The sequence below is a fragment of the Paenibacillus sp. NPDC057934 genome (assembly GCF_042887565.1).
Taxonomy (GTDB): domain Bacteria; phylum Bacillota; class Bacilli; order Paenibacillales; family Paenibacillaceae; genus Paenibacillus_AQ.
Genome location: NZ_JBHVPB010000008.1, coordinates 333,356 through 387,277, shown reverse-complemented (window position 1 = coordinate 387,277; position 53,922 = coordinate 333,356). Strand labels below are relative to the sequence as shown.

At 44.1% G+C, this 53,922-nt stretch carries 49 protein-coding genes (1 of these 49 running past the window's edge); 33 read left to right on the top strand and 16 right to left on the bottom strand.

What is annotated here, in order from left to right; translation table 11 throughout:
• The first annotated feature begins 997 nt into the window (after positions 1-997).
• The 7 genes from ACFVRY_RS20345 (at position 998) to ACFVRY_RS20315 (ending at position 9,360) form a co-directional block, all read left to right on the top strand.
• Positions 998-2,035, top strand: a complete 1,038-nt coding sequence (locus tag ACFVRY_RS20345) for a hypothetical protein (protein ID WP_387502115.1) — start codon at positions 998-1,000, stop codon at positions 2,033-2,035.
• 1 nt (position 2,036) lies between these two features.
• The gene (locus ACFVRY_RS20340; protein WP_387502114.1) at positions 2,037-2,321 is read left to right on the top strand and encodes a hypothetical protein; all 285 of its coding nucleotides are present in this window, start codon (positions 2,037-2,039) and stop codon (positions 2,319-2,321) included.
• 622 nt (positions 2,322-2,943) lie between these two features.
• Entirely contained in the window at positions 2,944-3,153 is a 210-nt protein-coding gene (locus ACFVRY_RS20335) for a metal-sensing transcriptional repressor (protein WP_387502113.1), read from the top strand.
• Between the two features lie 1,271 nt (positions 3,154-4,424).
• Positions 4,425-5,963 (top strand): SAVED domain-containing protein, encoded by a 1,539-nt coding sequence (locus tag ACFVRY_RS20330; protein ID WP_387502112.1) that lies wholly within the window; start codon positions 4,425-4,427, stop codon positions 5,961-5,963.
• 14 nt (positions 5,964-5,977) lie between these two features.
• Positions 5,978-7,078: an SMODS domain-containing nucleotidyltransferase gene (locus ACFVRY_RS20325; RefSeq protein ID WP_387502111.1), complete on the top strand. Its 1,101-nt coding sequence runs from the start codon at positions 5,978-5,980 to the stop codon at positions 7,076-7,078.
• Positions 7,071-8,882 (top strand): ThiF family adenylyltransferase, encoded by a 1,812-nt coding sequence (locus ACFVRY_RS20320; RefSeq protein WP_387502110.1) that lies wholly within the window; start codon positions 7,071-7,073, stop codon positions 8,880-8,882. Before ACFVRY_RS20325 ends, ACFVRY_RS20320 begins: the two co-directional genes overlap by 8 nt.
• A complete protein-coding gene (locus ACFVRY_RS20315) occupies positions 8,875-9,360 on the top strand; it encodes a Mov34/MPN/PAD-1 family protein (protein WP_387502108.1) in 486 nt (161 codons plus the stop codon). The genes ACFVRY_RS20320 and ACFVRY_RS20315 overlap by 8 nt, the downstream gene beginning before the upstream one ends.
• A gap of 1,170 nt (positions 9,361-10,530) precedes the next feature.
• Here the strand turns inward: ACFVRY_RS20315 and ACFVRY_RS20310 are convergent.
• Positions 10,531-11,109 carry a hypothetical protein gene (locus ACFVRY_RS20310; RefSeq protein WP_387502107.1) on the bottom strand — a complete coding sequence of 193 codons (579 nt, stop codon included), beginning with the start codon at positions 11,107-11,109 and terminating at the stop codon, positions 10,531-10,533.
• Positions 11,110-11,550: 441 nt separating this feature from the next.
• Between ACFVRY_RS20310 and ACFVRY_RS20305 the strand changes: the two genes are divergently transcribed.
• The 3 genes from ACFVRY_RS20305 to ACFVRY_RS20295 all read left to right on the top strand — a co-directional run bounded on the left by ACFVRY_RS20305 (position 11,551) and on the right by ACFVRY_RS20295 (position 13,791).
• Entirely contained in the window at positions 11,551-11,850 is a 300-nt protein-coding gene (locus ACFVRY_RS20305; protein WP_387502106.1) for an iron-sulfur cluster assembly accessory protein, read from the top strand.
• A gap of 223 nt (positions 11,851-12,073) precedes the next feature.
• Positions 12,074-12,748, top strand: coding sequence for a response regulator transcription factor (locus ACFVRY_RS20300; protein WP_387502105.1), 675 nt, complete (start codon positions 12,074-12,076; stop codon positions 12,746-12,748).
• Positions 12,745-13,791: a HAMP domain-containing sensor histidine kinase gene (locus ACFVRY_RS20295; RefSeq protein ID WP_387502103.1), complete on the top strand. Its 1,047-nt coding sequence runs from the start codon at positions 12,745-12,747 to the stop codon at positions 13,789-13,791. Before ACFVRY_RS20300 ends, ACFVRY_RS20295 begins: the two co-directional genes overlap by 4 nt.
• A 123-nt stretch (positions 13,792-13,914) precedes the next feature.
• Here ACFVRY_RS20295 and ACFVRY_RS20290 read toward each other — a convergent pair whose 3' ends face one another.
• The 6 genes from ACFVRY_RS20290 to ACFVRY_RS20265 form a co-directional block, all read right to left on the bottom strand.
• Positions 13,915-14,634 (bottom strand): ABC transporter permease subunit, encoded by a 720-nt coding sequence (locus tag ACFVRY_RS20290; RefSeq protein ID WP_387502102.1) that lies wholly within the window; start codon positions 14,632-14,634, stop codon positions 13,915-13,917.
• Entirely contained in the window at positions 14,635-15,540 is a 906-nt protein-coding gene (locus ACFVRY_RS20285; protein WP_387502100.1) for an ABC transporter ATP-binding protein, read from the bottom strand. It lies immediately after the preceding gene.
• A 16-nt stretch (positions 15,541-15,556) separates the two neighbouring features.
• A complete protein-coding gene (locus ACFVRY_RS20280) occupies positions 15,557-16,453 on the bottom strand; it encodes an ABC transporter ATP-binding protein (RefSeq protein WP_387502098.1) in 897 nt (298 codons plus the stop codon).
• A 277-nt stretch (positions 16,454-16,730) separates the two neighbouring features.
• Positions 16,731-17,888, bottom strand: coding sequence for an MFS transporter (locus tag ACFVRY_RS20275; protein WP_387502097.1), 1,158 nt, complete (start codon positions 17,886-17,888; stop codon positions 16,731-16,733).
• A gap of 100 nt (positions 17,889-17,988) precedes the next feature.
• Complete coding sequence (locus ACFVRY_RS20270) at positions 17,989-19,035, bottom strand: LLM class flavin-dependent oxidoreductase (protein WP_387502095.1); 1,047 nt, start codon at positions 19,033-19,035, stop codon at positions 17,989-17,991.
• 63 nt (positions 19,036-19,098) lie between these two features.
• A complete protein-coding gene (locus ACFVRY_RS20265) occupies positions 19,099-19,380 on the bottom strand; it encodes an ArsR/SmtB family transcription factor (RefSeq protein WP_387502132.1) in 282 nt (93 codons plus the stop codon).
• Between the two features lie 119 nt (positions 19,381-19,499).
• On the opposite strand from ACFVRY_RS20265, the gene ACFVRY_RS20260 reads away from it, so the two are divergent.
• Positions 19,500-20,249, top strand: coding sequence for a DNA polymerase subunit beta (locus tag ACFVRY_RS20260; protein WP_387502094.1), 750 nt, complete (start codon positions 19,500-19,502; stop codon positions 20,247-20,249).
• A 29-nt stretch (positions 20,250-20,278) separates the two neighbouring features.
• Here the strand turns inward: ACFVRY_RS20260 and ACFVRY_RS20255 are convergent, their stop codons facing one another.
• The gene (locus ACFVRY_RS20255; protein WP_387502131.1) at positions 20,279-20,371 is read right to left on the bottom strand and encodes an IS3 family transposase; all 93 of its coding nucleotides are present in this window, start codon (positions 20,369-20,371) and stop codon (positions 20,279-20,281) included.
• A gap of 831 nt (positions 20,372-21,202) precedes the next feature.
• Positions 21,203-21,370 (bottom strand): hypothetical protein, encoded by a 168-nt coding sequence (locus tag ACFVRY_RS20250; protein WP_387502093.1) that lies wholly within the window; start codon positions 21,368-21,370, stop codon positions 21,203-21,205.
• Positions 21,371-21,778: 408 nt separating this feature from the next.
• Between ACFVRY_RS20250 and ACFVRY_RS20245 the strand changes: the two genes are divergently transcribed.
• A complete protein-coding gene (locus tag ACFVRY_RS20245) occupies positions 21,779-22,252 on the top strand; it encodes an RNA polymerase sigma factor (RefSeq protein ID WP_387502092.1) in 474 nt (157 codons plus the stop codon).
• Positions 22,253-22,266: 14 nt separating this feature from the next.
• Complete coding sequence (locus ACFVRY_RS20240) at positions 22,267-23,106, top strand: hypothetical protein (RefSeq protein WP_387502090.1); 840 nt, start codon at positions 22,267-22,269, stop codon at positions 23,104-23,106.
• 70 nt (positions 23,107-23,176) lie between these two features.
• Here ACFVRY_RS20240 and ACFVRY_RS20235 read toward each other — a convergent pair whose 3' ends face one another.
• Both ACFVRY_RS20235 and ACFVRY_RS20230 read right to left on the bottom strand, forming a co-directional pair.
• Positions 23,177-23,668: a hypothetical protein gene (locus ACFVRY_RS20235; protein WP_387502089.1), complete on the bottom strand. Its 492-nt coding sequence runs from the start codon at positions 23,666-23,668 to the stop codon at positions 23,177-23,179.
• A gap of 274 nt (positions 23,669-23,942) precedes the next feature.
• Complete coding sequence (locus ACFVRY_RS20230) at positions 23,943-25,043, bottom strand: MBL fold metallo-hydrolase (RefSeq protein WP_387502088.1); 1,101 nt, start codon at positions 25,041-25,043, stop codon at positions 23,943-23,945.
• A gap of 377 nt (positions 25,044-25,420) precedes the next feature.
• Here ACFVRY_RS20230 and ACFVRY_RS20225 point away from each other — a divergent pair, with 377 nt between their 5' ends.
• From ACFVRY_RS20225 to ACFVRY_RS20215, 3 genes are all read left to right on the top strand, one after another.
• Positions 25,421-25,918, top strand: a complete 498-nt coding sequence (locus ACFVRY_RS20225) for an RNA polymerase sigma factor (protein WP_387502087.1) — start codon at positions 25,421-25,423, stop codon at positions 25,916-25,918.
• A complete protein-coding gene (locus ACFVRY_RS20220; protein ID WP_387502086.1) occupies positions 25,899-26,474 on the top strand; it encodes a hypothetical protein in 576 nt (191 codons plus the stop codon). Before ACFVRY_RS20225 ends, ACFVRY_RS20220 begins: the two co-directional genes overlap by 20 nt.
• A gap of 102 nt (positions 26,475-26,576) precedes the next feature.
• Positions 26,577-26,747 (top strand): hypothetical protein, encoded by a 171-nt coding sequence (locus ACFVRY_RS20215; protein WP_175406486.1) that lies wholly within the window; start codon positions 26,577-26,579, stop codon positions 26,745-26,747.
• A 107-nt stretch (positions 26,748-26,854) separates the two neighbouring features.
• Here ACFVRY_RS20215 and ACFVRY_RS20210 read toward each other — a convergent pair whose 3' ends face one another.
• Positions 26,855-27,604 carry a YqjF family protein gene (locus ACFVRY_RS20210; protein ID WP_387502085.1) on the bottom strand — a complete coding sequence of 250 codons (750 nt, stop codon included), beginning with the start codon at positions 27,602-27,604 and terminating at the stop codon, positions 26,855-26,857.
• Positions 27,605-27,954: 350 nt separating this feature from the next.
• Here ACFVRY_RS20210 and ACFVRY_RS20205 point away from each other — a divergent pair, with 350 nt between their 5' ends.
• From ACFVRY_RS20205 to ACFVRY_RS20165, 9 genes are all read left to right on the top strand, one after another.
• Complete coding sequence (locus tag ACFVRY_RS20205; RefSeq protein WP_387502083.1) at positions 27,955-29,973, top strand: stalk domain-containing protein; 2,019 nt, start codon at positions 27,955-27,957, stop codon at positions 29,971-29,973.
• A gap of 157 nt (positions 29,974-30,130) precedes the next feature.
• Positions 30,131-31,141 carry a LacI family DNA-binding transcriptional regulator gene (locus tag ACFVRY_RS20200; RefSeq protein ID WP_387502082.1) on the top strand — a complete coding sequence of 337 codons (1,011 nt, stop codon included), beginning with the start codon at positions 30,131-30,133 and terminating at the stop codon, positions 31,139-31,141.
• Between the two features lie 12 nt (positions 31,142-31,153).
• Positions 31,154-33,442: a helix-turn-helix domain-containing protein gene (locus tag ACFVRY_RS20195; protein ID WP_387502130.1), complete on the top strand. Its 2,289-nt coding sequence runs from the start codon at positions 31,154-31,156 to the stop codon at positions 33,440-33,442.
• Between the two features lie 282 nt (positions 33,443-33,724).
• Complete coding sequence (locus ACFVRY_RS20190; RefSeq protein ID WP_066376190.1) at positions 33,725-34,645, top strand: ABC transporter permease; 921 nt, start codon at positions 33,725-33,727, stop codon at positions 34,643-34,645.
• A gap of 13 nt (positions 34,646-34,658) precedes the next feature.
• The gene (locus ACFVRY_RS20185; RefSeq protein WP_066376197.1) at positions 34,659-35,597 is read left to right on the top strand and encodes a carbohydrate ABC transporter permease; all 939 of its coding nucleotides are present in this window, start codon (positions 34,659-34,661) and stop codon (positions 35,595-35,597) included.
• A gap of 76 nt (positions 35,598-35,673) precedes the next feature.
• On the top strand, positions 35,674-37,248 hold the full coding sequence (locus ACFVRY_RS20180; protein WP_387502081.1) for an extracellular solute-binding protein: 1,575 nt from the start codon (positions 35,674-35,676) through the stop codon (positions 37,246-37,248).
• 119 nt (positions 37,249-37,367) lie between these two features.
• Positions 37,368-38,771, top strand: a complete 1,404-nt coding sequence (locus ACFVRY_RS20175) for a glycoside hydrolase family 30 protein (RefSeq protein WP_387502080.1) — start codon at positions 37,368-37,370, stop codon at positions 38,769-38,771.
• A 189-nt stretch (positions 38,772-38,960) separates the two neighbouring features.
• Positions 38,961-39,674, top strand: a complete 714-nt coding sequence (locus ACFVRY_RS20170; protein ID WP_387502079.1) for a hypothetical protein — start codon at positions 38,961-38,963, stop codon at positions 39,672-39,674.
• A gap of 58 nt (positions 39,675-39,732) precedes the next feature.
• Entirely contained in the window at positions 39,733-40,767 is a 1,035-nt protein-coding gene (locus ACFVRY_RS20165) for a ketoacyl-ACP synthase III (protein WP_387502078.1), read from the top strand.
• 154 nt (positions 40,768-40,921) lie between these two features.
• Here the strand turns inward: ACFVRY_RS20165 and ACFVRY_RS20160 are convergent, their stop codons facing one another.
• Together ACFVRY_RS20160 and ACFVRY_RS20155 are read right to left on the bottom strand one after the other, a co-directional pair.
• Entirely contained in the window at positions 40,922-41,938 is a 1,017-nt protein-coding gene (locus ACFVRY_RS20160; RefSeq protein ID WP_387502077.1) for a LacI family DNA-binding transcriptional regulator, read from the bottom strand.
• Between the two features lie 275 nt (positions 41,939-42,213).
• Positions 42,214-42,771, bottom strand: a complete 558-nt coding sequence (locus ACFVRY_RS20155; protein WP_387502076.1) for a GbsR/MarR family transcriptional regulator — start codon at positions 42,769-42,771, stop codon at positions 42,214-42,216.
• A 254-nt stretch (positions 42,772-43,025) separates the two neighbouring features.
• Here ACFVRY_RS20155 and ACFVRY_RS20150 point away from each other — a divergent pair, with 254 nt between their 5' ends.
• The 6 genes from ACFVRY_RS20150 to ACFVRY_RS20125 all read left to right on the top strand — a co-directional run bounded on the left by ACFVRY_RS20150 (position 43,026) and on the right by ACFVRY_RS20125 (position 48,877).
• Positions 43,026-44,222, top strand: a complete 1,197-nt coding sequence (locus ACFVRY_RS20150; RefSeq protein WP_175371420.1) for a quaternary amine ABC transporter ATP-binding protein — start codon at positions 43,026-43,028, stop codon at positions 44,220-44,222.
• Entirely contained in the window at positions 44,222-45,055 is an 834-nt protein-coding gene (locus ACFVRY_RS20145; RefSeq protein WP_387502074.1) for an ABC transporter permease, read from the top strand. Before ACFVRY_RS20150 ends, ACFVRY_RS20145 begins: the two co-directional genes overlap by 1 nt.
• Positions 45,056-45,070: 15 nt before the next feature.
• Positions 45,071-45,934 (top strand): glycine betaine ABC transporter substrate-binding protein, encoded by an 864-nt coding sequence (locus ACFVRY_RS20140; RefSeq protein WP_387502072.1) that lies wholly within the window; start codon positions 45,071-45,073, stop codon positions 45,932-45,934.
• Between the two features lie 244 nt (positions 45,935-46,178).
• A complete protein-coding gene (locus tag ACFVRY_RS20135; protein ID WP_387502129.1) occupies positions 46,179-46,781 on the top strand; it encodes a TVP38/TMEM64 family protein in 603 nt (200 codons plus the stop codon).
• Positions 46,782-46,941: 160 nt separating this feature from the next.
• Positions 46,942-48,036 (top strand): sporulation protein YunB, encoded by a 1,095-nt coding sequence (yunB, locus tag ACFVRY_RS20130; RefSeq protein ID WP_387502071.1) that lies wholly within the window; start codon positions 46,942-46,944, stop codon positions 48,034-48,036.
• 169 nt (positions 48,037-48,205) lie between these two features.
• Positions 48,206-48,877: an alpha/beta hydrolase gene (locus ACFVRY_RS20125; RefSeq protein WP_387502070.1), complete on the top strand. Its 672-nt coding sequence runs from the start codon at positions 48,206-48,208 to the stop codon at positions 48,875-48,877.
• A gap of 27 nt (positions 48,878-48,904) precedes the next feature.
• Here the strand turns inward: ACFVRY_RS20125 and ACFVRY_RS20120 are convergent, their stop codons facing one another.
• Positions 48,905-49,996, bottom strand: a complete 1,092-nt coding sequence (locus ACFVRY_RS20120) for a M23 family metallopeptidase (protein WP_387502069.1) — start codon at positions 49,994-49,996, stop codon at positions 48,905-48,907.
• Between the two features lie 294 nt (positions 49,997-50,290).
• Here ACFVRY_RS20120 and lipA point away from each other — a divergent pair, with 294 nt between their 5' ends.
• Together lipA and ACFVRY_RS20110 are read left to right on the top strand one after the other, a co-directional pair.
• On the top strand, positions 50,291-51,196 hold the full coding sequence (lipA, locus tag ACFVRY_RS20115; protein WP_175371414.1) for a lipoyl synthase: 906 nt from the start codon (positions 50,291-50,293) through the stop codon (positions 51,194-51,196).
• 594 nt (positions 51,197-51,790) lie between these two features.
• Entirely contained in the window at positions 51,791-52,615 is an 825-nt protein-coding gene (locus ACFVRY_RS20110) for a YutD family protein (RefSeq protein WP_387502068.1), read from the top strand.
• Positions 52,616-52,724: 109 nt separating this feature from the next.
• Here the strand turns inward: ACFVRY_RS20110 and ACFVRY_RS20105 are convergent, their stop codons facing one another.
• Positions 52,725-53,922 carry the 3' portion of a S41 family peptidase gene (locus ACFVRY_RS20105; RefSeq protein WP_387502067.1) on the bottom strand. The gene runs 239 nt beyond the window's last position, so the window shows 1,198 of its 1,437 coding nt (coding positions 240-1,437); its start codon lies off the right edge, out of view; the stop codon is at positions 52,725-52,727.

Sequence of the window (53,922 nt, the reverse complement as noted above, 5' to 3'; positions counted from 1 at the left end):
CAACGTAAACTAAATAAGCTGCCTCCGGTAGAGTACCGGAAGCAGCTTATAGCCTAGGGTCTTTTTTCAATGTCTATAAAATGGGGTCTTGACCAGGCTGACTTTACGGATGCGGGGGGTGGTTTTTTTATAAAAATAAAGGATGTAGGATTTATAGGAGCTATTGTGCTTACGGGTACGCAAGAAGATGAACACAGACGTATAACGAATTGCTTGAGTAACTATTTTAAGACCCATGATTGTCCATAAAATCCAGAGGGATTTATATGTGTATCGTGGTTTAAGTAGATGTCACAGCATACTAGAAAATATCAGATAGATGTTTGTATACCTGTATTTTAGATGATTTGTTCGATAACTTTAGCTCTATCTGATTTAGTCAATCTGATTCTCGAATTGCAAACTGCACGAATGGGGCTCTTGTTAAGCAAGGGCCTCTTTCTTTAGCAGCAGTAAGCGTAAGTAAAACCGCCTCTTGAAAGCCACCTGCTCGTTTATAGCGATATAGCTATGAGCACTTTAGCCCCTCAGTATTTTAAGTATTTCATCCTTTATCCATCTTCTAATTCAGAGTAACTATGGGCGCCAATAGCCTGATTGACTATTCCAGTTCTACTTCTTTGTTGCTTTTTATAGAGACTGAATGGAACAGTTGCATCCGTTACTTAGTCGGGTAGATCCGTTAAAAGCCTTTTTAAAAATATATTTGGCAGAGATTCAGAACGAACAACTGAAATTCTACATTAGAAAGTATTACCGATTTATGTAGAAATTTTATTTTATAAAATATGAGTGGAACAAAAATGGCCACCTTGCCCAGGCTGTCTCTATCAGTTTCCATCAGTGTATAACTTTATTGTAATCTGATTATTGCAAGAATTAGCGTCCTATAGATTAGGCATCTAAGTTCCTAGGACTGAATTTCTTGTGAAAAGCCTACCCTAGACGCATAATAGATTGAACGGACAGTCCGTACTTTCTGAGAGGAGATTGAGTGATGAGTAAGGTTACCCTGCAGTCCATACTAGTGGACTATCCAAAGTACCGTAAAGGTAAAGAAACAAAAAACAATTCTGTAGCAACAGCTAGTTATGAAAGTAACTATGAATCTAACAGACAAAAACTGAATGAAATAATGGATGTATTAGGAGTTGACGTTAAGTATTTCAAGGAGAATGCTGCAGCAAACCAACCCTATCAGTTCGCTGAAACAGATAAAAACTTGCTGTTTGATATCCTTTATCAGTATACAAGTGATGATTTAAAAAAAATTCGAAAAGGACTCCCACTTGAAGTACCGATAGAAACACTTACATTCTATTTAGACGCTTTCACTACGTTGTTAGAACATCTAGAGATTGATGAAGGAGATATTCAGGACCAACGTGAAGCGATAATGAAAGCTACCCAATATAAGTTAGCGGTTGAATTGCATGCGACGAAAAGTGCCATGGAGGGCATCAATAAAGATATTCAGCAATTATTATCCGACTGGGATGATGTTTTGCTCTATGAAGATCGAGTAGTACTATTAAGCGATTTCTCTAAACAATTACGGATTTTGCAGGAAAGATTTAGACATGTCTACCTCTACATGGACCTTGAACGTAAGAATGAGGCGTTTGAGGCAAGTAGGATGGATCTCAAGCAGCGGCCAGCAGCTAGAGATGAGCTAAAAAAGCAAGCTTTATTAAAAATAGAACTGGAAAAAAATAATGAATATGTGGAATTACACGAACAATTAGATCGTCTAAATGGAGATCCTTCTTTCTTGAAGAAGAAAACTCCTCAGTATATTAAGATCTTTGAGGACATGACGTCAATAATTGAGGAAACTCAACTTCGGTTATTTGGTGAAATACTACCACCTAGAGAACAAAGCAAGATGAAATTACAAAGCAACGACGTTTTAATGGAATCAATAAAAAGTTATGAGGAGCTCCTTATCTTCGTGTCAATTCATTCGGAAAAACCGATGATCGTCGATGTATCATACCAAGACCGATTTGAGAACCAAGATGAGGAGAGTGATTAACATGTTTGATGTAATATCAGTATATAACATCGTATCGGCTACGTATTGGGGGCTGGACTGGGAAGAAGAAGAGAAATTTCAGGAAGTCTATGATGAGTACAGTAAACTCAGTTTTACTGAAAGAAGTACATTTGACTCCCTTGTGAACCAGGCTATCAGCTCATATAAAGGGTTGTTCGAAAGCTTTCCCGAGACACACCTAACACAGACGGATATGGATATTCGTGAAGAGATTCAAGGTGAAATCACCAACAAACTCGCACTGATGTTTCAGAGTTTTCTTTGATTCTGACTGGTGGATCTTATCACGAATACAATGTGTGGTGTAGAGATATAAATAGCGCCTCACGGAGAGAGGAAAAAACGCTTTGATAGGGGAAGCTCTTTACAAGGGCTTCTTTTTTCTTTTTTTATAGGTACTTAATCTTAAACTGCAGAGATGGAATGAGTATGTTGAACTGCGTGAAGTTTTCTTTATTTTTATTAGGTGTATGCTTCCATTTATTAATCAATCAGTATGCTGTTTGATTCAAACTTCTGTTCTTATCACTTGTGATAGCAACCATCCTTAAAAGAATTGGTCTTTATTTATATGGGTGGCTCAAATGTACTTAGCTCTCAGTATTGATTGCCGGCATTACTATTCTATACTGTTTTTAAGGTGTTGTGCCTGATCTATGCCGACTCGTTTTCAAACATCAGAAGTGTTCAACGCGTATAAAACAAACAATAAATTACAATCAAGCTATCTGGCTTAAAAGTACAGTACCTTTAGTGATTTAATTCCGATATATTGCTCCCTGTGAAGGATTGGACACCCAGATCATACAGCGGTACATATGAGTTATGCACCATGTTGCGCCATAAGTTTATACATAAAAAAAATATCATAGGAGGTCAAGTAAAACATGTCGGAAGAGCATAATCATGAGCATAAATACCGGAAGGATATTATTAATCGTTTAGCTAAGGTTGAGGGGTATATCCGGTCAGTCAAAGAAATGACCATCTATGGGCGTCAATGTCCAGACATTCTGCTTCAAATTGCCGCCGTACAAAAAGCTCTCGATGGAGCAGCAAAGCTTTTATTAAAGGATCATTTGGAGAATTGTGTTTGATGCCGTTCATCATGGTAAGGAAGAACAAGTTATTGCCGAACTGAATGCTGCTATAAATAGCTATATTCGCTAAAACTTGAATATGTCTCTTCTTACATCAAGCAAAAGTAGCCTGCCAACTCTCAAAGATTTAATCAACGTGTAGGGTTGGCATCAAACTAATTGTCCACGTATCATCAAAATGCTGTTCTCAAATCAAATCGAGTAAGCGATTATTTTTTATTAGTCACACCGTATATTCTTGGTGGCAAAATATAAACATTTCAGTCATGCAGAACACCAACATGCCATTGAAAATATTAAATAATAAGTGTTTAAAAGCAGAATCGATTAGTCCCCGAATTATAGAATTCTCACTTCGCGCTTTTTCCACAATGAATTAAAATTTTCCATATCGCTTTCACTTAAATTTGTGTCTAAAGCGTGTCGTTAAAACCAAAAAGAATTCGGGCAATAGCCGTATAAGCTGTGGATAAACTGTGGAGTAAATGTGGATTGATTGTGGATATGGCGGCTAAACTCAAGCCCTGCGCAGGTTTGTAAAAAGTGGTTTACAAACACAATATATTGGGGTATTTTTAACTAACGAGGTGTACATGCTGTGTTTTCTTGCTCTGTTATGGGAGGGAGGAAACGCTTTGTTAAATCTAATTTATATTTTGAGCGCGGTTATTGATATCTTCAATTTTGCGATAGTGGTTGGTAAGCTCGTAAACAAAATGTACAGGAAAACCCTTGATCTTCGAGAAAAACGAAAAAAGCACTAGGGCCTGGCAGCTAAAGTGCTTTTAACGTAAAATCAGTATTTGATTGGCCAACTAAACAGAGCAAAGACACATTTACACCTTGTTAGACTGTGATCTTACGAGGGTCACAGTCTCTTCAATTGTAGTGCAAAGTATCACGAACTTGTTGCGAAGGCTTTTGAGAAAACATCCCGACAAACTAACATATATGGATTATAAGTGATAGCAGACGATTTTTCTAGTACAATTTTGTACCATTTTCAACTTCATTAACATTTATGAATTTTATGATCAAGAAAAGAAGTGTTTATTGGAGTATATTTCGCTTATGGAAAATCATGATAAATCCTGGTTTTTATATGGAACTTAATTCCGTCATTAAGGTTCATGTTCTATTTTTATTTTAAACATATTAACATAAAGTAACACAGCAGTTATTACATTTTGATCATTAAAATCTAGGCTTGAAAAGCCCATAACGTTATAAATAGCGATATGGTATACCTAAAAAAGATGAGGGTGTCTATGAGCAAATCCGTGATTGCGCGAATGTTAGGTGACGATTATCAGGCATTGTATTTCTGGAGCAAGGCCTGCGGCATATTCCATCCCAGCACGAAAATACAAAGAATTTCTTATGAATATGATGTAGCCAAATCATTTGATGATGTCGTTGTTGAATATCAATCCCCTATTTCAGATGAAAGAGGTAGGCTTGTCCATTCTGATTTTTATCAGATTAAATTTCACATGAGTCAAAATGGGGCTATTAAAAGTAGCAGCCTTATCGACCCGGAATTTATTAATGCAACATCCGTTTCTTTTTTAGAACGCCTAAAATCTCTTGTGGAGTTGGAACGAGCGGCAGGAAGAGAATGTCGCTGTTACTTAGTCACTCCTTGGAGCCTTGATATGCAAGACCCCTTGGCAGAATTGGTTAGTAATATTGGTGGTGAATTGCGTCTAGATAAGCTAATGGTGGGAAAAACAGCCACTAGTCGTATGGGTAGCATTAGAAAAATGTGGCGAGAACATTTGAAATTAGAAACCGATGATGAGTTATGCAGCATTCTTGAGTCACTTAGAATTTATCCTAATTCAGGGAATCTAAAAAAACTAAGTGACCAACTTAACCTCAATCTGATTTCAGTGGGTTTGACGCCTATTGACGAAGCCTCCAGTTGTCATCAATATGTTGATCTAATACAAGGTTTATTAAAGAAAGGAAGATTCACTTTTACGCGTGAAGAATTACTTGAATGGTGTCGCTCTGAAGGGCTCTATACCGATAAACCTCATTCTGTTAACACGCAAAACATCAAGTTAGGTATTCGCAGTTTTTCGCGCTGGGCTGAAAATATGGAAAATGAAACAAGTGCGATGATTTGCTTGAATACATATTTTAATGACAGATTTTTAAAAGAAGATTATTTATGGCAACGTGATATTGTTCCATCATTAACTGATTTTATCACAGGAAATATTTCTACAGGACAGGTCTATGATTTAGATCTTGATACTCATGCTACAATAGCATTCGCTGCAGGTCATGAATTAGATGTGAAGTGTGGAATTGATATTGCACCCGTTCAAAAAACATTCTCTGCAGGTAAACAAGTATGGCGTCCAACGGATACGGCGCTCATTAGGGAATATAATGATTGGCAGTATGTGGAGAATGTAATGAATCATGGAGATGATGTGGCTATTGCAATTTCAGCCACACATGATGTCACTGACGATGTGGCCTACTACATCGAGCAGAGCGCTCTACCAGTGGGTCGCATCCTTACCTGTTTTGTTAACGGACGAGCTTTAGGTTCAGCATCAATAGTCGATGCAAATCACGCCTTTTATCTTGCCAATCGTATTAGTACAAAGATTAGGAGTCGTTCGATCAAAGAACGTATGGCTCATCTGCATATCTTTTATTCAGGACCTAATGGATTAATTTTTTTCGTTGGTCAATTATCGAAATCATTTGGTCCTTGTACGATGTATGAATTTGATTTCACTAAGCAAACACCAGGTGGATATGTGCCGACTATAACCTTTCCTTACTAAAGGAGTGTGCTAAAATGAAGCTAACAACCTATTTCAATGATTTTCTGAGTAACATTCGTCTGACAAAAAATCAAGTAGATGATCTTATTAAAGGTCACAAAACGTTACGGGAACGATTAGAAGGAGACGATACTCTTTCAAAAATTATTGTAAGTACGTTCCTGCAAGGGAGTTATAGAAGATCGACAGCAGTGAAACCTAAGAGCGATCAACGTTCTGACGTAGATGTGATTGTGGTTACTAAATTAGTCAAAGATGACTACACACCGGATGAAGCGATGAAAGTTTTTGAACCCTTTATGGAAAAATACTACAAAGGCAAATATCGTTATCAAGGACGATCAATCGGTATTGAAATGAGCTATGTCGATCTCGATGTTGTAATCACTTCGGCACCTTCAGAGGCTGAAGAAGGGATTCTGGAGACTGAAAGTGTTGAAACAAACTCCACGATTGAGGAATTAGAAGCAATCGTAAAATCATGTTCTGCTTACCAATACAACAGTGAAGTGCGGGAATTCTTAGCGTTTGCAAATAATGAATCAGAATGGAAAACCTCACCACTGCACATTCCAGACCGAAGCGTTGAAGAATGGAAGGAAACCCACCCACTCGAACAAATTCGTTGGACCTGGAATAAGAATGCCTCATGTAACGGTCATTATATAAATGTGGTAAAATCATTAAAATGGTGGAAACGTGTAAATGATCCTGGAAATCATCCTAAAAGCTATCCTTTGGAACATCTAATTGGACAAACATGCCCCGATCATATCACTTCTGTTGCTGAAGGGGTAACCTTCGCATTGGAAGCCATAGTATCGAATCACCCTACGAAACCTTTCTTAGCCGATCATGGTGTCCCAGAGCATGATGTTTTTGCAAGAATCACAGATGAAGAGTATGACGCCTTTTATAAAAAGGTACAGAATGCGGCCACTATAGCAAGACAAGCACTTGATGCTGTAACTGTGAAGGAAAGTGCAAATAAGTGGATCGAACTCTTTGGGAGTAAATTCCCTTCTCCCCCCGCAGATACAAGTACAAATAGCAGTAGTAATGGCTTCTCTTCTCGAACTGAAAAGACTACTCCTGGTGGTGGAAGGTTTGCTTAATCAAGAAGAACCAAATGCTTTATTATTGCAAGGTAGAAGAGCGCTTGAAGGTTTTCAGGAAGTAGAACTGTGTGAAGATTTGAGTTGGGACCCACGAACTTCAAAATGGGTCCTTTTTTGCTCTATCCATTTGGACGTAATTAAAAATGAACATATTACTAAGACGACTATGTGGTATATTCTCATTTCACCTGAATATCCGCTTGGTGAAATAAGTTTTTATCCAGCCATTAATGGTGGGATTGAGGCTACCTTTCCTCATCAAAATCACAATGGATATTACAATGACGATAGACCGTGGAGGAAAGGTAAACTCTGTCTTGATACATCTGTTAGCGTGCTTGGAAGGAATGCAATTAACACTGAACCTCAAAACGTAGATCGTTTATTATGGCACTTTACCAGAGCTATCGATTGGATTAAGTTTGCCTCAGCCCAAGAGTTAACCTCTATAGGAGATCCATATGAATTGCCTTCATTTCCGAAGGAATCTAATGAGACAATTGTATTTTCAGAAAGTCCAACAACTCTATGGAACTGGCTAGAGTTAAAAAAAACATACGGGATTGTAAAATTTTCGAAAATGAATGGCGAATCAAACATTTGGCTTTCAAAAGAATACTTGGTACAAAATAAAAGTTATTATCAACCCAAATGGGGAACGTTGATTTCTGACTTGGATGACCAAACTACAATCGGTATCTGGATAAAGCTATATGAGGCCCCTGTTATCGCGCCTTGGCAAGTTCCACATACGTGGGAAGAGCTTCAAAAAACTTTGCTGATACAAGGTATAAACTTAATAGACATTATCAAAGATGCTGCGCACCTGTTGCGCGACGGAAAACACCATTATATTACCTTGGGTTTTCCCATTCCCGAATATGTTGGAGAAAATGCTATGGTAATGAATTGGCAAGGAATAAAATTACCTATACTCTCACATGGAAAGTTATTCGCTAAAGGCTTCCGAAAAGATGAATTAGGTTATTGGCAAAGAGATCGAACGGTTATTTTCCGTAAACATGAGAAAGTTAGCTGGACCTTTTCAGAAAACTGGAACAGAAATGAAATATTGAATAGAGGGCGAATGGATTCTGGAATAACACAATCAGCTGTTTTACAAATTGGAGCTGGTTCATTAGGATCGATGATTGCTGAGCAATTAGTTAGAGCAGACCTACAAAAATTGCATATCGTTGATTATGATTTACTTGAGGCAGGGAACCTCGTGAGGCATACTCTTGATATGAATTCCCTAAATAAAAATAAAGCGTTGGCGCTATCAAAAAAACTGAATACTTCTGTTCCCCATAGTAAAGTGAGGGGATATGCCTCACATTTCCCTTCTGAACAGTTAGATTACACCAACTATAGAGTCATTCTAGATTGTAGCGGGGAAGATGACGTCATATATAAATTGCAGATGCTACCCTTAACATATCCAAAAGTATTCATTTCTGTCTCCTTAGGTTATGCTGCCAAAAGGTTGTTTTTCTATACGCATAAGACAAATCAATTTTCTCCAGATACCTTTTTCAAGATGCTTAGCCCTTGGATTGAGAAAGAAAGAGATGGTTATAGAGAAGATGACCTGCCCAGAGATGGTATTGGATGTTGGCATCCTGTTTTTCCTGCCAGGATAGATGACGTATGGTTAATGTCTGCTGTTGTCATAAAAGGTATTGAGAAATATATTCTTAATCCAGCTAATAATCCCACTTTGCTAATCTATGAGCAAATTTTCGAAGAAGGCTTGTTTAGTGGTGTCAAACTAGTGCATAAGGAGGAATGGCATGACTGATAAAATATATTATCACAATGATTTTGCCTACACTGTTTTATTAGAGAACGAATTAATTAATCAAATGCTGAATTTTTGCCGTGCTAAAATGCCATTGGAAACCGGGGGGATTTTAGTCGGCGAATACTCTAAAAATGCTCTTTCTGCAAGAATAATGTATATTTCTGGTCCACCTCAGGACTCTAAACATCGAACACATGAGTTTTACAGAGGAACCCATAATTTAGAATCTCTACTTTCTGATTTTTGGGAAAAGGGTCTGTTTTATTTAGGGGAATGGCATTTCCATCCGAAGGCATCTCCAAATCCAAGTTTGGTTGATCGTAAACAGATGAGAAAAATATCAAACGGTAATAACTATAACTGCCCAGAACCCATTTTATTGATTCTAGGAGGAGATCCTAATGAGAAATGGCATATATCATGTTCGATTTTTTCAAATAAGCATGGTTGGATCGAACTAATGGAAGATCGTTAGGGGCTTTGATGTATCGATCAAATATTCGTTTGAAATTTCAGCAATACTCAAAATAAACGTCGTATTGTTCTTTTTAGCTATTTAGATCCCAATTAACAAAATAACAAGCCTTTCCAGTCGCTGAATCGGTTAATACATGGTAACTAAACTCGAGGCGGCGATGAAAATGAGTAACAAAGAGATTGAACAATTGAATAATGCAATGAAACAGGCATCAGACAAACTATAAAAAAGCCTCCAAAAAAAAATATCTTTTTTTTGGAAATATTCAAATGAAAAAGGGGTAATATACATTTTTTTTGCGAAAATAGAACAAGCATTGTTCAAACAATGCTTCGTTAAAAGTAAGCCCCGAATTTTAAAGATGGTTAATGGTCAGGAGCTTCTAGCCTACTATACTGTGTCAATCATTGTTACAGCAAATAACGACTTACGACGAAGGTCGTTACAAATCATGCCAAAATTACGTTACAGAATCACTGAAAACAGTCCTTTTTAGTGACAAGATGAAATACAACTCACATATGTTGTGAGTCACGAGTATAACTGAGATGAGTTTGATCAATAACTGAGACATTTCTCATGATATGTTTGAGACTGCATTAAGAGCCGGTAGTAGCAATAATCTTGCTGCTACCGGCTTTTTTATTATTCTAAACGTGAAAATATGATATTTTGGCTATAGATGATACTTTCTGTATTAGGATGTTTTGTGAGTTGTGATGCATATCGACATAATAACGTCAGCGCTATGGATTTGCCCGCGATCACTTGTTGTATCTAAGCTTTTATTAGTTCATCAGATGAAATCTTATCTGTGGTAGTGTGTTAACTCATTAAAAAATACCATTTTGAATAGTGGTAAATCCCATCAGGATGAAGTTGGGCTTTAAGTAATTGACAGCAGATTCGTGAGATGGGTAGCTTTCACGTACCTGCTATTAAAAGAAAATAAAGTTTTAGATTGACCCTAGAAATTGAAACAGCGACAGCAAAGGACGGGGAAATAATGTCCTAGACTGTCGCTGTTTCATTGAAGTTATTTCTAAATGTTTGAAAATGCTCATCGAAGTTATGTTATAGTGATTCTTGTTTAAAATAGCCTACATTTCTATGTATTAGATTTCCAATTCCATTATCCTGTACGTTAGGTAAAAAGCCGCTGGAATATTAACTTATTAAGTTCGTTGATTTGGTTCTTAAATCTTGCTCTTCCCAGTAAAACTTAGGTTCTTTCGTTGCAGCTTTAAAAAATAAAGGCAGAATATCTTTTCTAATGTCCTGCGAAATTTTAAGGTGCAGGGCTTCTGCCACTTTTTTTTGTATCTCATCATAATTAGAAAAAACATCCCCGAAAGCATCCAAAAACTGCTCACGTCCTTCAAGCTCATATTTCACGATATCTTCGTTAAGAAATTCTGGATTATGCTTATACAACAGAGTATAGTTATACCAACTGTAAGCACAATTTAATATCAATTCCAAAAACTCTTGAACATTTTCAGCTACACGACCACATTCATCCGCTTGACCAGAATAAGCAATACTACCATCTTCTAACAATAGATACTCTCCGCCCCCTCCATCTTTACAGAATGCCCTGCCAGGGATGCTAAATATATACCGATAGTTAAGCATGTAAGGTGTTTGCAACTTGTCATAAAAATCTAAACATAGTATTGCGCCAATCTGTTCTGCAAGTTGTTCATTTTCTTTAATAGTCGAGAGAAGTTTTTCAATTTCAGTCATGTCCATAATCCCCTCATAATATCTGATTTACGAACTTCGTAAAAGCATTCGTAGTGCAGTATTCTCCAAAGCGAACAAACTATCCTGCCGCTAGCTTCATGAAATTTCCAGTTTAATTGTTCTAGTTGGTTTAGAACCATAGAAAAAAATTAATTTGCGGCTTTCACAATTTTTCTATTTCGCTGACCGCTATCCTTTGTTGCTCACCATGCTCCATCTCTATTTTTAAGCAGGGCTTGTGGGAGTAAGGAAGTGGGGGAGTGAGTATCAAACTTTATAAGCGTTCACAGCACGTCGGATCCCTTTTTGTATTCGGCAGGCCTCAAGGTAATGGCACAGAGGCAATCCATTAAACTGCCACACTAAATTATATATAGCACCTTAAGTTATGTTATAATGAACTTCTTACTGTAAATTAAGACGAATAGAGGTCGATTGAGGATGAAGTGTAAAATTAACCGTAATGCAGCTAAAGTTTTAAAAGATATGCTAAACAGTCAAGAAGCTGAAGGAAAGATGATTCGGGTAATTATTACTCAGAATCATGGCGATCACGGCCACTATGATGTAGCACTTGATACACCAACTGAACATGATGAAATTATCGCAACAGATAAGGATATTAATGTATTGTTGGATACACGCGAACCGCTTTTGGATGGTGTTTGGATTCAATACTTTTATGTTCCACAGGAGGGTTTCTTCATCACGAATCCTTCTACGGGATTTCTTGAAAAATAAGCATTGATGCCGATAACAAAAACTCTGCACAAAAGTTTATAAAGTATTACGGCAAGCCGAGCAGATTTCAGGTATTTCCTCCTGATGTCACTCGGCTTTTTTAATTTTAATCCAACTGTGATAAATCGTACCTTGTGGTTTAATTAAGTTCATAAATAGTTAATACACGATAATTATCATTGAGATTAATGGTCTCGATCATAGATAGAAAGGTGCTGCCAACATGTTCGACATCCTGGTTGTTGATGACAATGATAACATCAGAAATTTGATTATCACTTATTTAGAGCGGGAAGGTTACCGCACAATTGCTGCTACCGATGGTGTAGAGGCAATGACAGCACTCGAAAAAGAACATATTGATCTGATGATCGTTGACGTTATGATGCCCAATATGGACGGCTACACGTTGACGCAGGATTTGCGCTCAGCGAATTATGATTTTCCCATCCTCATGATCACGGCAAAGGAACGTATCGAAGATAAGAAAAAAGGGTTTCTGGCCGGTACGGATGATTATATGGTTAAGCCCATTGAATTTGACGAGATGCTGCTACGGGTAAGTGCGCTTCTGCGGCGGGCAAGAATTAATACGGAGAGAAAAATAGTTATTGGCGATGTTATTCTGGATTACAATACTTTAATGGTAAAAACCAAGACGGGAGAAAGCCTTCTTCCACAAAAGGAATTTTACTTACTATTTAAGCTGCTTAGTTATCCCAAAAAGATTTTTACCCGCCAGGATCTTATGAATGATATTTGGGGTTACGATACTGACTCGGATGAGAGAACAGTTGATGTTCATATCAGAAGGCTGCGTGAGAAGTTTAATGATTTGCCTGAGTTCAGCATCGTAACTGTCAAAGGCTTGGGATACAAAGCGGAGAAGCATTTATGAAGCTAAAAATGAAATTCAAACACTTCTTCCGCTTTAGATCGGTTTATGTGAAATTTGCTGTTACTTTTCTGGGCATATGGTGGTCTCTCAATATTGTGACCTTCGTCATTATCATGCGTATTATGCCAGTTGGAAATAATATTGAATTTGATGAAATTAGACGCGTAACGGGTCTTGTTTTTCTGAACAGTGCTTTTTACGGAACCATTGTCATTTTGGCGGTTGTCAGAAGTATTGTGAAGCCGTTAAAGAGACTTTCTAAAGCATCGAGGGCGGTAGCTAAAGGTGATTTTGACGTTTCGGTTAGTGAAGACAGCATGGATGAGATTGGCCGGCTCACGAATGATTTTAATAGAATGGTCAAAGAATTGCGTAGTATAGACACTCTTTGTCACGAGTTTGTTTCGAATGTCTCACATGAATTTAGAACACCGGTAACCTCGATAAAAGGGTATGCCAGGCTGATCGCTGAGGATACGGGGGCAAGCCAATCCATTAAAGAATATGTCAGTATTATTATGGACGAAAGTGACCGTCTTATTGATTTGTCCTCTAACTTATTACGCCTTTCTGAGCTTGATACTCAAATTATTCATAAGGAAACAGCATTTTCTCTGGCCGAACAGATTAGACAGGTTATTCTAATTCTAGAATCCGGTTGGGGACCGAAAGCCATCGAGTTGGAAGTTGAGCTAGCAGAAATACAATTTACTGGTGATGAGGAGTTATTGCGTCAGGTTTGGCTGAATCTTATACAGAATGCGATCAAATTTTCTCATCAGGGCGGAACCATTACTATTCTTCTTTTTAAAGAGGGCGGGAAGATACAAGTGAAGATTATCGATCATGGAATTGGAATTTCGGTTGAAGAGAAGTCACTAATTTTTGATCGGTTTTATAAAGGAGATAGTTCACGTAAAAAGGGCGGGAATGGACTAGGCTTATCTATTGCGAAAAAAATAGTTGAACAGGCCAGAGGCGAAATGTGGATTGAAAGCCAACTTGATAAAGGTACAATCGTTACAGTAGAACTCCCTATATAGATTGCAAGAAGAGTTAGGAATATGACTCTTCTTTTTTATGCTTATCTGGCACTTTGAGCTAGCAGCTTTGAGCAAAATTATGACCAGCCACCGGCCTTAACACCGATGACTGGTTCGTAAAACTTATAGCGGCAAGTCTCTTTTTGAGAAGATTCTAATTCCGCTAAAATAAGTGACCAATCCGATTCCACCCAGAAGTGCAAACTGCCAAATATAATCGGAAGAACCTGTAACGATGGAGTTAACGTTGTACAAGGTAACGATGGTAAGATTCTTCAAAAAGTGAAAGTTCTCTCCGAACATGCTCACAATGGACAATAACAGAAAAGCACCAACCAAACCGCCGCCAATGGCAATAGCATTTTTGGAGAGATTAAAAATACTAGATGCCAGGAAACAGATACCGCTAAATGCCAGCGAAAGAACAAACAATCCCAAATTAAATTTAATAATGTATTCCACATCACTGGAGCTGATGCCGCTATTCTTGACGGATGTAGGGATAATATGTGCTGCTGTAGTGATTAAAAACATAATAAGCAGTGAACCGATAAAATATACAGCCTGTGTCAGCGCTACTTTCGAACGGTTTACCGGTGTTGACAATATATACGCCATCGATCCTTTATCTACTTGTGCGGCCAATAGTTTGTTGCCTGTAATGATAACATAAATAGAAATGAGCATTCCTGGCATCAGACTATAGAAAATCTGCCCTCCTACTACTACAGTCTGTCCTGTAGTGGATACGACGACTAAACATAAAGCCAGGATAGCTGTTATGATCAGCCAAAGTGAAATATTTGCTTTAATGGTTTGTTTCATCAGTGTTTTTGAAATCATTTATACGGCCTCCGCATCGGTATATTTTTCTTTGAAATAAGCTTCCAATGTGCGTGGTTTTTGGGTAATAAATCTGACGTCCATATTCTGGATAACACCAAATAGTTCATTGATATCCTTGTCCGGGATAAGGATGGTCGCTTGATTAAACTCCGGTTGTTTCCTTATAACATAGAAAGGGCGTGACAAAAAGTCGTTGAAGTCTGCTTGTTTCGTGAATTCAATCTTGAATTCTTTGACTGACTCGTTTCCGCGGATCGTGTTCATATCAACGACATCAATAATATGGCCGTTTTTGAGAAAAGCCACACGGTCACAAGTGCTTTCTAATTCACTAAAAATATGACTGCTCATGAAGATAGTTTTACCTTTTTGTTTTTCTTCTTTTACGAGGTTAGTAAACTCATTTTGCATCAAGGGATCCAGTCCAGTACTGCCTTCATCCAGTAATAAAATATCTAAATCTGCCATGAAGGCACTGACGATAGCAGACTTTTGCTTCATTCCTTTGCTCATTCGTTTTAATTTTGCGTCCGCATCAAGATTAAATCTTTGAATTAAGTCAATCGCCCGTGACATATCACGAATTCCTAAGTATTCAGCCTGTAGTTTAAAGAAGTCGGTTCCTCTGTTAACCTCAGGAAATGCGATCTCCCCTGGAATATAGCCGACATGCTTCTTTAATTCGGAGGCGTATCGCCAGCTCTCTCGATCCATAATGGAGGTGTGGCCTTTCTGAGGTTTTAAAAATCCCATGAGGTGCCGGATCAAGGTGGTTTTTCCGCTTCCGTTGATGCCAACAAGGCCGAATACCTCGCCCTTGTTCACAGTGAGATTAATATCGAATATACCCCTGCCGTCTCCATAATTTTTGGTCAAACCGTTGATCTTAATGATTTTCTTCATTGTTTTTCCTCCTTCATTAGGCTCCTTTTACATAGAAGTGCATGAAATAGTCTTCCAGCGAGAATTTCTTCTCTTTGAAACTCATCACTTGATAACTGGTCAGAGCTCTTACCAACTGATTAATCTCCGTATCATTCATTACGATCTCAGCCATATGCTTATCTTGTTCCGTTAAAGCGATCGTAAGATGGGTTTCTTTCGTAAATGCAGCTAAGCTATCACGGGTACTAAAAGTGACCTGATATACTTTATTGTTATTGTGGCGGATCTCATCAGCGTTCACTGTGGAGACAATTTTCCCTTCCTTAATGATGGAGATTCTATCGCAAATGGCATCAATCTCACCAAACATGTGGCTGGATAAAAGAATGGTTTTTCCCCGTTTCTTTTCTTCTTTCATAAAATCAATAAAGGTTTCTTGCATCACGGGATCAAGTCCGCTGGTCGGTTCATCCAGTAATAAAATATCGGGGTCTGCCATAAACGCGGTAACTACTGCCAGCTTCCGCTTGTTGCCAAGACTCATCCGTTTTGTTTTCCCGCTAGGGTCCAGCTGGAATTTGTCTAATAAATATTCAAGTCTCTCTTCATTTTTGCTGTTCTTGAGGCCCTGCATCATTTTGATAAATTCCCATCCCGTCAAACCTTCCGGTAAGGCGATTTCACCGGGAAGATAACCTACATTCTGCAGAATTTCACTCGTCTGTTCATTACATCGCATTCCATTAATAGCTGCATATCCTTGCTGGGGGTTGGTGAATCCCATCAAATGACGAATCGTCGTAGTTTTACCAGCACCATTGGGTCCAAGAAATCCGAAAACTTCTCCCTTTTGAACTTGGAATGAAACCGAGTAAATGCCGCGTCCGTATCCGAAATCTTTCGTTAGGTTATCCACTTCAATTATGGCCATCGTAAAATTAATCCCCTTTCGTTTTGTTGATTGATGTTAATGGGTACCTGTCTGTACATGTATCCTATAAATCCTGTATGAACTAAATGTGAACTTCTGGAATGAGAATCGATTAAGAAACATTACGAGGGGGAGGGGAGTTGTTCCACATTATATTGAATATAAAAAAAATCGCCCTTTTTGAAATGGATAGGGGAAGCTCCATTTCACCAAAAGGGCGATATCTTCTTGTTGCGATTTAAAGGTTACGAGGGGTTTACAACGCGAAGCTAAAAAATTAATTCGCAGACTGTTTTCGCATAGTAAACGATATAATTGCCGGGAGGATTGCAATGGCGACACCAATTGCGCCAACCACGCCGACCGCTTGCAGTGAGAGTTTTTCCACAACCAGACCACCAATGACAGCTCCCACAGCCATTCCCAGTTGTACGATGGAGGTGTTCAAGCTAAGAAGAATTCCCGATGCTTTGGGCGCCATGCCAATCAGATACACTTGTTGAGCGGGGAAGGTAGACCAGGCGAAAAATGACCATAACATCAGCAAAGGAAAGACAGCAGCCGTAATATGAGCGAATGCAGTCATAAGGAGCAGAATACCAGCGTGGAACAGCAGGCTTCCAATCAAAGTACGTGGAATCCCCCATTTATCTGCGCCATATCCTCCAACCTGGGAGCCAAGCAGACTTGCTATACCGAAAGCAAACAGCCCGATACTCACCAGGTTATCGCTCATTCCAGTAATGCTGAGCAGAAATGGTGTGATGAACGTGTAAATGATAGTGTATCCCATGATCCAGAAGAAACTGACCGATAAGGTTAATGAAAGCCGCGGATTTTTCAACAAGGCGAGTTGTTCTCTAAGCGGTACAGCTGCTTCTCCTTTGGACCTTGGAATTGTGAATGAAATGATCAGCATCGCGATCAAGCTGAGTGCACCAATTCCGAGGAAAATCATTTTCCAGTCGTAAGCACTGGCAATGACTCTTCCTAGAGGAACGCCCAAAATAAGTGACAGGTTAAAGCCTAACAGAACAGTAGCAATGGCGCTGCCTTGTTTACCTGGCTGGACCATTTGAGCAGATACCGTTAGTGCAACCACCATAAAGACACCGGTGCCTAATGCTAAGACTACTCGTGCTACAACCAGCATCGTATAGCCGGTGGTTAAGATTGTGATCAGATTTCCTATAAAGAATAGGACCAAAGCAGCCAACATGAGGTTTCTACGGTCTATTTTTGAGGTGATCGCAATGAGAATAGGCGTACCAATCGCGTAAGCAATCGAGTAAACCGTAATGAGTTGACCAGCAGTAGACAGTGTTACGCCTACATCGCTAGAGACCCGATCCAATATCCCGGAAATCACAAATTCTGAAGTCCCCACTAAAAAACTTACAATAGCTAATATATAGATTTTCCATGAGTTAAGCATCATTATGCTCCTTTCGATTTTATACTTCTAGAAACATAGAAATAATGGGTTGAAAAAGAGATGAATTTTTCTTTTGCGTCTTATATATTTTATTGTCTTATTATTTAGCTAATTCCTTGCGTACAATGGGTGCTACTTTCGTGCCGAAAAGTTCAATCGTTTTTAACAAATCACTGTGAGGCAGAGTGCTAAAGTCGACGTACATAAGAAAACGGGTCAAGCCCAGTTGTTGTACTGCACGCACGATTTTTTCGGCCACGTATTCTGGGTCTCCAACATAGAGAGCACCGCGAGGGCTTAACGCATCCTCATACGTGCTTTGAGAATAAGTTGGCCAGCCGCGTTCTTTGCCAATTTGATTCATTTGATCGGCCATGATGGGGAAATATTTTTCTTTAGCAGTTTCAAACGAATTTGCAATATACCCATGCGAATGACATGCGATTTGCAAATCATTAAGATTGTGCCCTGCTTGCTCAGCAGCTTGACGATATAACTGCACTAATGGAGCGAAACGCTCCGGCATACCGCCAATAATGGAGAAAATGACTGGAAGACCTAGCTGACCGGCACGGATGGCCGACTCTGGACTACCGCCAGTAGCAATCCACACAGGAAGCAGGGGCTGCTGCGCACGTGGATATACGCCCCTATTGTTAAGTGGTGCACGGAGATTGCCTGTCCAGGTTATTTTCTCTGTGGATCGGATTTTAAGTAAAAGCTCCAGCTTCTCTTCGTATAATTCTTCATAATTGTTCAGGTTATATCCGAAGAGAGGAAAGGATTCGACGAACGAACCACGTCCGGCCATAATCTCAGCCCGCCCATTGCTTAGGTTATCCAGTGTGGCGAAGTCCTGATAGACACGAACTGGATCGGCAGAAGACAGCACCGTTACGGCACTAGATAACCGAATATGCTTAGTGGTGGAAGCGGCAGCACCCAAGATAACTGCTGGCGATGAGCTTGTATAGTCGTTGCGATGATGTTCACCGATGCCATAGACATCAAGGCCAACCTGATCAGCCAATTGAATCTCTTCAATGGCTTGCCGTAGACGTTCGGCTGGTAAAACGCCTCCAGCTTCAGGTCTGGTATGAAGAAATGTGGTTATTCCAAGTTCTATGCCTTTTGAGTCTGTTTGCATTGTTGTTCGCTCCTTTTTAGTATTCTATATTTCTAGAATAATAGAATTGTATCTGAAAAAAATTTACACCAATATATATGGCGCAAATTTCTCTGCAATTTCGTGATTAACACTGTAGTGAATAAACGGACCGCTCTTTCGTGACTGGATTAAGCCTGAATCAGTCAATTGCTTGAGATGATGTGATAACGTTGAAGCTGCCACGGTTTCAAGACCTTCACCAATAGCAGTCACACATTGATTGCTTTCCCTCACCAGCATCAATGCGATTTTTAATCGTGTAGGTTCACCTAGGGCCTTGAATACTTTAACAGCTTGCAGTATTTCATTGTCAACTTGAACCATCATGATCTCCTTTCTGATCATCATTTCTACTATTCTATAAATATAGAAATGATATTAACATCTTATTTCTACAGTGTAAAGGTAAAGATTTAAATTATAATGAATTGTGGAGGTGCTTAATGGATTCTATTCGCATGATCAAAAGTAAAATTCATCGCAATTTAGTTATGGAGATATACGAAGAAGTCATTCGGGATCACGAAGCGATTGGCTTACTGCTCCAAGGTTCAGTAGCAAGAGGTGAGTCCTACGAGACCTCTGATTTGGATATGTACATATTGTTGAAGGAGGGGTTAAGCAGACCCTTTCGGGCAGACTTCAGACAAGGCATTTGCGTTGAATTTAAATATTCAGATTTCGAAATGGCGACCCGTAAATGTGAAGATGGACCTATGGGGATGTACAATTTCTTGGACTCAGCTATCCTCCTTGATCACGAAGGGCAACTCCAACAACTCATTGAACAATCCAAACAGCTTTTCTCCGGGTATCGAACCCCTGTCACAGAAATGAAATCCATAAAACATTGGCTGGAGAGCACTCAGATTAAAGTTAAAGCTGCTCAGATGGCAGGGGACGATTTAAAAGCTGCTTTTGTTGTGGGAACTACTTCATGGAAAATCCTCGAAGGGGTCTGGGCAGCCAGCAACAAGCCGATGCCTCCCAATGGTTCAGTCCTGTTCCATCTGAAGGATCTGGAGGGATTAACTGATGATCGAAAGGACTTAATTAAAAGCCTCTTCGTGGGGGAGGTCAGGGAACGGATAGAGTCCTCCATCCAAATTATCGAATGGGTTACTGTAAGTTTAAATGATCTTATACATGAGCGAGAGAATAAGCCAGTCTCTAGTCATACCCCTGTTAAATAGACAGATGAAAAAAGCTAGGCTACCAGCGCTCAGCGGTGCTCAATCGGTGCACACAGGCTCAGTTTGGATTGAAACCTCTGGTAGTTATAAAAATAAATGTACTCTTCCATAGCTTGGCATATCTCTGCCCTCTAGTACACTGCTTGAGATAAGTTTCTCTGTCTTGATGAGAAAAAAGGATTAGACGTATGCGTTATCTAAGCAGATCGCTTAGCGAGATTGGTTGCCGCTAATTCCAAAAAGATCTAATAAATGTATCTTTTACTTGTCCAGTGCTTGTCGAATCCAGTACGAGCTACACATCATTGTGTTTTCATAACTGCAAAACGACGATCTCATTTTTGAATAACAGATAGGTAATGAAAGTTCGTGCCGTCGGTAAGGTAGGTAATGTGGGTCACCAACTTTTGTTGAAACTCTATGGCATGGAAATTATGCATCATACGTTTTTTGATATCATGATCCGGATCTTTCCTGGCGTTGTGCTGGGACTATGTGGCTCTCTATTTGTAATAGCTGGATATTGGTGTTCCTGCTATGGCTAACAGACGTATAATGCCTTGCAGACCCCGTAATTCTTTAACTATTTCATAGTTATCACGCAGACAGAGCGTTTGAGTCCTGCTTTGGTAGGTTTTAACGGCAACCCTTTCGGTCGAAGAAGAGTAGCTGCAGCGATGTTTTCGCTGAATTCGTGAGCGGATCCCTCGTACCTGTATAAGTCGAAGTCTTGTTATGATTCATCCAAACCCCATGATCCTGCAGCAAGAACAGTTGAAGCTGTGGGTAGCCATAGACTCCATTGTAGTGTTCATAGACCTACTTCGAGTTGTTTTATCCTCTTGATCATGATCGAATGCTTTGCGCTTAAGAAAAAGCGTAGTATCCAATTCCTAGAGGCCCTAAAAACTTTACAAGTTGAGTAACCAGATATTCATTTGTTGCTTTCTAATCTATACGTACCGCTCTTTTTCATTTCCAGCATTCAGATTTCTAAACACTTTTTTAGCATTTTGTTCTCCCGCTTCAGCGGCATAACCTGCCTGTTTTGATCGGCATACATCTCGCATTCTTTGCTGATCCACGAGTCCAAACTCTCCGCATTCCCGATAGTTCCTCATCCAATATTTCAACCGATCTTTATATGTGGTTCCTAGAATTTCATCGGATAAAACAGTGATTTATTCTAATGCTATCTTAATGGTGCACTTCATGTCTCCATAACTTACGACATGTTTGCATTTTCTTGAAGTTATTTTGATTTGTATCAAGTTATGGGATCAGCACCAGTTGATAATCTCGAAGATCAGCTTATTTTTGGTTGAAAGGAAATGAACTTTCCCAAAATACTTTTACTTGTCACTAAAAACCATTTTATAAAGAAAGTAATTACCAACCTGATATTGCTCGAAGTAATTGTTACGACTTGACAATGTATATTATATATATTGAATTAAGTTATGGTTTTTTTTCTAAAAAACAACATTTTAGGTGTTTCAATTGTGTTACTAGTAGGAAGGAGGAAATACATGAATGACTCAAATATAAACTCAGATGACAAGGTTATTGAAAGCTACAGTCAACACGTAGAAATGGTTTACCGCATATGTTTTATGTCATTGAGGAATGTTCCCGACACTGAGGATGCAGTTCAAACGGTTTTTCTTAAACTAATTCAATCAGGCAAAACCTTTATTGATCTAAATCATGAAAAAGCATGGTTAATTGTTACTTCGCAAAATCATTGTAAAAACATTCAAAAAAATTGGTGGAAAAGAAAGCGTGTCAACCTAGAAGGTATCTTAGAAACTACAAATGATCCCATTTTTAATGAAGTATTGGAGCAATTAATGGCTTTACCTCATAAATATAGAATTGTACTTTATCTTTTTTACTATGAAGGTTACTCCAGTAAAGAAATCGCAGAAATTTTAGATATAAAAGATAGTACAATTCGCACCCAGCTAAGAAATGGGAGGAAACAATTCAAAATGAATTTTTAAGGAGGCTTGTATTTATGGAAGGAGACAAAATGAATATATTTTTCAATAAAATTACTCCTACGGATACTCAAAAAGAAAAAATGCTGAACCATATTTTGAATGCAAATTGTAGGACTTCAAATACGCATCTTAAACCTAAAGGAAAAGAGATGGGCCTTCGATGGATAGTAGCGGCTTCTATTCTTGCAGTATTGCTGTCCATTGGTACACTGCTATATCCGGTGAATCAGCCGAAATTTTCCATGATAGCTTATGCTGCCGACGTTAACAATGATGTTACAACAAACAGTATTGTAGTGGAGATATCGGGAAAAACAGGAGTTAAATTGCCGTTCGGGACAATTAAAAGAGAGGGTGATCCTGTTGAAACAACTGATGAACAGGGAAATAAAGTGTGGAGATACAATACCAACTACATCAACTCGGACTCTAGAAATGCCATTAGTGTAAAAGGAGAAGATATTGTTGCCGTTACTTACAGGAGTGAAAGAGGACAGTTGAATTATACCGATTACTTAATGATGAAGCAAGATAAGGACTACCTTGAAGAAGAGCAGAAGGCAAAGGAAAAGGGAGAAAACCTTGTATTTCTAAATATGAATAATGCACCATACTATCAATATGGAAAAATGGTTACCCCAAAATATTATGCACAACTCGGCGACCGATCCTTTGCAGTGAATTGGGTTCCTTTATATGCATTAGATATTCTATCGGCTGATGGAAATATTACTAACATACCACATGAAAAGATCACAATTAGTGTTACATTTACGAATGGTGCAAAATTAACTAAGTATATTGATTTATCGTTTAATAAGACTGGTGAGGTTATCGCAAAAATTATAAATTAATATGAAAAAGTGAGTCAATTAAACCTTAGGGTTTAATTGACTCACTTTTAATAATTCATTCACAAAAAGATTATTGATTATAAGATTCGATGGAGAAATTTGCAGTTTTTGATACACTTTCATTAGTGCTAACAAGAACCTTAAATGTATGATTAGCATTGGATCCGGCGTTATATGTTATTCCTTTATTTACTGAAACATTCGGCATATATCCTACGGAGGCTCCAGTGGTTACATCTACTATTCCAATATTAACTGTAGACATATTAGAAGGTACTGTATTGACTAAAACTTTCACTGAATTATGTTCACTAATAATAAAGGATTGACCAGCTTGATTTCCTTGGTTTCCATTTACATTAATGGGAACAGTCACACTTGGAGATTGGGAAGTTGTGAGTACGGAGATACCTCCAGATTGCTCAGCTGTAATAAGAGTAACACCAAATGCCTTTGCATTAGGACCAAATTCTGGTCTGGATACTGAATCAAACAGATTATTGCTATCAAGATTATTAGGTGCTTGTGCGTAGGCAGAGAACGGAACAGCTAGAACAAGCATGGCTCCTAGCAACAAAGTAGAAAATTTAAATTAGAGAGAAATATTGGGGTTAATATGAGTCTTGTTCGGGTTAGTAATACGAACTGGTTATTTGAAGCTGTAAAAATATAATACCATCCCTAATATTGAATTGGGATCGTGAGTCACTATTTATCTTGTTTGGTTACAGATGGTAGTCGCTGAAATTAGATTTATCTTAGAACGTAAGACAGTTAATTAAATAAATACATCTATCTCATATCATGGAATTCGGATTTTTTAGTTCTTTAAATTCTCACTCAACACTCTCCCACCACCGCTCAACTTGCTCCTGATCCTTCCACAGTTCCACCCGCTCGCCGATCATCGGCATTAGCAGATGAAATGTTGCATCCTCACCGAGCTCAGATATTCTGCGGAAAGGTGTGTCCCAGGTATGGATGCTTAGGGCGAACTTGCCGGAATGAACGGGCAGTAGCCTTTTTGCACGCAGGTCTTGCGCTGCCTTTAGCACTTCATTAGGAAACATGTGAATAAATCTCCACTGCGTATTGTATTGCCCATTTTCTAGTATGACGAGATCAAAGGGCCCGTACTGCTTACCGACTTCGGCAAAATGAGGCCCGTAGCCGCTATCTCCGCTGTAGAATATTTTTTTATAAGGCGTCTCTATGACAAAAGATAACCATAATGTCCGCTTCCGTCGCAAGTCCCGTCCCGAGTAATGCCTCGCTGTGACACCATGCACAGTAAAACCATCACTCATAGGTACCGTGTCTCCCCAATCCAGCTCTGTAATAATCTCCGGGTTAAATCTCCAATGCTCCAAATGCGAACCTACCCCCAAACCACAAATCACGTGCTTGATCTTTGGCCGCAGAGCGGTGAGTGTTGCATAATCGAAATGATCCCAATGATCATGAGAGATAAACAGATAATCGATAACCGGCATATCGTCAGGAGTATAGTCATTGGTGCTGGGAAAGGCCTTCGATAAGGAGACTGGTGCGCCCGACGGACTGAAAATCGGATCGAACAGCATATTTTTACGACCCGTCCTGATAAAAAACGAAGAGTGGCCGAACCATACGATCACTTCCTCATCTTCCCGAAGAGTATGGAGATCCGTCTTCTGTACTGGAATCTTCTGAAGTGGTTTGAGACGCTCCTTGGTAAAGAGTTTCTCCTTTACAACAGTATATAAGTTAGAGTTCTCGCTATAGATTGGCGTAGTCAGTATGTTGTGGAACTTCCCCTCCCGGTAATGTGGAGACTGTTCAATTCGGGCAAGCCGGCTCCCGGAGGGCAGCTTTCCGAACGGGATTTGGTGCAAATACAGAAAGGCAGCCAGAATAAGTATCAGAACTACGATAACAATTGTTAATAGAAGGGTCATCTTTTTTCCCACCTACAGTAGTTAAATTTGTGACAGCTATATAAGCTGAGCTTAAGAATTAGGCAAGCTGACTGGTGAATGCCCTGTAAGTATCAGGGCTTTATCAATCAGCAAGGTGCTATTCTTAAGTTCACTTTATGCATGTATTATGTCGTTATTGTATTCAAAATACACCATATGTACTTTTACCCGACTGTTGGGGCTCGATCCCGGTACGGAAACAAATTGAAATAGGATGATACGCTGAGCTTCCTGCCTTCGGGCCGGAGCTTTTTTTGTATTAATTTAGCAGCAACCGTTGCATCCTAAAAAAATATTAAACGTGATGAAAAATATCAGAGGGCTCAGTTGTATTTAAAGTGAAAGGAGGTGGTGAGGTGTACACTTCATTTGATATCAATGAATCGGTACGACGGGCCCTGGACTTATATTCTCAAAGCATGATTAAGATTGCGTTCACTTACCTAAAAAATGTGGCGGATGCAGAAGAGGTGACGCAAGAGGTGTTTCTGACCTACCTGCAAAAACGTCCGGCCTTTGAAAATAACGAGCATGAAAAGGCATGGCTAATCCGAACAACGATCAATAAAAGCAAAAATATGCTGAAAACCGGCTGGTTTAAAAGCAGAAATCCGGTCCCGGAGGATCTGAGCTACCTCCCGAAAGAAGAAAACGAGGTTTTACAGGCCGTACTGGCCTTGGATAAAAAATATCGTATCCCCATTCATCTGCACTATTACGAAGGCTATTCGATTCAGGAAATCGCCGAGATTATGCAAGCGAAGCCGGCAACTGTGGGCACATGGCTTGCGCGTGGACGCCTTCTTTTAAAAGAAAAGATTGGAGGTCTGGAAGATGAAGAAGTCAGTGTATAAATCAGCGATGTCTCGTGTGAAAACAAGTGAAGATTTCAATGAGGTAACTTATCAGAAGCTGTTATCAGAGATGGATAATACAAAACGTACAACTATAAACAATCATAACAATCCTAAGGAGCGGGTAAATATGCAAACAGCAAAGAAGAGAACCGTAAAAGGTTGGACCATTGGGATCGCGGCATGTGCGGTATTAGCGGTGGGGACTTTTACAATGAACCAGAGTACACTTTTTAACACGCAGTCACCATCGGCTGTGAACACCACTAAACCCCCAGTTACCGGTAAAGCTGCAGTGAATATTGAGGGTGTAATCTCTGAGGTAAGTGCGGACGGCAAGAGCTTTAAGGTAGGTGATCTGTGGGTAACGGTAACTGACGCGACGAAACTGGGCATCAAAGGTCCAACCGCAGCGAAACCATCCGAGGAACTGCTACAAAAAGAATTTAAAGTGGGCAATATCGTTTCCGGCTATACTTCTCAGGATACTAGCACAGGGAAAGTGACGGCGGACAACATCTACAACAATATGGCCCCGCAGAAGGACGCTCAATGAGCGGAAGCCGAGATTACTTTAGGCGCAGATCAACACATTCTCCCTTGGGATAAAAGATTCTCCCGTTCCCCATACTAACGTAAAGGGATGGAGGTGAATGTTATGCCCAAGAACAGCGCAGATCCGAAGGTTGATCGGGCGAATAATCGTGCGGATAAGAAGAACAATCAGCAGAATCACGCTCATTTCACGGAGGAGCCTCAGACGTTGACCAACAATAAGGCTGAGGATTATGTGCCAAGTCTTAACCATATCTCCAAAAATGAATCCTAGACAGACACCAAGGCTGCCCTTCCGTCGCTATTCGACAGGAGGGCAGTCTTTTTTGTGCTGAATCATTAATAGGCTGAGTGGTTCATGCCATAAGAGGTTAGCAGCATTTATATTTTTCTCAGCGGCCAGAGCAGTACCTCAAGTCGCTCGGTATAGGTCAGAAGCGAAGGCTCTGGTTCGTGTACAAGACCTAGTGCTTGGGTTGAAGTATGGCAATCCAGATGGAGTCTGGCTTCCTGTAAAGACCATGGTTGGTGGTGAATGTCACCGACATATAGATGTCCTTTTGAACTGGCAGTATACAGACAGTACCGTTCTGTTAGCCAGTGAAGGAGAGTCCCGGGCAGGGCATGTACTGGCGTGGATTGAACAGCTGAGTAGACACCGTTAAATACGGCCTCTCCATGTGCGGTCTGCCTTTTGCTGATGTATCGGATACTCTGCCCTTCGGGCTGAAGAGACATATCTGCATATCTATACGGCAAGTAGGTGAGGGCGCGGGCACCGGTAACAGCAGACAGACTGGAAGCATCCATATTCAGAAAAAAGACGCCCGGCTTACCGTCTCTGATCACATAGGTACGAATATTAAGCTCCAGGAACGTGTGGACGAAAGGAAGGGGAGGCAGTCCCCTGACGAGCAGCGGGTCCATCCGAAAGGGAACGACACTAATCCAGGGTCTCCCTTCCCAGTGCTGCAATTCCAGGCCTGGAGGAATAAACGGAGCTACAGAAGCTTCGCTCACAGGCCAATGGGCGAATAAGACCTTATTCCAGCCTTGCTTCATCATCCACGGTCCTTTGGGCAAGGGATAAGGACGATGGGATATGTGTGTAAGAATTTTATGGGTGTTCAAGATGTGATGTCCTCCCAATCTTGAAGACGAGATGTGTTACCTTTAAAATTCCCAAATGCTCCGGCACCTACACAGTATCTCCATACTTGTTGGTTAAAGTAATAAAAAAGAGGTATCAAAAAATGGAGGGAATGTAATGAAAAAGATGCTCATCGTGCGAGTTAACGCTGGTACAGGGAGCAACGCTGGCCGGATGTCGGATCGGGAATAAGGCTAGTCCTTCTAACTAGGAATAATTCCCTATAAAAGTATGGTTTAGTATGGTAGAGTTGGTGTTATCTATGATTTCCTCTGCTGGAATATTATTCAGGTTATCGATTGTTAATCATCAAGAAAATGGAGTGAGATAGGTGAAATTAAGGAAAGTAATGCAGTTGGTTATGGCCATTATCCTGCTGTTCGGAAGTTTGAGTCTTTGGGCCGGTGGGGCTAACGCTAAGGCGAACGATCTCCTGCCGGAAGTTAGAGAAGGTGACAATTTTCTCTATATCCTGAAGGATGGGGACGGGCAAAGCCGTGAGTTCACGTTTACAACGTATAATAAATTAACGGGTGATAATACGAAGATAAGGTTGTACATCAACCAGGTAGAAATTGATCCTCAAAACTATACTGTGGATTATGATCGTAATACCATTACGTTGAATAAAACGCCAGATCCGGGCACCGAGCTTCATTTTACCGCTACCATCCATCCGACCTTTGAATGGAGAGAGGTGATCTCCGGTTCAACCTATATTGGGAATACTTTAGTTGGAGCGGACGGATCAACGAAGGTTTTTAAATTAACCACAAATTATATCCTTAATTCCAATAAGAAAGTTAGCTTATACATAGACGGTGCTAAGGTGCCGAACTCGGAATTTACTTTCAATTTAGAAAATCAATGGATTACTCTTTCAGAGAAGCGCAAAGCACCTAGTGCTCAGTCCAAAGTTTATTTTTATTTTCCTGTCAGTTCTATTACAGGAACCAAGGTCTCCAGCGGTGCTGCTCCGACAAATCCTTCGCTATCGCCAAGTGTAATTGAACCACCAATCGAAACGGAGCAGCCAGTTCTCTGGGTTGAACCAGAATTCCATATCCCTAGCGGAGAAAGCTATCCGGGTCAAATTATTCTAGGTGGTAACGGTAAAATTACTATAAATGTGACAACGGCGGTCATTCAACCAACATATACGACTTATCTTATCGTGAAAAATGCGAGTAATGAAGTTGTAAGGCAAATTCGGGTGACTCCAGGAAAATCCGTGACGTATACTCTGAACACGCAGCTAGGCCTTACTACGGGCGGGTACTATATTTATCTCAAGACCGTGAATCAATCTGGCGGATTGGCGACATCGGTGCCGCAATTTGTGCCGATAAATCTTGAGTCGAAGATTCAGGTGTTCGTTAAAGGGAAAATGCAAGCTTATACGCAAGCGCCTGTAAATGTAAACGGGAATGTACTGGTACCTTTTCGGGCGATTTTCGAATCCTTGGGTGCCACGGTGAAATGGGATAGTGCTACTCAGACTGTCACGGCAACTAAAGAAGGAAAGACGATTGTTCTTAAGATCGGATCTACTACCGCCTATGTAAATGGAGTACCCGTGACACTTAGTGCAGCTCCTCAGTTAATCAACGGCAGCACGATGGTGCCGATCCGATTCGTGAGCGAGGCGCTTGGCGGATTAGTAGAGTGGAGCAAGAGCTCCAGCTCCGTTATTGTTTTTCAAAATCCACCGTCCATTCCTACAACCGCCGAGAGCGAGAAGCCTGCCCCATCGGAAGCTACTAGTACATCACCGATCTTGCAAAAAATATCTCAAGGTATTACTGCACCTACAGATATTGTGTTCGTTATGGATGTGACGGGCAGTATGGGTGAAGTGATTGATTATGTCAAAGAGACGGTGAAGAAGTTCGCTGATTCCGTTCCAGCCGGTTCGAATTTCTCGATCGTAGCTTATCGGGACATTAATTATAGAAGCTCATATAAAGATTTGGAGTTCTTCCCGTTCACTAATGATAAGAATGTTTTAAAGACGAACCTTAGCAAGCTGGTTGCGGCTGGCGGAGGGGATGAGAACGAATCTGGACTGGAGGCCATCCATATGGCCGCTCAGCAGCTGGCAGGACGTAAGAATGCAAAAAGAATTATTTTTATTACAGATGCCCCTGTACATGATAAAGACGCTTCAACGGGGAAAACAAGCTTCTCTCTTGGTCAGATTATTAATGAGCTGAAGACTAACAAGATTACCTTAGATGCAATTGCTCCAACGAACGGATTAGCCAATAAGCAAATTAGTCAGCTTGTAAATGCAGGAAAAGGAAAGCAATATGACATCAAAAAGGCTTCGGTAACCTTGTTGGAAAAATAAAATAAGTTATTGAAAGAGCCGCAGAAATGATCTGCGGCTTTTTTCTTCTTTTACAGTCATATGTGGGCACAGGAATGGAAGAACATTGCAAATTTTATATTGAAATCGATTTCATCGACAACTATAATGAATTAACAACCAATGAAAGCGTGATCAAGTGAAGGACAGCAAAATTATAGATGTAGCGCAAAAAGCGAATGTTTCTCCTGCCACGGTATCCAGAGTGCTGAACGGAAGCTCGCTCGTTACGGAGAAGACGCAGAAGAAGGTACTCCAAGCCATCGAGGAATTGAACTACACACCCAATGCGATGGGAAAACAGCTTCGGTCGCGCAGGACGATGACATTAGGTGTAGTGGTCAGGGATATCAGGGTTTCCTATAATGGGGAAATTATTAAGGGCATCGAGAACATGGCGAATACCCTGGGATATAAGATTCTGATCTGCGACTCGCAGAATGAGAAGGCCAAAGAGGTGGAACTGCTCTCACTGTTGCAGAACCGCACGGTGGACGGCTTAATTCTTGTGACACCGCAGCTAAGCGACGAGGAGATCACCTCTTTTGCAGATGATGAGTATACGATTGGATTGATTGGTCGCCGGATTGAGCACCCGGACATCCCTTGCTCTTTTACCGATAACAGGAGAATTGGCAGGGAAGTTGTGGAGCATCTGCTGGAAGTCGGACACCGCCGGATTGCGTTTCTCTGCGGGTTTGCTGATGCGACAGATAGTATCGAACGGCTGGAGGGCTATAAGGAAGGGCTTGCCCAGGCGGGGTTGCCCTTTCTGCCTGAACGGATAGACGACGGGAATTTCTCTGAGGATGCCGGGTATGACGCGTTTAAACGATTGTGGGCCGGAGGCGGGGATTTTACAGCTATTTTCGCTGCCAATGACGAGATGGCACTTGGCGTATATAAAGCTTGTGCCGAGCTCGGGATTTCCATTCCCGAACGTATGGCTGTAGTCGGGGTAGACAATATTCGGATTACTAATTATGTGGAGCCGAGGTTGAGCTCTGTAGAGCAGCCCTTATATGAAATGGGGGCCCTGCTTGCAGAGAAGCTGATCGGGCAGATCAAGGGCGATGAAGGAACCGGGCTACAGCTTATGCAGATTCGTTCGACACTGGTGATCAAAGGATCTTCGGGACAAGGGGGCTAGGTGGTGCTTAAAATGCTGCGCGGGAAAGACACCAAGTATTATGGGAAGTTTTTTTCTGTGATGACGGTGACGATCTTTCTGACGATTTCTATCCTGTCGGGAATTCTGTATTTGAATTTTGAACGGATCGCATTGAATCAATCCTATGAGCAGACGGTGGACAGCCTGGACCAGACCACGCAAGAGGTCTCGGTGATGACCTTGACCGCTGCGACCTTTGCGAAGCAAATACACAACGACCAGAATATCGCTGCCCTGCTGAATTTTCCTAATGTGAGCGCCATGGAAATCTCCGATGCGGTCAAGCAAATGAGCAATTACAGGGAGACCTCACCCTTTATTGATTCCATTTATATTTATAATGCGGTAGCCCACACCTTCTATGTCAGCTCAGACATGAGTGTGCCTTCGGTTTTCAGCGAGGAAGAATTTTATGACCAGGATATGAAGGAAATACTGAAGCACATTGGAGACTATGGGACGATGACACCGATTCCCCGCAAGCTGCGGATTGAAGGCTTAGCCGGGAATATCGCTGAGAAGGAGCGCGACACGTATACCTTTTTACTATATGACACGCTCGCCAAGCAAACTCCCCGGAATGCTGTAGTCGTTAATATCAAGGAGACTCAACTACACAAGCACATCGACGGTTCATTGACTAATGACGCCGCGAACACGTTTCTCATCGACAAGTACGGCCTGCTAGTCTCCAACAGCTGGACTACACCAATGCTGACAGATATGAAAGGCACCCCATATATTGACCGCATCCTGAACAGTGACGAGTCTTCGGGTTATTTTCCCATGAAGGTCGGCGGTATCAAATCGCTGGTAACCTATAGTGAGCCCGATAACCTGGGCTGGCGGTATATCCGTATTGTTCCCTATACGTTGATCAGTGAGCGGATCGACAATATGCGCACCAAGACCTTTTATACAGCAGGCCTTATCCTGCTCGCCGGGCTTGCTCTTTCCTTTGTAGTGTCAAAGCGCCTGTTCGCAGGAATCAACAAGAAGCTGTCCCGTCTTGTGAACCTCGAATCGGAACAGCGGGAGAGCCAGCAGGCTATGCGTTCTGAATATATGCGAGGCTTGCTCAACGGGTGTAATCGTAGTGATCCTTTGCGAGTCAAAGAAATGTTCTTACGCTACGGAATCGGGCTGGACCCGGACCGTTCCCTGCGCGTATTTTTGATTACGATAGATGACTACCGGGCATTAGTGGATCAGTACCAGCCGGAGGACCGCAAGCTGCTGCGCTATGGCATCCTTAATATTGCCCATGAACTGCTGATTGGCGCCGGACTTTCGGCAGCAACTGCCGATCTGGGGGATAACCGTGCAGTGATCATCATCCAGCCGGAGGATGCGGAGGTTGATGATAAGGAGACTTACAGGCGTTATGCGGGGCTTATCCAAGAAGCCGTGACCCAGTATTTGAAACTGTCCATCACAATATCGTCGAGCCTCAACGGAAAGGGTGTTCGGTCCTTACATACCTTGTTTGAGCAGGCTGTCGAAGCTTCCTTTAGCAGGGTCTTCAGTGGCTCAGGGAGTTATATTGATGCGGAGACGGTCGAGATGAACAAGACCAGGAGCTATGAGTATCCGATACACAAGGAGAAGCAGCTGATCGACGAATTAATGCTGGGCCGGATTTCAGAAACCAAGCGGCTGTTCACCGATATTATCGGAGATACCGCCAATTATTCCTACATCTCGTATCAACTGGCGAGCTCTCACCTGACCTATGCGCTGCAGAATGCGATCCGGACCATTCGGCAGCATTCTGCTGCCTCGGAAGAGCTTGCTGTCCCGTCGCTGGATCTCTACAATCACACGCAGGTGGATACGATGGCGGAACTAATGGAGCGGTATATGTCTCTGTTCGATTTGCTGGAGAAGCATATGGATGAGAAGCGGAAGAATCGGCAGGATGATCTGCCGGGGCGTATTAAACGAATGATTGACGAGCGTTATGGTGATCAGAATCTGTCGCTAGAGATGCTGGCAGATGAAATGGGCATGTCAGCCACGTATATCGGCCGTGTATTTAAGCAGCATACCTTCCAGACTATTCTTAGTTATATTCAGGAAGTGCGAATGAATAAAATCCGCGAACTGCTGACACATAGCGATGATTGCATTGGCGATATTGCGGAGTCAGCCGGTTTTACCAATAATCCGTACTTCTATAAAGCCTTTAAGAAGCATAATGGCGTAACACCAGCCGAATACCGGAGGAATAGCAGACAACAGAAAGAGGATGAGGGTGGAGAGGGTGCGATTCTCGCCTGAACACTTTCAGCAACACACTTAAGGAAGGCTCGGGCAGATACCCGGCGGCTTTCCTTTTTTTATCGGGACCAAACGCCGCAAACCCTTGATATGACTGGGGCGTGACAGGAAAAAAGAGTGAGTTCGGAAAAGAGTAGTGCTCCTTTTCGCTGAAAAGTGAGTCACATCGGGTATGGTTAGTTGCTGCTTCCCCCGGGGTCTTATAGTATTGGCATTGCAACCGGAGAACAGCACCGGAGAGCGCAATATCTGATAAAGAAGGTCGAGGGAGGCTATACAATTATGTCTGGAAAAGGCGGATTGATCCGGGAGCTTAATCGAAACAAAGTATTGTTTCTGATGGTAGCTCCAACATTGCTGTTTTTCATCGTCTTCAGTTACATTCCTATGGTTGGTGTGTATTACGCCTTTACGAAATTTGATTTCGATGGGGGACTATTTGGAAGCGAATTCATTGGGTTCAAAAATTTCGAGTTTCTGTTTAAGTCAGGCATCCTTTGGGATTTGACGAAGAATACAGTGCTCTACAATCTGGCATTTATTATTCTTGGCAACATCATGCAGATCATCTGTGCGATATTTTTGGCCCAGTTGACCAGCAAATGGTTCAAGAAGACCGCACAATCGCTCATGTTTCTTCCATACTTTCTGTCGTGGGTACTCGTAGGAGCGTTCGTGTTCAACCTCTTCTCCGATCTTGGGGTGGTCAACAGTGTACTGACTCAGCTTGGTCTACAGACTTACGATTTTTACCTTCAGACAGCTCCATGGAAATACATTATCGTGTTCTTCAACATCTGGAAGGGCATCGGTTATGGCACAGTCATTTACCTGGCGGCGATCATGAGCATCAGTGAGGACTATTATGAAGCGGCCAAGATCGACGGTGCCAACATTTTTCAACAGATTCGGCGGATTACGCTCCCACTGCTCATGCCGACCTTTATCCTGCTGATCATGTTCAGTCTCGGCGGTATTTTGAAAGGACAGTTTGACCTCTTCTATCAAATCATCGGTAACAACGGCATGCTGTACGAAGCTACGGATATCATCGATACGTATGTCTTCCGTTCTCTGACGATCAACTTTGATATCGGGATGGGAACAGCTGCGGGTCTGTATCAATCCTTCTTCGGATTCGCTCTCATCATGACGGTGAACTACATTATCAAAAAGACGCACGAAGAATACGCGTTGTTCTAAGGGGGGGATAAGCATGGGTACTGAAGTAGAAAAGCTGCCGGGAGTACGCAGAAAGAAAACCGGCTCCAAGATCAAGCAAGACAAAGCAACCATTGCTTTTAATATTATCGGGTACACGCTGCTGGCCCTGATTTCTATCATCTGTCTGGTGCCCTTTTGGCTGATTGTCGCCGGTTCGTTCACGGATGAGCTGGAGATTATCTCGGAAGGCTTCAAACTGTTCCCGAGCACCATCTCATTCGAAGCTTACCGCTCGGTGTTCAGTACACCGGAACAAATCTACCGTGCATATGGCGTGACGATCGGTGTGACGGTAGCAGGTTCGTTACTGGGATTGTTCCTGACCTCTATGGCAGGTTATGCACTTTCCCGCAAAGATTTTCTCTACCGCAACAGCCTGTCGTTCTTCATTTACTTCACAACCCTGTTCAGCGGCGGATTGATTCCGTGGTATATCATGATGACCAAATACCTGGGTCTCAAAGACAGTTACTGGGCACTGATTCTGCCGCCATTGCTTAGTGCCTGGAACATCATTCTGATGCGCAGCTTCATGAAGTCTATCCCGGAATCCATAGTGGAATCTGCCAAAATCGATGGTGCAGGGGATTTCCTAATTTACCGGAAGCTCATTCTGCCGCTCTCGACGCCGGGTCTTGCGACTATCGGATTATTCCTAGCTCTCGGTTACTGGAACGATTGGTTCAACGCCAACATGTTCATCACAACCGGTGATAAATATCCGCTGCAATTCCTGTTGTACAAAATTCTGTCCAGTGCCGCGGTGCTACAGACGAATAATGGGTCGTATCTGGCGGCCAATGTTGTTCCACCTACCGAAACACTTAAGATGGCTGTGGCTGTTGTGGTTACAGGGCCTGTCGTTCTGCTCTATCCGTTCGTTCAGCGTTATTTCGTGAAGGGACTTACAGTAGGAGCTGTTAAAGGTTAGAACCGGATCTCCGGCTAACATAGCATGAAGTTTGAACAATAGTGGGTTCAATGAGACAAACTTTAAGGAGGAGTCAATGATGAGAAAGGTAACCAAGAGATTAACGCTCGTACTTGTCATGTCTTTACTGATCTCGCTGCTCGCAGCCTGCGGGGGCGGTAACAACAACAGTGCGGCGCCGGAAAAAGAGAAAAACAACGGTAATACCGCACCGGTGCAAGGTGAAGCAGGCCCGGACACGTCGAAGAAGGTCAAGTTGACTTGGTATCTGGTTGGTGATGCCCATAAGGATCAGGACAAGATTGTTGCAGAATGGAACAAAATGCTTGAGAAGGATCTGAACACAACGGTTGACCTGAAGTTTACAACGTGGAATGACTGGCTAACCAAATACAACCTGCTACTGACCTCCGGCGAGAAGATTGACATGATCTTCGCTTCCAACTGGGCGGATTTCTACAAGCTGGCTAAACAGGGCGCATTCAAGAATTTGAAAGATCTGCTGCCAACTTATGCGCCAGTAACTTGGGCCAATGTACCGAAGCAGGACTGGGATGCAGTAACGGTAAGTGATGGTATCTTTGCTGTACCGAACACGAATCCTGAATATACGCCACTTGGCTATGTTTATCGTGAAGACTGGCGTAAAGAGCTCAATCTGCCAGAGTTTACGGATCTGAATTCCATCGAGGCCTATATGGATGCTGTTAAAACACAGAAGAAAGTGACGCCGATCAACGGTGCTGCTTATGAGAACGTCAATGACCTGTTCAAGTTCTGGACAGATACACAAATGATTACCGGTGAGATCATTGGTGCAACTTCCTATGCGACACCACGCGATATTCAGATCATTCCGTTCACGGATCAATACGAAGCTTGGGTTAAGAAAATGAAAGAATGGGAGCAGAAGGGCTTCTGGAACAAGAACTCGCTGTCCTCGAAACAGGAAGCCGGCGACTTCATCAAGACGGGTCAAGGTGCGATCTACTGGCGTAACCCGTCCAGTGCGGGCGGATTTATCAACGAAGTGCAGGCTAAAGGCCTCAAAATGGAAATAGGGTTCTTCCCGTTCACCCGCTTCCATAACTATGTCATTCCTACATTGCCGATTGCGAACGGTATGGCGATTCCAAAGAGCTCGGATAATGCGGAACGTTCCTTGATGGTACTCGATAAGCTGCGCAATGATCCTGCTTACTACAACTTAATGACTTATGGTATCGAAGGCACGCACTGGGCAAAAGGTGATGATGATAAGACCATTGTCATTCCGGCACCAGGTGTTGACCTGAACGTTACACCACGCTATGACATCGCAAGCTGGGGCTGGCGTGTAGAAGAGAACATTAAGAAAGAAAAAGGCGGCTGGGAAGGCCTCGACAAGCTGAAGGAAGAATTCAAACCGATCAGCAAGCCGGATATTCTTGGACAGATTTATCTGGATTACGATCCGGTCAAAACCGAGCTGGCTGCTGTTAACCAGGTATTTGAGCAATACGGAAGACCGCTGATGTTAGGCTTGACCTCTGATGTGGATGCATCCTTGAAAGTTTACCGCGATAAGCTGAAAGCGGCTGGTGTAGAGAAGCTGCTTGCTTACGTGCAAGGCGAAGCCAACAAGTATTTTGATGAAAAAGGAATCCAATAGAACAGGTGCCACGGGTTGGTAGTACCTAACGGTGCTGTCACCCCAGTACTTAAGGGAGCGGCGAATTTATTCGCCGCTTTTTTCTTGAATACGTAAGAGAACAAGGAGAGATGACTGCAATGAACTATGAGAACAAACCGGTAGAAACGGTGGAAGTCTGGTTCAGCTCGGAGCAGGACCCGGGCAAGGAAAGCTGGTTTAAGGGTCCGCAAGAGCATACATATCACCTGAGTCAACAATCGGATTTGAGTTGGGTCGTTCCCAGCCCGATTGAAGATGAAGAGCTGACCACCCTGATTGTATCGCCGGAACTTACCTATCAGAAGATTCTGGGTATTGGAACCTCGCTGGAAGAGACGAGCGTTTGCAATTTGTCGCTGATGAGTGCAGACAAGCGGGAGAGCGTCCTGAAGCAGCTCAGTCATGCTGAGGATGGCATCGAGTTCAATCTGTTTCGCATTACCTTGGGAACCTCTGATTTTACAGCCGAGCGATTCTATACGTATGATGATATACCTGATGGGGAGAGTGATTTTGAACTGAAGCATTTTTCGATTCAAAAGGATATCGACCTCTCCATCATCGCCACGATTAAGGAACTGCTGGCGCTGGCGCCAGACACGCTGCTGTTCGCTTCACCGTGGAGTCCTCCCGCTTGGATGAAGACAAGCGGGAGCCTGAAGCGCGGCCGCTTGAAGGAAGGCCGCGAGTATACAGATGCCTTGGCGAAGTATTATCGCCTGGCCATTCAGGCGTATCGGGAGCAAGGCATCCCGATCTATGCCATGACCCTGCAGAACGAGCCGCTGCTGGAAACGGATTATCCGAGCTGCCATATGACGCCGGAACGGCAGAAGGAGCTGGCAGTAGCGCTGGCGAGGGAATTCGCAGCGCATGGAGTGGAGACAAAGCTTTGGATTTTCGACCATAACTTCGGCGAGGTCTGGAACTATGTGGCGCCGATTCTGAATGATGTCAAAGCCGGCGCCGGGGTTCACGGTATTGCGCTGCACGATTATGAAGGCGATCCGGAGGTCATGAGTGAAATTCATGCCGCTTACCCCGATAAGCCAATCTATCTGACGGAGCGCTCGCTCTGGGGAACGAGTGGCGCGGACCGGATGGCCCGCTACTTCCGCAATTATGCCAGCAGCTATAACGCCTGGGTCACAATGCTTAACAGCCGCATTGCCCCTCATCAGTGGTTAGGGACGCCTGGACCAACGATGTTTATCCAGGATGCCAATGAAGCAGACCGCTACTGGAGAACCCCGGAGTATCATCTGCTGGGCCAGTACAGTAAGTTTGTCCGGCGGGGGGCTGTTCGAATCGGTAGCAGCTACGGCTCTGTCGACACCGTCACTAATGTAGCATTCCGCAATGAAGATGGCTCGCTAGTGGCTGTGGTTATTAACCAGACGCAATCGGAGCAGTCCTTCCGTATTCTGTGCGCTGGCCGGCAGTTCACGGCAGTGCTTCCTCCGAAATCGGTCGGAACGTATCGTTGGTGGGATCGAGGTTAATCCTTAGTCACAGTATAAAGCTTATATCATCAAGCCCTTCCCGTCCCTTTGAGGATGCGAAGGGCTTTTGTGCGGATGGAGAGGGCGAAGCCTGCCCATTGTGTTTGAATCCTTAGAGCGGCTATATTATGCTATATAGATTGATAAGACATTATGAGGAGAAACGTTACGGAGGAGAGGAGCATGCGGATGAAGAAGAGAGCGGCAATGATTGTGGGGATGATCCTCATGCTCGTGTTATTGTCAGGCTGTGCGAAAGGGACTGCGCATGTTACGGTTCACAAAAATGGCAGTGTTGACCTTGCTGTTCATGTGAAGCTGGATTCCCGCACAGACTCGCTGATTAGTGGCAAAGCTGAACAAATGCTGACAGACAAGCTGGCGGAGTCAGGTATAGATCTTCACAAGGTGCAGGATGGCAAAGACGTGGACTATCAGTTCATCAAAAGCTATTCCTCTGTAGAGGAGATGAAAGTGCAGCCCAGTGACGGTATGAGCTTAGTGGATACCAAAGTCATTACAGACCCCAAATGGCTGTACACCAAATATGATCTGGAGGTCCAACCCAAGCTGAGTGCTTACTCTGAGCAGATTATAGACAGCCTTGGGATGCTAAATGTCCCCAAATCGTTTGTGCGGATGTTTATGGAGAGCTTTGCTTTTGATTTTCAATTGACGCTGCCGGTGAATGTCTATGGGCCGAACAATGCTACCTCACAGGATGGCCGGACCTTGACCTGGCACATGTCACTCGGAAATCCCGAGCCGCTTAAACTGGTGGTTTATGCACCTAATATCAAGAATATCGTCATCACATTAGTAGCTGTTATCGTGATTCTGGTCTTGTTGATTACGTTGTGGTTCCGCAGAAAAAGAGGCCGGGATACGCGTAAATTGGCATAATCCCAGTTGCAAATGAATGAGTTCATTTGTTATAATTAGTACCAAGTACTAACACTAGATGCTAAATAACGGGGTGAATGAATTGACAGGTGCGAAGATTACAGCTATCGGGACCTATGTTCCCGCGCAAAGGCTCACCAATGCCGATTTGGAGAAGATGGTAGATACCAATGATGAGTGGATCGTCCAGCGAACGGGTATCCGGGAGCGCAGAATCAGCCGCAAGGATGAATTCACCAGTGATTTATGTGTAGCTGCTGCAGAGGATTTGGCGAAGCGGTATGGAAAAAATCTTCAGGATGTAGACATGATAATTGTCGCTACAAGCACACCTGACTTTCCTTTTCCCTCCGTGGCTGCCTTGATACAGAATCGCCTAGGGATTTCGCAGACCGCTGGAGCCATCGATCTGAGTGCAGCTTGTGCCGGATTTGTGTACGGACTGCATATGGCCAATGGTCTTGTGACTTCCGGACTGCATCGCAAGGTGCTGGTGCTGGGTGCGGATTCTCTTTCTAAAATTACAGATTACACTGACCGCAGTACCTGTATCCTGTTCGGTGACGGGGCGGGAGCGGTGCTGGTGGAAAGCGGGGCCAGTTCTACCGGGTTCCTCGGCTTCCATATGGGAAGTGACGGCAGCGGTGGGCATCATGTATACCGTACAGGGCTGTCCTCTAAGATTGAAGATATCGAGCTTGTGGATACCAAGCTGCTTGTGCAGAATGGGCGAGAGGTATTCCGCTGGGCGGTTCGGACCGTACCACAGGGTGTGGAGCAATTGCTGGCCAAGGCAGGGACGACACTTGCAAAGGTAGACTGGTTCATTCCACACAGCGCGAACCTGCGGATGATTGAGCCGATTTGTGAGCGAATGAATTTCCCGCTGGAACAGGCGCTGTACAGTCTCGTTCATTTCGGGAACACGTCAGCCGCTTCTATCCCGTTGGCACTTGATCTGGGCATCCGGGAGGGCAAGGTCCAGAATGGTCAGACTGTCCTCATGTACGGTTTTGGCGCAGGGCTGACGCAGGTCGGGCAATTGGTAAACCTGGAGCTGGATGAACAAGTGGCTGAGCCTACGCCGTTGTAAGTTGATCTTGTTATAAAAAGCGCAGGGGGCCTATTCCGCCCCCGCTACGCTAATATAAATAAACAGCCTGCCCCCGCATACTATCATGCTAGGACAGGCTGTTTGGCTTTGCCGCCGCCAATTCTCCTGGCTGGTGGCAAAAGAGATGTCATCCTTAATCGTGCAGGTGGCTGCCACAGGATTCGCGGATGATGAGTGCCGGCTCCACAACGAAGGAGCCGCCCTCGGACTGATTGTTGATCAGGTCGTAGAGCATATGAGCAGCGAGAATCCCGAGCCGTTCTTTGTTCTGGCGGATCGTCGTCAGCGTTGGTGTCGTGTATTTACAGGCTTCAATGTCGTCGCAGCCGATCATAGCAATATCCTCTGGTATGCGTAGTCCATGTTCCTTCAACGCACGGATCGCGCCGAGCGCCAGCAAGTCGGAGGCGGCGAAGATGGCCTTAGGCAAAGGGCCGGACTGAATCAATCTCTGCATGGCATCATAACCGCTAGGTTCGAAGAAATCGTCGCCATGAACGAACCAGTTCTCGTTAATAGTCATGCCAAAGCCCTCAATGGCTTTAATATATCCGGCTTCCCGCTGGTTTGAGATATCCGAATTGGCCGTGCTTCCGATAAAACCAAGCTCCCGGTAACCAAGCAGGTAGAAATGCTCGACAACCTTGGAGGAGATCTGATAGTTATCCGACGTCACGTACCCCGATTTTTTACCCTTCAGCTCCAGATCTACCCCGATACAAGGAATGCTACTCATGTCCAGTTCCTGAATGGCCGGCTCCATATGTTCTCCTGAAATGATCACACAGCCGTCTACATGAAAATGAACACAGCGGGAATAGTAATCGCCGCCGCTTAAGAATTTCTCATTGGAAAAGAAGATCAGATCATAGCCGAGCACACCCATCTGTTTCTTAAAGGCATTGAGCACGGCAAGAAAAAAGGGATGGGTGAAATCGACATTCAGCTCCCCGGCAAAAATAACACCGATCAGGCTGGATTTTTTGGTCGCCAGCGTCTTGGCGGAGTTGGAAGGGGAGTACCCGGTTTGTTCGATGATCTCCATCACTCGTTGCTTCGTTTTTACGGAGACATCCGGGTAATTATTCATAATCTTGGATACCGTTGAGACCGATACGCCAGCCATTTCGGCAATTTTTTTGATGTTCAACTGCAATGAAAAAGCCACCCTCCGGCTATAAATAAAAATCTGAAAAGGGCTGTTTGTCAGCGCTTTCTTTAGTCGCATTTACAAGTGAAATCTGGCACGAAAACAATTATATTTAAGTTTATGCTGAATACCAGGGCAAGTCAAACGATAATGTTAGACCAGTGAACAATGTATACACTTACAAAAGCTGGATCATACACCTGCTACAAAAAAAGGGGTTCCCGCACAGCCATGCATAAATTGGCTGACAGGAACCCCTAATCATTGTGGCCGTGCTACGTTTCTTTAGGAATCAACTCGAAGATTTTACCACTTTCCAGTGCTTCAATCAGCTTCAACAGCCAGCGGTAATACTTAACCGCCTCTCCGATCTTTTCCTCGTCGTTATCCAGCAGCTTCAGCAGCTCTGCGTCATCGCTGTACTCTGCCTTCATATCCTTGATTTCATTCATGGATTTGGCTAAAGCATTCATGTTTCCCTCAACGGCTTTTCTCCATTTAATGGAGAAGTAATCGCTGAAATTCTGATGCCAGTCTGGAACAACCTCGAACAGATCTTTACGCGTGCCTTTTCCCCATACTTTATCAATCATTTTAAGGTCCAGCAGGGTACGGACGCCTGTACTCATGGATGTCTTGCTCATCCCCATAGTTTTGCTAAGCTCGTCCAGCGTAACCGGACCCTGATTAAAGTACATATACCCGTATAAATGCCCGATAGACAGGGTGATACCGTATAAGTCCATATTTTTACCGATGGAATCAATGACTCGTTCCCGGGCTTTGCTGATTTTCTCGATTTGTTCGGGCGCAAGCCCTTCTAAATCATTCATGATGTCCCTCCTGAGGATTAGGCTAATAGACTGCAAACCTCTACTGTGTATTGTAATCAAATCATGGTTAATAAGTAAAGAATTCGTGACGAAAGGAATATGGCGTAAAACAGAGTATTCTTAGTGTATAGTTTGTAAAGTTAAAACTGTACACTAATTTTTATCCGATTATGCGCTTTGCATCTTTTTTCATAAGTCCGGTAGACTATTAGAAGTGAACTAACCCGATACAGAAACGGGAGAAGGAGGTCAGCATGCCTATTATAGAGGTGAAACAGCTAACCAAAGTATTCGGTCATGATGCGGGGCGTGCGCTTCCATTATTAGAACAAGGGTGGTCCAAAGAGAAGATCGCTCAGGAAGTCAAGCTGACTGTCGGTGTCAATAAGGCCGAATTCAGTATTGAAGAAGGAGAAATATTCGTCATTATGGGGTTGTCAGGTAGTGGTAAATCAACCCTGGTTCGTTTGCTGAACCGTTTGATTGAGCCTACTGGGGGGCAAGTTCTTTTTAAAGGGAACGATGTAGTTGGGATGAACCCCGAGCAGCTTCGGCAGTTCCGGCGCAAGAATATCGGTATGGTATTCCAGAAATTTGCGCTGTTTCCGCACCGGACGGTGCTGGCGAATGCGGAGTATGGCCTTGAAGTGCAGGGCGTGGAGAAAAAGAAAAGAACCGAGCTCGCCATGCAGGCCCTGGAACTTGTGGGTCTGAAAGGCTGGGAGCATCATCGCCCGGATCAGCTCAGCGGCGGGATGCAGCAACGGGTTGGTTTGGCCCGCGGGCTAGCCAATGATCCAGATATTCTGCTCATGGATGAAGCGTTCAGCGCTCTTGATCCACTGATCCGCAAGGATATGCAGCAGGAACTATTGGAGCTTCAGGCCCGAGTGAAGAAGACGATTGTGTTCATCACGCATGATCTGGATGAGGCGCTGCGGATTGGTGACCGGATCGCGCTGATGAAGGATGGCGTCATCGTGCAGATTGGCACGCCAGAAGAAATTCTGATCCAACCTGCCAATAAATACGTGGAACGTTTTGTAGAGGATGTGGATCTGTCCAAGGTACTGACCGCTGCGCATGTGATGCGCCAACCAGAGATGGTCAGACCCGAGCGCGGTCCCCGCGTGGCGCTGCAATTAATGCGCGATAGTGGCGTGTCCAGTCTATATGTAGCAGATAAAGAAATGAAGCTCCAAGGTGTTATTACGGCCGAAGATGCGGCCCAAGCGATTAAAGAGAATAAAACAATACTTGAAGTGCTGCGGCGGGAGATCCCCCGTGTGCACCCCGATACCTTGCTCAATGATTTGTTCGAGCTGATGTCGGAGACACATTTGCCGGTAGCTGTAGTGGATGAATCCGATCGACTCAAAGGAATTGTCATTAAAGGTGCCGTTCTTTCAGCGCTTGCCGGCAACGCAGTTCCGGAAGGAGAGCACGTGTAATGAACATTCCTAAGATACCACTGGGACAAGGTGTTGAATGGCTCGAAAAATGGCTGACGACCTATTTTGGTCCCGTGTTTGATGTTATACATGCAGTAATCGGCGGCATGGTGAAAGGAATCGAGAATATGCTCACATTCCTGCCAGCGTTTGTTCTTATCGTGATTATTGCTGCCCTGGCTTACTGGATTGGCAAATGGAGAATGGCACTATTTGCGGTCATCGGCCTGCTGCTGATCGAAAACCTCGGTTTATGGGGGCCTTCGATGCAGTCACTGGCGCTTGTTCTGACCGCTTCTATTCTGGCGGTGCTGATAGGCGTACCTATCGGAATTCTATGTGCGCAGAGTAATGCGGTGAAGAATACGATTACACCTATTCTGGACTTTATGCAGACGATGCCAGCCTTTGTGTATCTTCTGCCTGCGGTATCCTTTTTCTCGCTGGGTGTAGTTCCGGGTGTAATTGCTTCAATTATCTTTGCCATCCCGCCAACGATTCGCCTGACGAATCTCGGGATCCGGCAAGTCTCGCCTGAACTTGTAGAGGCGGCTGATGCCTTTGGTTCGACGCCGTCACAGAAGCTGTTCAAGCTGCAATTACCGATCGCATTGCCGACGATTATGGCGGGGATTAACCAAACGATCATGTTATCTCTGTCGATGGTTGTCATCTCGTCGATGATCGGTGCGCAGGGTGTTGGGGCACTGGTTTACCGTGCGGTATCGCAGGCGAAGACTGGAGCGGGCTTTGAAGCAGGGATCGCCATTGTGGTGATTGCCATTCTGCTCGACCGTTTGACTCAGAACGCATTGAAACCAAAACAAAGATAGGAGTGTTACCTTATAATGAAGAAAAAAAGCTTAGGTTTGATGCTGACAGCCTTATTAGTCGCGGTTCTCGCCGGATGTTCGGCAGAGAGCAATGATAAGGTAAAACTAGCTTATGTAGCATGGGATTCGGAAATTGCCAGTACAAATGTAGTTAAGGAAGTGCTGGAATCGAAGCTCGGAGTCAATGTTGAGATGCTGCAGGTGGATGCCGGACCAATGTGGGCCGGAGTGGCAGACGGCAGTGCGGATGCCATGGTTGCTGCCTGGTTGCCAGGTACGCATGCTTCCTATCTTGAAAAATATGGGAATGATATCGAGGATCTCGGCGTAAACTTGAATGGAACAAAGGTTGGGCTTGCCGTTCCGGCTTATATGAACATCCAATCGATTGAGGATTTGAAGAATGCCGAGACGGGAGCCGAACTGGATCATAAAATTATCGGTATTGAGCCTGGAGCGGGAATTATGACCACTACGGAAAAGGCGATCGAGTCCTACGGACTTGGTGATTATACGCTGGTGGAGAGCTCTTCTGCTGCTATGGCACAAGAACTGCAGAAAGCTTATAAGAACAACAAACCTATCGTCGTGACAGGCTGGACACCGCACTGGATGTTTGCCAATATGGATCTCCGATATTTGGAAGACCCGAAGAATGTGTATGGCGGTGATGAACAAATTCATACCATGGTCCGCAAAGGCTTGAAGGATGATATGCCGAAGGTCTACAAGTTTCTCGATCAATTCGAGTGGACACCGGAGGATATGGCTGAGGTGATGGTGCAGATTCAGGGCGGCAAGTCGCCTGAAGAGGCAGCAAAGGCTTGGGTAGAGAGCAACCCCGATAAAGTAGCGACCTGGACAGCAGGGATCGAATAACTGCTTTTGCAGATATTTTGAAGATGTGCTATGATAAAAATCAATAGATACAATTTTGTAACCTTTGTAGAATGACTGTTCCTGACATGTAATCTATATATCACGTTATATTCAATAAACACCCCGTAAAGGGGTGTTTTTCTTGGGAATCTGTATGGAAGTACCAGCTTTTTCAAGGGAATGGATCGTATTTAAGGATGCAGCCTGTAAGGAGTGAAGAGAGGAGAATACTCCATTGACAGAGATGATAAATTCATGGATAGATTGGCTGCTGCAAACCCTTGGCCTGACGGGGCCTTATGTTTTGCTTGTTACGGTTCCTCTGACGCTGCTGCAAAGTCTATTTGGTTTTTTCCCTCTTGCCATTCTGATTGTACTCCATGTGTCAGTATTCGATGTAATTGGCGGAATGCTGATCAGTTGGCTGGCCTGCAATCTGGGTGGAATTCTGGTGTATTTTCTGTGCCGGCGGTATCTGTTCGATTGGTTTGACCGCAAATGGAGAAAGAAACTGAAGCGTTATGATAAATGGCAGCGTAATATGGATCGTTACGGTATCTGGACCCTTGTGCTGCTGCGCACTATTCCCATTATTCCAAGCAATATCATCAACCTGATGTCGGCGGTCTCGCCGCTTTCTACAGCCTCATTCATTTGGGGAACAGTGCTCGGTAACCTATCCTATATCTGGCTGTTCGGGACGCTGAGTTCTACGCTAATTGTGCCCAAGGAAGAGTGGGGCGTCTACTTGACCTGGTATTCGGTGTTTATGGTGGTTCTGATCGCTGTTTTTGTCAGAAGGCATTGGGATCATTTGCAGGAAGATAAGCGGAGCCGTATGGGCTGAGAATGATTAGAGTATGATCAGAGGATTGACCTATGTCAAAATAAAGAAGAACGTTATCCCGCAGGTCTAGCGGGTGGCGTTCTTCTTTTTTGTCCTTCTCCCGAATATCTTATACTAAGCGGCGGCTTGACCGCCGGGCCAGGCGGGAGGGATAAACGCAATGGGCAGAAATAAAAAATGGGGGAGCCGGCGGATCCGAATGCCCGACTTCGGCCGCATACGGCTGCCTAAAATTAGCTGGGACAGTATTCCACGCCCGGCTGGAAGAAGTCCGGCCTTCAAGGCACGGCCCAGCAAGACGACGTCCATCCGGCCGCAGTCTGCACGATTTGAGGCCAAGCGGAGCAGGCGTTCTGCAAGATTGTTCAGCCGTAGGGAACGGCAACCGTCATCCAGTGCAGGCACCCGAGGGAAGTCAGGCAGTAGGCGCAAATTCTGGTTGATCCTCTCGTTGTTGCTACTGCTTGGATTATTCCAGAGTATCCGGTATGTGGAGCAGCATTTGAAGCCCCCAATCGTGCATCTAGCGCAGATTCGCGTCAAGCAGATCGCCACAGAATCCATCAACAAGGCCATTACTTCTCAGGTAGCCAGCGGCGGTAATGCCGAAGAGCTGATTGATTGGAAGACAGACAAAAACGGAAAAATATCGGGATTCATGCTAAATTACGCTGAACATATGAGAATCACCTCTCAAGCAGCGACTGTCATACAATCCACCCTACAGGAATTGCATAACAAACGGGAGCGAATTCCGCTCGGGCAGGCGTTGGGCAGTCCACTGATTGCTTCCTTTGGTCCGGATATTCCCATTACGATTGAACCGCAAGGCGCAGTCAAAGTAGAACTAGCTACACGGCAGAAAAATGCCGGAATTAACATGATTCTGGTGGAGGTCTATATCCATATCGTGACCGAGGTGGCCGTTGTCATTCCGTTTGACATGCAGCCACAGGTGGTGGATACAGAGATTCCTGTATCGTATCTGATGGTCGTAGGAGATGTGCCTATGTATTACTATGACAATCAAGGTCAGCCTGTCGGGCAGAACGGCAGCAGTGCACCTGGCATTGCTATTCCGGCGCCGCAAATTGGCGGGGAGAAGGAAGATGCTACCGTTCATGGTAACGAGAACAGCGGTAGTGTGGATACCGGTACCCCTGTCCCTACGGCCATTCCGGAGATCAGCGGGAGTGGCAGTGCGCCAACCAATAACACCAGCGGTGTGAGTAGCGGTACGGCAAATTCGCATTGACACAGAACGAGTTAATACGTTGTTCGACTAAGAGCCATTAGCACGCTGAACATAGAAAAGCCACAGACCGCCGATTCGGCGGTCTGTTTGGCGTTGTGCATAGAAAATAAAGGGAAAACACAAGCTATGATCATATTGACCCAATAACCCAAGGAAAAGGGGGAGCGTTATGGATAGCTGCTTGTTCATCCACGGTTTCACAGGAGGCGAGCATGAGATTGCTCCGTTGTCCCGCTATATGGAGCAGCATCATTACCGTTCCCGGACATTCACATTGAAGGGACATGGGGGAACAAGAGCGGATTTGCTTAAGACGAGCCGGCATGACTGGCAACAAAGCGCTGAAGATGAGCTAAATACATTGCTGGAAAGTAACAAGCGAGTGCATCTGATTGGTTTTTCTACTGGAGCGCTAATCGCTTCTCATCTCTCAGTACGCTATAAGGAGCGGGTTCATTCGCTGACCCTACTGTCGACGCCTGTGTTTCCGCTGAATCTTGTGGAAATGTTCAAGACGCTGGGCAACCCTGTCATGCTCAAGCAATATATCAGCAAAATCCGCACCACACCGCCGAAGGCCACGAGGGAGTTCCAGCGACTGGTTCGAGAGAGCTTTGAGATCTATCCGCATATTGAGACGCCGACCCTGATTGTGCAGGGCAAACGGGATCATTTGGTCAAAACCAGAAGCGCCAGTTATCTTCACCATACGATTCCCTCGACCTGCAAGCAGATGCTTATCGCTGGTAAGAGTGGACATATGCTGTGCCACGATGATGATAAGGACGAGACGATGCGGGAGGTGTTGCAATTTATCCAAAGCACGGGAACTGAAAGATAAGTTCACTCCTTATTAAAAACTGGTGTCCTATTTATTTTTCTTTCGCAGCGCTCGATACTCCTGGTTCTCCCATTGTTTAAGCAATGGATAAGGATCAAACGCCCACTCGGTAATCCCTCTGTCTTTGTAAATGCCAAAATGCAAATGTGGAGGGAATTTCCCTTGTGTGCCTGGACTGCCATAGCCCGAGCTGCCGACCCAACCGATCGTCTGGCCTGGCTCTACAATATCTCCCTGCGCGAGCTTCTTGTCATACCCCGTCAGATGGGCGTAGTAATGGTAGCGGTTATCGCTATCGCGTATCCCGATCCTCCAGCCGCCATAGCGGTTCCATCCCTTCGTTTCCACAATGCCGTAGCAAGTACTGCGTACCGGCGTACCGTGCGGAGTGAACAGGTCGGTACCTTCGTGAATACGCGCTCCACCCCAGCTACGGCCCGTGCCCCAAGTGCTGCGGTAGGCATACGTATTTCCTAATGGTAGTGGAAAAGCATTTCCGGACAAGTCCAGCCGCCCGAAATGCTCGTACAGTTTAGCGAATTGGTTAATTCGCTGCGAGGCTCGGCCATTATGGTAATACTCCCAAATCGCGATACTGAAATCGCTGGGAGACTGTCCATAATGCAGCAGATGGCGGGCCATGCTATAGAGTACATCTGCATCATTTCCAGGGTCGGCCCGGCCGTCCCCTGAGCCGTCGGAGCCAAAGCCGCCGAAGAAGCTGATGGATCGTGGTGAAGTGTCCTCCTGATCAGGATTCAAAGGTCCTGACCATAGGGGAGGTGGGAAGGTGATTCCGGTCAGTTTGGTGGGATGCTGGGGTGCTGTTTTGCTTTTTTTGGCGATGGTGCGCTCATATTGATCAATGGCCGCAAAACGGAACCAGGGGATGCCAGTTGCTGCACTGATCTGCTCATATAGTTCTCGGCGAGCCGACAGTAAAGCGGCTTTATCGGTGGGAATGACATCCGTTTTGGAACTCAACGATGTTGGGGTGCTTTGTCTTCCCATACTGGCCGCTTGTGCAGCGGGAAGATGAAGTCCGCCCCATAGAATGGTGGCTGCAGATAAGCACCAGAATGATTTTTGCGCCAGAAGATTGTGAAACAGAGACCGCATAGGACTACCTCCTTTGTCCGGGCATGGTGTTTGTCTTGGAGTGAACCCACTACTGCCTTAATAAAGGGCCGTTTAGTGTCGCTCTTTTACTATAGATTGAAGCAAATGTGATCGTTTTATCCGTTCTTGCCTAAAGGTACCAGACATACCAAGAGTGCCTTTTGGGCCGTGGGTATTTCTGCCTTGGATTTTTCACAAAAACAGGCATTACCCCGGCGCACATGCTATAATATGAGGCAGCAACTTTAACGCGGCAATCGATTATTACACAGGCGAAAGTGGGGGTTATCTACTTTGACTACAAAAGGCGCTAAACAACCCAAGCCGGATTGGATTAAAATCAAGCTAACAACCGGTGATAACTACCAGGATATTAAAAGCATGATGCGTTCTAAAACTTTGCATACGGTATGCGAGGAAGCTCGCTGTCCGAACATTTATGAATGTTGGGCTAACCGGACAGCAACGTTTATGATTTTGGGTGATATCTGTACGCGTGCCTGCCGGTTTTGCGCGGTTAATACTGGTATGCCAACAGAGCTGGATCTGCAAGAACCTGAACGTGTGGCCGAAGCCGCAGAAAGCATGGGTCTTCGCCACTGTGTTGTGACAAGTGTAGCCAGAGATGATCTGAAGGATGGCGGTGCCCGGATTTTTGCCGAGACGGTTGCGGCGATTCGTAAGCGTCTTCCTCTCTGTAGTGTGGAAGTGTTAATCCCCGACTTCCTGGGTGACCGGGATAGCCTGGAGATTGTAATGAACAGTAAGCCTGATATTCTAAATCACAATATTGAAACCGTAGAGCGGATGTCTGACCGTGTGCGGGCCAAAGCCAAATATCGCCGATCCCTAGAGCTGCTTAAACGTGCTAAGGAGATGCAGCCTGAGATTCCTACCAAATCCAGCATCATGTTAGGTGTAGGGGAGGAGTGGGACGAGATACTTCAGGCGATGGACGACCTTCGTGCCGTGGACTGCGATATTCTCACACTTGGTCAGTACTTGCAGCCTTCACCGAAGCACCTGAATGTGGAGAAATACTATCCGCCTGAGGAATTTGCCCGGTTGAAGGAAGAAGGCATGAAGCGTGGCTTCAGCCACGTTGAATCTGGCCCGTTAGTGCGCAGCTCCTACCATGCGCATGAGCAGGTCAAATCCGCTGCTAATGCTCGTGAGGAGCGCGCGGTAACTCTGGGCTAGCCGTGACGAAGTCACGAAGGCTCTAAGCTGTTAGGTATCCGTGACGTAGTTACGAAGGTTTTCGGCTGTTCGGTTTCCGTGACGTAGTCACGAAGGTTTTCAGCTGTTCGGTTTCCGTGACGTAGTCACGAAGAAGTTTTAAATCTCTTATGTTTCCCGTGATGTAGTCACGAAGAAGTTTTGAATCTTTTATGTTTCCCGTGACGCGGTCACGAAAAATGATGGAGAGCTGAAAGAGCGACAGCGATTTGAAGCTCTCCAATAAACTAAGCATAGCGAGGCGAGGCCAACGGCCAGCGGAGCGAGCGCAAGGCAGCTAAGGAGCGTTAGCGCACTTAGCTAGTCCCCCTGTGCTCCCACGCTAGCGTTGATGGAGTCATGGAGGGAATTTTGGAACTGGAGGAGCGAAAGCGCTCGTCTAAAAGCTTTCCGGAGGAAAGCTAGCTTCGGAAGCAGACGCTGTGGTCCAATTTCAACCGCATAGCGGTTACAAATGAAGAAATTGGACCACAACAGCGACCGTAAGTCCAAAATTCCCGCAATGACGGCCGATCAACGCTCCCCTCCTCTAATGAAAGGCAGGCGACAAATAGCTTGATCGTTATAGGCGGAAAAGGCTACGAGCTGGTGCTGGACCACAAAGACGGATGGAATCCGGAGGCTTTTCGCGGGAGATACAGCGAAGTGCTGGAACGATACGATTACATCGTTGGCGACTGGGGTTACAGCCAATTGCGTCTGAAGGGCTTTTACCGGGACAATCATCCAAAGGTTAACCGGGATACAGCAATTTCAGGCATGGTGGATTACATTAATGAATACTGCAATTTTGGCTGCGCCTATTTTGTGCTGCAAAAATCGAAAGAACAGCCAAAAGAAGGCACATACAAGGATATTCTGATCAAAGATCCGCAGATTCAGATTGCGGAGAATGAGTCATCAGAAGAGATAACAGAAGAACCGGCTGTTCGTCAAACGTCGGCCCGGGAAAATACAGGCCGTGAGCATTCTGGAAGATCTAATTCCAATGCTTCTAAAGAAGCGTCCGGAAGAGACAACCAGGCGAAGGATAGACCTGTCCGGGAGCATCAAAGCAAGAATCATCGTGCTAAAGAGGGACAAGGTAAGAAACCGGGTCGGGAACGGGATCGTGACTCCCAAGGAAAGCGGGAAGGGCAGCCGCCAAGCGGTCAGCAGAACCCACAGAACGCTCCAAAGCCTCAAAACCAGCAAAACCAGCAAAACCAGCAAAACCAGCAAAACCAGCAAAACCAGCAAAACCAGCAAAACCAGCAAAACCCGCAAAACCAGCAAAACCAGCAAAACCAGCAAAACCAGCAAAACCCGCAAAACCAGCAAAACCAGCAAAACCCGCAAAACCCTCAAGGTTCCCAAGCTTCTCAGGACCCGCAGGGTTAAGCAGGGCTTGGAAAGACCGTGCACCTTCTAATATCATTTATGTAATCAAAAGGGACTGTTCCACTGTAGTAACACTACAGGAGAACAGTCCCTTAAGTTTAGATATTATTTATTTTACAGATAATTTCAATTTGTTCTGGGTAGCATTATAGGTCCAAGCCAGTGTAGGGAACTTCTGCTTGAAGGCGTTCAGATCAATGTAGGTCTCGCCATCTTTGGAGAGGGCAGCCTTAGTGGCGATGGAGAATCCAGAAGACACACCTGCAACGTTGGTTACGACAACTTTTTTATTCTTAGCGTCCCATGCGATTTCACCCTCCACGAGAGCAGAAAGCACGCGTGCAGAAGCATAGATAGTGTTCCCCTGCTTGATCAAGCCAACGTTGCCGGCAAAAGGAACGCCATTGATATCCAGAATATGATTATCCCCTGAGGCTTCAACCGTGGACAACCCCGCAATTTTAAGTGCGGTGATCAGCTGTGCCGTTTTACCCTGCACTTCAATGGTCGGAGTAAGTCCGATATGGTTAAAATCTTCCTTAGTAGGCGTCAGATATTTCTGTGTGGTCAGCTTAAGCATGTCGCCATTGGACATGGGCAGAAGACTCTGGATGCGTGCCTTCCCGAAGGAACGTGTACCGACAACGGTGGCAATCTTGTTATCCCGCAGCGCGCCGGTCAGGGCTTCAGAAGCACTGGCTGTATAAGCGTTTGTTAGAATAACAACCGGCACTCCTATTTTGCTACCATTCGTAATCGTTACCGGAGTCAGCTTACCACTTTGGTCGGAGGTGTACATCATGATGCCCTTGTCCATGAACATGGAAGCAATGTTGTAGGCGGAATCCATATAGCCCCCCACGTTATCACGAAGATCCAGCACCATGGATTTCATCCCTGCCGTGCGCATCTTTTTCAATACTTGGGCAAATTCCTCGTCTGCAGTTTGGGTAAAGCCGCTCAGGCTGACATAAGCAATTTTGGGGCCGATGATCTGTCCGGTGACGGCAGTCGAAGCAATCTCTTCTCGCGTCACGCGAATGGATTTGGAAACCCCGTCACGCAGAACGAGCAGGGTCACTTTGGTCCCTGGCGCTCCGCTCAGCTCATCGCCTTCTGTCTCTTCGACGGGTACGCCATCCACTTTGAGGATGACATCGCCACGTTTAAGACCGGCTTTCTCCGCAGGTGATCCTGCAATAACCTCTTCAATATATAGCTCAGTAGCTGTATATTGCAGTCTGACCCCGATGCCTACAAATTCAAGATCAACCTGATGGGAGAAGTCAGCCGCCTCGTTGGCATCG

Bases quoted from the DNA above. Each gene is read 5' to 3' on its own strand.
- ACFVRY_RS20345 (WP_387502115.1), top strand. From the start codon at position 998: ATGAGTAAGGTTACCCTGCAGTCCATACTAGTGGACTATCCAAAGTAC.
- ACFVRY_RS20340 (WP_387502114.1), top strand. From the start codon at position 2,037: ATGTTTGATGTAATATCAGTATATAACATCGTATCGGCTACGTATTGG.
- ACFVRY_RS20335 (WP_387502113.1), top strand. From the start codon at position 2,944: ATGTCGGAAGAGCATAATCATGAGCATAAATACCGGAAGGATATTATT.
- ACFVRY_RS20330 (WP_387502112.1), top strand. From the start codon at position 4,425: ATGAGCAAATCCGTGATTGCGCGAATGTTAGGTGACGATTATCAGGCA.
- ACFVRY_RS20325 (WP_387502111.1), top strand. From the start codon at position 5,978: ATGAAGCTAACAACCTATTTCAATGATTTTCTGAGTAACATTCGTCTG.
- ACFVRY_RS20315 (WP_387502108.1), top strand. From the start codon at position 8,875: ATGACTGATAAAATATATTATCACAATGATTTTGCCTACACTGTTTTA.
- ACFVRY_RS20310 (WP_387502107.1), bottom strand. From the start codon at position 11,109: ATGACTGAAATTGAAAAACTTCTCTCGACTATTAAAGAAAATGAACAA.
- ACFVRY_RS20305 (WP_387502106.1), top strand. From the start codon at position 11,551: ATGAAGTGTAAAATTAACCGTAATGCAGCTAAAGTTTTAAAAGATATG.
- ACFVRY_RS20300 (WP_387502105.1), top strand. From the start codon at position 12,074: ATGTTCGACATCCTGGTTGTTGATGACAATGATAACATCAGAAATTTG.
- ACFVRY_RS20295 (WP_387502103.1), top strand. From the start codon at position 12,745: ATGAAGCTAAAAATGAAATTCAAACACTTCTTCCGCTTTAGATCGGTT.
- ACFVRY_RS20290 (WP_387502102.1), bottom strand. From the start codon at position 14,634: ATGATTTCAAAAACACTGATGAAACAAACCATTAAAGCAAATATTTCA.
- ACFVRY_RS20285 (WP_387502100.1), bottom strand. From the start codon at position 15,540: ATGAAGAAAATCATTAAGATCAACGGTTTGACCAAAAATTATGGAGAC.
- ACFVRY_RS20280 (WP_387502098.1), bottom strand. From the start codon at position 16,453: ATGGCCATAATTGAAGTGGATAACCTAACGAAAGATTTCGGATACGGA.
- ACFVRY_RS20275 (WP_387502097.1), bottom strand. From the start codon at position 17,888: ATGCTTAACTCATGGAAAATCTATATATTAGCTATTGTAAGTTTTTTA.
- ACFVRY_RS20270 (WP_387502095.1), bottom strand. From the start codon at position 19,035: ATGCAAACAGACTCAAAAGGCATAGAACTTGGAATAACCACATTTCTT.
- ACFVRY_RS20265 (WP_387502132.1), bottom strand. From the start codon at position 19,380: ATGGTTCAAGTTGACAATGAAATACTGCAAGCTGTTAAAGTATTCAAG.
- ACFVRY_RS20260 (WP_387502094.1), top strand. From the start codon at position 19,500: ATGGATTCTATTCGCATGATCAAAAGTAAAATTCATCGCAATTTAGTT.
- ACFVRY_RS20250 (WP_387502093.1), bottom strand. From the start codon at position 21,370: ATGAGGAACTATCGGGAATGCGGAGAGTTTGGACTCGTGGATCAGCAA.
- ACFVRY_RS20245 (WP_387502092.1), top strand. From the start codon at position 21,779: ATGAATGACTCAAATATAAACTCAGATGACAAGGTTATTGAAAGCTAC.
- ACFVRY_RS20240 (WP_387502090.1), top strand. From the start codon at position 22,267: ATGGAAGGAGACAAAATGAATATATTTTTCAATAAAATTACTCCTACG.
- ACFVRY_RS20235 (WP_387502089.1), bottom strand. From the start codon at position 23,668: ATGCTTGTTCTAGCTGTTCCGTTCTCTGCCTACGCACAAGCACCTAAT.
- ACFVRY_RS20230 (WP_387502088.1), bottom strand. From the start codon at position 25,043: ATGACCCTTCTATTAACAATTGTTATCGTAGTTCTGATACTTATTCTG.
- ACFVRY_RS20220 (WP_387502086.1), top strand. From the start codon at position 25,899: ATGAAGAAGTCAGTGTATAAATCAGCGATGTCTCGTGTGAAAACAAGT.
- ACFVRY_RS20215 (WP_175406486.1), top strand. From the start codon at position 26,577: ATGCCCAAGAACAGCGCAGATCCGAAGGTTGATCGGGCGAATAATCGT.
- ACFVRY_RS20195 (WP_387502130.1), top strand. From the start codon at position 31,154: ATGCTGCGCGGGAAAGACACCAAGTATTATGGGAAGTTTTTTTCTGTG.
- ACFVRY_RS20190 (WP_066376190.1), top strand. From the start codon at position 33,725: ATGTCTGGAAAAGGCGGATTGATCCGGGAGCTTAATCGAAACAAAGTA.
- ACFVRY_RS20185 (WP_066376197.1), top strand. From the start codon at position 34,659: ATGGGTACTGAAGTAGAAAAGCTGCCGGGAGTACGCAGAAAGAAAACC.
- ACFVRY_RS20180 (WP_387502081.1), top strand. From the start codon at position 35,674: ATGATGAGAAAGGTAACCAAGAGATTAACGCTCGTACTTGTCATGTCT.
- ACFVRY_RS20175 (WP_387502080.1), top strand. From the start codon at position 37,368: ATGAACTATGAGAACAAACCGGTAGAAACGGTGGAAGTCTGGTTCAGC.
- ACFVRY_RS20170 (WP_387502079.1), top strand. From the start codon at position 38,961: ATGAAGAAGAGAGCGGCAATGATTGTGGGGATGATCCTCATGCTCGTG.
- ACFVRY_RS20165 (WP_387502078.1), top strand. From the start codon at position 39,733: ATGCTAAATAACGGGGTGAATGAATTGACAGGTGCGAAGATTACAGCT.
- ACFVRY_RS20155 (WP_387502076.1), bottom strand. From the start codon at position 42,771: ATGAATGATTTAGAAGGGCTTGCGCCCGAACAAATCGAGAAAATCAGC.
- ACFVRY_RS20150 (WP_175371420.1), top strand. From the start codon at position 43,026: ATGCCTATTATAGAGGTGAAACAGCTAACCAAAGTATTCGGTCATGAT.
- ACFVRY_RS20145 (WP_387502074.1), top strand. From the start codon at position 44,222: ATGAACATTCCTAAGATACCACTGGGACAAGGTGTTGAATGGCTCGAA.
- ACFVRY_RS20140 (WP_387502072.1), top strand. From the start codon at position 45,071: ATGAAGAAAAAAAGCTTAGGTTTGATGCTGACAGCCTTATTAGTCGCG.
- ACFVRY_RS20135 (WP_387502129.1), top strand. From the start codon at position 46,179: ATGATAAATTCATGGATAGATTGGCTGCTGCAAACCCTTGGCCTGACG.
- yunB (WP_387502071.1), top strand. From the start codon at position 46,942: ATGGGCAGAAATAAAAAATGGGGGAGCCGGCGGATCCGAATGCCCGAC.
- ACFVRY_RS20125 (WP_387502070.1), top strand. From the start codon at position 48,206: ATGGATAGCTGCTTGTTCATCCACGGTTTCACAGGAGGCGAGCATGAG.
- ACFVRY_RS20120 (WP_387502069.1), bottom strand. From the start codon at position 49,996: ATGCGGTCTCTGTTTCACAATCTTCTGGCGCAAAAATCATTCTGGTGC.